Raw genomic sequence first — 47,400 nt, 5'->3', positions numbered from 1 at the left:
TGGACAAAAATGGACAGCCTTGTTTACTAGATCCTCAACACCCCACGACATTTTCGGATGAAGGCTGTCCATTTTTGTCTATTGTTTGTGAAACCCCCTCTCGGTACTTCCCCCTCTAAATTGCCATTAGTCGGTTAATTGACACTTTTGCGGTTTATCCACCAGTCTTGGGCAGAGGATACATCTGAGCGATGAACTGTTTGTCCGTTGCTGACGGATAGTTATTCCAGCCAATCTCAAAGCCGCCGGTCGTTAACTGCTTGGGAACCGCATAGTGCATGATTGACTGTGGGTCGTAGTGGGAGAATTGAGTGATGTTCTTACTATACAGTTGGAATATATTGTTATCTACGTCCTGTTTATTCCAATTGTTGGGCGCACCCATATAGTAGCGGTAAACAGCATCTCGATTCCAAGGAATTCCGGCTTGTGGATGTTGATGTTCGTGGATGCAACCAAGAGCATGACCAAACTCATGCATTACAACTCTTAAATACTCTTTATTGTCGCTATCGGGTTTGAGCCATCCATAGTTCATTGTGGGCTGATTCTTCGGAATGTTTAAGGCATCAGTACCAATATAAGACCAAGAACCGGCACCGAGTTTACAGGAGATGCGAATCTCTGCATCAGGATCGTTGCCAAACTGAAACTTGATGTTACCAAATTGACTCCATTGCTGTGCTACCTGAGCAATTTTCTGGTGAACTACGGGGTCGCCGTCCAAAAAGCGCACGCGCAATGTCCGACCTGGTTTCCACTTTTTATCGGCGATAAGTGCCATTCGCGACGACTCAACGGTGTCGCCAAATTTTTCGATAAAATTCAAGCCGCTTTTTGCATTCTGTGGATTTTCTTCAATCGCTTTTCTTTGCGCTTCTTCAGACATGTCTGGTAATATCTGAATACAAATTTTGATTTCTTCTAGGTTGTTTTCAGCCATGAAAGCTCTCTTTTTATTAATGTGAGTTGGATGAAGTTATAAGACCGCAGCAGATATGAGTGCAAGCAACGGCTACTACATAAATTCTTCATCTACATCGTTAATAGGCAAAGTGAAACCAATTTATGCACTATCTTTGAAAAATATCGACTATCCCAAACCAAAGGTAGTAGTTTAATCGAAGGCAGCGCCAAGCCTTCTAAGCGTTGAATTAGATTTTCCTAACCCAGACCAACTGCTTGAGTTTTGGCGCAGAGAGTGCAAATAAAATTCGTTATGAACCGGGATTTAGAAAATCTTCTGGCGTAACTTGATAACCGCCATATTCATTTATGTATCGCAGAATAGAAGTGCCAAATTCATCGTGAGACACTTCGTTTTTGAGCAGAAGGTCTGCTAACCCATAAGGACCGCGCAGGTGTGCCCCAGCGAGAATGCCAGAAAGGGTGATTGTTATTGTTTTTGACACTCCATTATCATCAAATGTCTTTTGCTGACCGAGGTATTCGTTTATGGACTTTCCTTGACCTTTTAGCGTATCGTTGATACGGTTCCAGTTCAGGGCAAAAGCTTCACGAATTGCAAATTCTTGGACATCAGGAGAATTTTGGAATTTGGCTTTGCTATCAATACCTTTCTTTCCTGTCCATGTACCCCGCCAGTAATTTTTGTCAACACCAGGTTGTCCATAGAAAACATCGGCTTTGTAGTAGCCAAGGTCAATCAGCAGGGCTTCTCCAAATTGGTATTTGCCGATAAAACCGAGTGAATTTTCAACGGTGTATTGATTTGGATTTCCTGATGGTAATCCTGATTCAAATGCTCCTAGTGCTTCGAGCATATCTTGAAAATTTCCCTTGCTTGTACCAGGATTACCAGACTGATTTGGTTCGGGAATAACAAGTACCATTCCAAGTTGAATTTGACTGGGATCATTTCCAATTATCCCGCGATTAGCTTCGTAAATTAGAGACCATAAATTACCATCTTGGTAAACTTTTTCGGCAATTATAAATAGGGTGTCACCAGATTGTACGGTATATGTTTGACTTGCATTTTGCGTGGTATACATGATTTTTTCCTTTGAGAAATTGACTTTTACATCAAGTTCAGTATGCGGGGGAGCCGAAATCTTGTGTCCAATAGTTGTTGGAGTAACCAACACCAAGCTCCCGATAATTGGGATTAAGAATGTTTCTGCGATGTGCATCATTGGGAGGAACCTCGTTGATCCAAACGGAGACTGCTTGTTCTGGTGTCTTCTGTCCTGCTGCAACGTTCTCGGCAATTTCTGACCATTTATAGCCTGCATGTGAGATGCGATCGCTTAATGATAACTCGCCTGGGAGTTGGTGACTTATAGACCTGCTCCGTGCCATGTTCTCGCTATGAGCTTGTGCAGCGGCAGTCAATTGCGGATTTAATCTTAGTGGTGGCAAACCAGCTTTACTGCGCTCTATATTGGTGAGTTCTAAAACTCTTTTGACGATATTATTCGATGGCTGAGGGGCAGATACCCCAGGAATGGTAAGTACCATCCTTGGTTTGAGCTGGGTTGGGTCAGATCCAATTAAGGCTTTATTCGCTTCGTAAATTCTTCTCCATTCAGCAATATTTTTTATTGTTATGATTGTTGTGGGGTCGTCTGTGTTTTCAAATAAACTATATATGATTCCGTGTGTGTTGGGGTGATTTGGAATGTCAATATCACCTGCTATTTTCTCAGGCGAATTAGCAGCAAAAAATAATTCTAAAAATTTTTCTTTTTTTATCTCTTTATTTTTTACACAGAAGCACATTGTTGGCAGTTTCGAGTTGTAGGTTTTGGTGGAGTGGTGTATGGAGAGCGTCGGATATATTACACGGCTCTTGCTGCCCAAAAAGCGGGACATTCGTGGATTGAGAGGGGAGTTGATAGTGCAAACGCTCAACTTGTTCAAGTGCGGTCAGTATTGTTAAATAATTGAGCCACACCACAAGAACGCTCATCATTCCAAGAAATTTCAGAGAATTGGCTATTGGTGTATCGGTTGATAACCTTGCGCCAAAATGTTTGTGCATCTACATTCAAGTCTAGCTGTCGTACCTCCCACTGACTGGGAAAGAAATCGAAAATGTCGGTCGCTACCCGATAGCCAATACCTTGTCTTCGGTATTTGCGTAGAATAAAGAATTCACCCATATCCATAGTGTGTTCGTCTCCTGAAAGATGGCTGCGCCCGTCGGCAATGACAAATCCTGCGAGCGAGCCATCCACCTTGACAAGAAACGGATGTCGCCAAGGCTCAGTCCAACAACCTTTAAGAGCGTCGTCCCCGAATCGACCATCATTCCCGACATCCCAGCCCATGAACTCACTAAAATCATAGAAATAAAGTTCTATCAAATGACTCAAAATCGACTTATCTTGCGGACGGGCTTCAATGATTTCAATATTCACGCTAGTTTCCTCTAATATTGTTGAGACGGCTGAGAGTAATAGTATCCCCCATTCCGCACCCTAAGTGTCGCACATGAATAAGATGAAGGAAAAGTAGTACAGAAAAACTAAAAAAAGAGTAGAAAACAATCACCCAATTGAGAATTATAAAGCGCGGCAGTCATGCGAAAGAGGATTTGCTTTTCTCAAAGACCCATCATTTTTTGCAAATAGCGTTTATCTTAAAAGACCGGAAAGAATCGAAGCATTGGCAATGATAATGGGTTTATGTTTGTTAGTCTATAAATTAGCGCAGCGACAAATACGTCTGGCTTTATATGAGTCACGATTAACTGTTAAAAATCAGTTAGGTAAATCCATAGATAATCCTACCTTGAAGTGGATATTTCAATGTTTTCAATCAATTCATCTTGTCACTTTTCATGAAGAAAAATAAATTTTTAATTGGAATCAAGAGAGAAATTTTATTCTAAATCTATTGCCTGAAGAATGCCAGCGTTATTATCGAGCGGTCACATAATTAATTATATTTTGAAAATGTATATTTTCTTCACCAACGAGCTATTTTTTTTAGAAAATAGCTTTAAATCATTATGTCTAATATTTTTTTTGTGAAACCGCTCCATCAGTAAAATAATAACTTCATTCAAGTAACTATAGGATTTTATCTATCAATTACGACAGAAAATCTGTTCTCATCTTATTGCTAATAATTGAGAATAGCGAGTATGTCTTAGATCCGAGTTTTGACGCTTTCTCATCCGTTTTTCTGAGAAAAACAGTATAATTTTATTCTTTTTTTAGAGATTTCATTCAGTAATTCCCGTTTGTGACAGTTGGGGTACGGAATGGGGGTTTTTAGCAAGACTTCCTAAGCCCCGTTAATTTTTGTGTTAACGTTCTTTGCGGATTAATCGCTTATTGTCATCAACCTAAGAAACCTAGCCTTCAACTTGACTGGCTTTTACCTCCTTATCTTTAACCCGAACTCAGGTTAATTACTAATGGCTGTCAGTCAATCAATTTATGCACTTTTGGGATGAAAGAGAATTCATCAGTCAGAATTTATTGGTAATGTTTTATGCTATATTCGCAGGTAAATGCCTTAAGGCAAGTTGTTTTCGCCGCTTGACAACAGCGCGAAAATAAAGAATGAGTCTTTCAGTCTAATATAGACCACCAAATCAGAGATTTTGGCGATATTCCGAACGCATGTGCGTTCCGCAGCAAAGGAGTGGCTTTGCGATCGCACAAGCAAACCTCTCTCCAGGCAGATGTAATTTAATTTTGTTGGGTTTTGCTCTGGAGTGGAATTGACTAATGGTAGTTGTTAATGACAACCTAAATAATAGGTGCTGCATAAGCTGAATATGCAGGCATCTATTTATAGCATAGAAAGATACATAAAAGTCATCGTACACTAGGAGAACCAGGATCTATGAGTGCGACATCAAGATACTGGCATATTTGCCGAATTAGTCTTAAGAGTCAAAGGGCTGGATATGAATACAGTTTAGTTCCGATTGCCGAGGAATTTTGTCACCAAAATGTTCCTAGTTCCCAAACTAGGGAGATGCAAGCTTTTTTGCTATCCAATTACAGCTTTAACACAGGCTTAGTTGATGTTGCAACTCGTGCGAAAGCTGGGTTTTGTTTGCGGTGCTATGTTAGCGAACCGATTCTCAAAGCTTGTCAAAAGATAGATAGTCTGTTTAGTGGTGATAAGTCGTTTACGTACAAGGATTTACTGCCATTTGTGCTGAATGATGATGGAAAAACGCCGATTATCTTGGATAGCTTACGCAAAACTCAACTTCTCCTGGATGCAAACGGTGAAACAAAAACATCAACTTTTAAATTTTTTACGGTTGAGGTTTTGCGAACATATAACGCTGATGCCTCTAGCATGAGCTTAGATAATTGGGTATACTTGCAAACTAAACAAAATTCTGAAGTTAAAGATTTCTTATCAGAGTTTGGTTTTCAGAATCTCAGTGACTGGGCTTTGATGAATAAAGCTAGACCGAAACAGATTGAAAAATTATCTGTACGCGATCGCCATTTAGTCGAAGTCTTTCATTCAGTTTATCGTCGAGATAGACTTGTGCAGCCTCAAGTCGGGGCAAAAAGATGTCCCGATCCCTCCACTGCCCAACTGCAAGAAATGTTAAAAAGCTTGCAGCAACGAGGTGTCATAATTAAAACCCCGGTTGAGTTGACAAAAGAACTAAAACATGTAGCAACTCAACTCAGAGAATATGACATTTGGAGTTACCGAGAACCTCTGGAAATTCAAGACCCGGATACGGGAAATTATACAACTAGAGTAGATTTACCCAATGATGCCCCAGATGAATTAGATGTGGAACAACGGGAAATTATAGAGTTTTTGCATGAACAACTGAAAACGGCATTAGTTGGATCAATTGAAGAACAGATTAGCGATCGCTTAAGCGAGTTGCAAAAAAGCCGAAAATATGCTCCTCTCGCCAATCAATTCATTCCGGGATTGCAACTTTATTACTGTCAGGGGATGCCTTTGAAAGATGTTGGTCTTAAATTGGGAATGTCAAGTTGGGATCAAACTAGACGAATATTAAATCCCGGAGAGTTACTTTCCAAAGTTCGCACATCTACAGTACAACAAGTTATAGAAAAAATTTTATCAGAGGCTCATTCAAAAGGTCTAACTGAAATTCCCCCAAAAATAGAATATCTCAAAACTGTGGTTGAGCAAATTGAAGCTTTTGCTGATGCAGAAATTTTTCAAGAAGCCGCAGAAGAAATTAGAGCGGGAAAAAGCCGGAGTTTGGATAGCTTATATGCACAGGAACTTCGCCAAAATATAAATAATCACAAATCTGCATGAGTAATAAAGATATGCTTAATTCTACTGATATAAGACTGTTACTACCCGAATCGATTTGGTTAGAATCAGAACATTTTACCGAAGCGAGAAAAATTAGCCTTAGCCTTAATAATGAAGCCGAAAAATGGCAAACTTATCTGAATGCACTAGCGCTACTTGGCTTTGAAGAATGGCTGAGTACACGCATCACCCAGCAACCAATCAAGCGTGATTCAAATATCAGCTATCTCAAAGTTGGTGAATTTAAACTTTGTCTAATTGCTACTGAAAATATACTTGACGAAGAGGTAAATTTAGCAGTAGATATCATTGAAAGACCAGAATTAGCGGCTCATTTCTATGTATTACTTGAAGTCTTAGAAGAGCAAGAAGAAGTAATAATTAGAGGCTTTTTGCGTTACGATGAACTAGTTAATTATACTATCAAACTACAACCACGAGATAATTTTTATCGGCTACCGCTAGCAAAATTTGACCCAGAACCAAATCACCTGTTATTTTACTCGCGTTTTTTAGAACCGACAGCTATTCCTTTACCTGTAGCCACAGAAACAAAAGTAGAAGAAAATTTAGTTGTATATCTACAAGAAACTACAACTAAATTAAGTGAATGGTTACAAGGTGTAATTGATGAAAGTTGGCAAGCTATTGATACACTTCTTAGCCCAGAAATGAATTTAGCTTTCAGCACTAGGAGTGTTGAATTAGCGACAAAGCGAGGTAAATTGATTGACTTAGGAATACAACTAAGTCATCAAACTGTGGCGTTACTAGTGAATATCACCGAAGAAGCTGAAGAAAAAATATCTATTTCCATACAATTGCATCCAACGGGTAAAGATAAATATTTGCCACCAAATATCAAAGTTACTTTATTATCTAAAGCGGGGAATATTCTTCAGCAAGTTGAAGCTAGAGGTCAAGATAATTACATTCAACTTAAGCTTTTTAAAGGCGAAAGAGGTAAACGCTTTAGCATTCAAGTTAGTTTAGACGAGCTGAGTGTGAGAGAAAATTTTGAACTGTAATAACGAATGATGGTTAGTTGCTAGACTTTTGAAACTGAAACTCGCTCCATTCTGATTGACCTATAGTTGTACCACCAGGAGCGATCGCTTGCACTCGCCAGCGCAAAGTATCCCCAGCTTTCTCCTGAAGCCAGGGAGGAGCTGTATAGCTGGTCGTGTTTGCATTCAGCACTGCTGAGAGTATTGGTTTTTTATCGCTTTCAACCTCTAGTTTATATGCGCTTGCCCCTTGAGACTCGCGCCAGTTAAAACTCACAGGCTGGTTGGTTGGAATTTTGGCACTTTGGTTTGGCAATAGTAACTGGATCTGACTCATCTTTGTCTTTATCTGCCCTATCCCATCTCGATTGCCAACGTAGTAACGCAACACAGGCAAAGGGGAACCAGCAACTCCACCAGTAAACACAGTGGTTAAACCAGTCTGCGAGTTGGCAGCATCTTCGTCATTTGTTGCTTCAACTCTCAGTAGTATCAGATGCAGTCCGCTTGAGACTTGAGGAAGTTTGGCTGGATCTGGACCACGCAAAACCACCTGCCCAGTGGGTGGCAAAAACACATCAATCGGCTCAAGAAGAGTATAGCGTCGTTGTAAGCCACGTTGTTCGGGGGGTAGTGATGCCGCTGGCAGCAAGTCTCGCGTGTTAGGCGGTGTATCCCCTGGTAGCACGACTTCCCAACGTCCTCTGAGTCGTCCACTGCCATTGTAGGTAATTTTTGCTTGAAATGGGGGGGGAGTTTGACCCCGTACCACTCCTAATACAGCGGGATCGGTGTTCTCAAACCGCAGACGCACGTTGGTTAGTGACAGTGGAACCCTGGCACTATAACCTGCCAGCCTACATGTTACAGCTACGTACTCGTCAGCTCCTCCAATTGTGCTAGCAAACCGCCGCACGTAAAAGAATTCGGGAGAATTGCCGCGTGCCGCATCCTGGTAAGCGCGACGAGCAACCGAAGGAGGAATTGTCATAATGTCGGTGTAGTTATCGGGACTGCTAACAGTTCCTCGGTCATATTTCCTCGGAAGACGACCATAAATGGTTCCCGGTACACATGAGTTATTGGCGTTAATTTCCCCACACCAGAGTGCTTCTGCTGCACGCTGATTATCTAGTCCTCTAAATGTCAGGTAGACGCTTGTGGCTGAAAAGGTGCTGACATTGACTCCAAAGGGACTGACTGTGATTGCTTGGCTGCTGGCTGTTGGCAAAAAAGTGAATGGTAAAGAAAACAAAATCCAAAGAACACGGAATCGCATATTTTTTTGTTTAAAACTTTCTGATTAAATTGAGATTAATAGTTTTTCAATTATCCTCTTATCTAATTTAATTGCACCGAAGAGTGAAAGGTTTTTTCGTGATTGCTTTATCTTTTGCTTTACTTGGTTGAAAAAAGCGAATTTCTAGTGGGTTGATGTTAAAAACTAATACTAATGTTACCTGTTAGGGTGTGAATCGTGCCATCTCTAGATTGGTTTAGTTCACGATCGCGATCGCTATTAGAGGTCAATCCATATTGTAAGGAAACATTAGCGGGCAATTCTACCCCCGCTGGACCCGGAATTATGAACGTCTTACCCAAGATTACATTCATGGTATCACCGCGTACAAAAGTCCGATTTATCGAGTCAGTGTTTTCATTCCGGCTGAAGTCTACTAGAAACATCAGGCTGGGGTCAATCTGCCACATTATTCCTAAAGTTGGAGTACTGCTAAATTGAGTGATATTAGTTACTAGACTTCTACTGCTTGTCCATTGATATCCTAAATCTAATCGCAAACCAGGAGTCGCTTGCCACCCAACCTTAATTTCATTGGTAAAGTCTTGAGTATCTTCTGGTTGTTGATTTAGCTCACTGTCTACCTCAGCTGCCCCGCTGATTCTACGGTTGTCTGAGAAAGTACTGGAGAAGTTATAGCCAAAAGTTAAATTCTGAATTTTCCATGCGGTTCCTAATGTGTGAGTGGTGGTGAGCAAGTCGGAGCTTAAAAGGTTGACCGGTTCAGGAGAGTTTGCTGTAAAATTGCGGTTTCTGGTGAAGGAATAACTCAATGTGGGGAGTAAGGGGTTTTGCACCGCGAATACTGTTTGCAGGGGTAGGTTTAGATTAAAGGCTGTGTTGCGTCTGTTGTTTTTTGGTGTCGTGGGAATATCTGCGAGGTTGTCTTCGTTCCAACTCTGTATTAATGTCAGATTAGCCCCGGCAATTATCCCTTCTAGTAATATTACTGTTTGCAATGTATCGGGTGCAACACTAGCCCCAATCGAGTTAAATAAGGGATCTATGCGTTCGTGGGTGGCTTTCAAGGTTAAGTTCAAGGTGCGATCGCCCCCAAGGTTCATGTTTTTCACCAGATCGTATTCTGCCTCTAAAAAATATGCATTTTCAGTGGCTGGGACTACGGGTACTATATCTAGTCCTTCAGTGAGTTCAGAATCTCGTTCACTTGAGGGGTTTGTAAAGGTGCTGCGGGCAAATCCCCCATTGAAGCGCAATCTACCAGAACTATCTTCGGCAACTAATGTCAATCCAAATCCATCACTGTCCTCTGCATCAACCACCTGTAACTGGTTAAAGTCAGGTTCGGGGTTGCGGGATGCAGTTATGAGAGTTGCTTCTAAACGAACTCCTCTAGAATCATTATCAGGATTTCCTTTTACTATCTGATAGCCAACAATTGCAGCGGAGATGTTGTCGTTATCTAAGTCGTTTAAGCCAAAAATATTGTCAAACCCGACGATATCTGTAGCGGTGGTGGTAGCCAGAGTAATGTCGAAGCGATCGCTTAGTCGAGAGTTGAGTAACAATCCACGATTGCTAATGTTGTTAAGCAAAAACCTATGGTTCCCGTAAGTATTGTGTCCCAAAGAAAATGTTGTAGAACCATAAGCTAAATCGATATCGTACTTTTCTAAATCAAGATTACGTGCGTTCTCACCCTGCTGCTGAAATCGAATGGCATTTTCTTCTATTGTAGTTCCGAACAGACTAAATACACCCCTAATATCTAGATCCCCAATTCTTTCCTGCGGGTTAAAGTCACCTTTAAAAGTCAGTTCGGTAGAGGTAGGACGTGAACTTATCTCTCCACTGCGTGCTTCTAAAAACTGAGATTCCAGAGTCAGGGTTGGAGGTAATAACGTATTGTTTTCTTGTGAGTTTGGTTGTTGGTTGTTATTTGTTGGTTGTTGGTTGTTATTTGTTGGTTGTTGGTTGTTATTTGTTGGTTGTTGGTTGTTATTTGTTGGTTGTTGGTTGTTATTTGTTGGTTCTTCGCTTGGAGTTGATTCAGTTGATTGTGATGGTCCGCGTTGAGACCGTTGTTGTGTTGGTTGTTGTTGTGTTGGGGTTTGAGTGACTTGTGAATCTGTCGGCTTTACAGCCGTTTCCTCTGATACTTTTAATGGTAGTTGAGCAATTTCTTGCCACTGATTATTTTCTTTTACTAGATAAATAATGACTTTGGTTTCCCCAACAGGAAGGGGAATATTCTTTGGCTGGTAAATTAACTCATTGCCAACCGTCCGAAACATCGAAGTAACATCAGTCTGACCAATAAAAATAGATAATCTTCCCTCATTTGGACTTGGCAGACGATCAAGTTTTAGTTTAATCTCACTCGTAGGTTGAACGGTCTGCTTATCACTAAAATTTGTCTGCTCAATAGTGACAGCAGCAGCAGATGTATGGGTATAGACAATTATGGTAATACCTAATATCAGACTTTTACTAATGGTTTTAAAAAAATCCATAAAAAATTCATTTGCAATAGTTACAATTAACTGTACAGATATCTAAAAACACTTATTAACGGTCAATTTATTCAACTGCCGCATTGCACCACATCAGATAAATGTCATTTTTCATCAGTTGGGTGAACAACGAGATTTATGACAAATTCAAAAAAATAAAATCAAAAACTATCAACCTGGTTTGACTCGAACTTCTTAGACTTCAGCGATTGAAATTAATGAAATATGAGGCATGATGGTTATTTTACAAACCACATGCCGTAGCTTAAAGTTGATATTTCAGTATGATTGAAATAGCATTAGTAAGTTTATCAAGAAAATATATAACGCGATATGCAACTTATTTTTTTGTTACATAACTTTAATTAAATATATGCGAACATGATGCGAAACTGGACTTACGCAAACTCTTATTTGTCTGTACTCACCTGAAATTGCCCATCTGACAATTTGCAGGAATTTAGGGCGTTTCCCCATTTCCCATTCTATTTATTCGGCGTGTAAATTTGCACAATTGGTGCTGGTGCAAGTTCTGATAAATTGACCGATTTTAACAATTTAGTCCAATCTTCAACAAAGACGCTAACACCTGAATTATTGCGACGTAATTCTCCTAAATTAGTTATCGCATCGTACCAAATATTATTAGCGATATAAACTTTGTACTTCTGTGATTTTGCGTTATTTAACTGTTGTTGCAGTTGAGAAGTTATTGTCACTCGTCGCACCCATGCATCAACAAAATACACAGAATTCTTTTGAGTCGGATTACAATAAATGTTGAAAAACCAATGATATCTCAAGTTTGGCTTTAAAGCATATTGGGGATTTTGCGGTAGTTTGACACTAATTGCTCCCGGTTTTCCTGGTAAGGTAATTGGTGTACGCCAAATATCGTTACCTTCTCGATCTTGCAAGACAAACTCTCCAGAACGGATATCGCTGGCTAACTGTGGAATATAAACCCAAAAGCTAGGATACTCGCTGATTGTTGTTGCTAAAAAGGATTTATTGTTAGTTTCTTCACCAGGAACTAAAGCTGTTAGCGGTGTTTTTAAGTTAGGACAATCACCACGCCGGCTTGCTCCTCCTCGGCGCCGACCATCAGGATCGCCATCATCGGGAAATTGTTGATCGGTGGGTTTATTTTGTTTGATATATACATTAGTAAATGATTGCGCGTGAACTTGCAATGGATTCGTTAAAGTCAGTATTAAAGTAATTAAAGTCAGTTTTATCTGTTTTGGAAATAATTGATTTTTACTCATTTTGGTAATTTATTTACATCTTTTTGTTTATACAAAGGACGCGGTAGTATTTTCGCAATAACTGCACTAACAATTAATGCTAATGCTGATGGGACAAGTGGTATCCACCCTGCGAGTGTAAATATATTAAAGCAAATGCTAAAAATTGCGATTAAGGCTGTGGCGATCGCTAATCCTAAATAAAGTGGTTGCTGAATTCTCCAAGCGATGATTCCTCCTAGCAATGACCATCCCCATATCCAAAGTGTTTCCATCCACCCAGACCACCACCACAATAAAGGTCTTTTGTCAAGCACTGCACTGAGAATTTGGCTAATCATATGTGCTTGGACAAATACCCCCGGAATTTGCTTATCATTGTCTGCTGCGTTGCTGGTGTAGGGGGTTTTCCAATAATCAGAACTGCTTGTTGATGCTGTAACGCCAATTAAAACAATGCGATTCTTTAGTGATTCGATTAACTCAGGCTTAATTTGATCGGTTAAAATATCTTTTAAAGCTACTTGTCGAGCAATCTTTTGTGGAGAAAGCAGGGAACGATAATTCAGCAATATTTGATAACCGGATGCATCAAATTTTTGGTACCCGCTAGTGTGGGATTTTAATTCCTTAAATTCTACATCGCCAATCTGCAAGTTTTTGTTTGAATTGATTTTCCATCTAATACCTTGTGCCTTCAAATAATGTTGTGCTAGCTGAAAGTTAAAAGAAAATTCTGCCACACAGGGAGATTTCGCCGGCGGGGTTAAGTGTAAAAGTTGACGACGAACAATATCACCTTCATCGGCGACAAAATCACTAAAACTGTGGCGTTGTCTTGGCACTTGAGGTGGTGGGGGAACGCCATCCTGTGCTTTATTAATCGACGCGGCAACTTTACACAGTGCAAACAGGCGATCGTCGTGTTGCAAGCGATTGGCTAAATCAGGATATTTGCGGTCTAACGGAAAATCATGGTATATATCTAGACCAATAGTAGTTGGTTGATATGAGTCTAGTTTTTGTAAAAGTTGATTGAATGCTTGGTCTGATAGCGACCCACGCAGATTCATTTTTTGCTGTATTTGATATTGAATATCTGCTTCATCAATTGTGACGATTAATAAACGGGAATCTTGCTTTTCATCAGGCGATCGCAACTGCATTAAATGGTCATAAGATTGTAATTCCCAAGGTTGCAGCATCCCCAGATAGCGTACTCCCATGACTAAAGTTCCGACAAGTACACTGGCAATCAACAGCGTTGATAAAGTATGCTGAAGTCGAATTTCATCGCTTTTGGTAGCTTTATATTCTTTTTGGGTAGAAATAATTGTTTTTGCCGATTGTGACCAAATCATCGGTGCTACGGCAGGGTTTTGACAAATTACGGGTAGCCAAGTAGCGCAGGGGTATTCTTTTTCTAATCCTTGCAGTCTTTCTCTTGCATAACGCACCGCTGCATATAAAGATTGTCCGGTGGAAAATTCCGCGAGAAAATACTTTAAAAATTTTTGCGCTACCAAGTCTGGGACAGGTTCTCGCATGACAATTACTTGCGGAATCTGCAAACTCTGTAGTTGCTGCGCTAAACCCAAACCATCGCAAGAGTTAAAAATTGCTAACTTTAAACCGCGTGCGATCGCGCTCGTGAGAGCATACTTTAATTGATCCAGTGTTAAACTATCTGTTTGATTAAGTTGCAACCATCCTTTTTCTTTAGTGTAGCTATGACCGGCAAAAAAGAGAATATCCCAACTTTGTTTCCAAAGGCGATCGTTTAAATCGTTTAACGATGGTTCTACTAAAAATTCTATCTCTGCTTGATGCGATAATTCTTCTAAAAAATTCCGATCCTGACTAATTTCAATTCCTCGACTGTCACCAAAAATAGCTAATATTTTAACTTTTCCTTCACTGCTATTTACAGTAATTATATTCGGTTGTTGATATTCTGCTGCACTTAACGCGACTTCCGCACGAGGATAATCTGTAAAAAAGTTCCACAAATGCCAAGGAAGATGCCGCAATTGATTATCATTGGTTTCAATAATGAAGCGAATTTCTGCCGACGGTTCTAATTGCGTGCGTAATTGTTGGTCAATTTTGTGAAACTGCGTTGAATTAAGCCATGCATTGATGCTGTTGTCTAACTGTTCGCATAAATCGTGAAGATCGACTTCAGAAATATTAGTTATATAAGCTTCTTCAATTTCAAAATCGTCGTCAACTTCAGCTTCCACATTCAGACGCAAACCGAGACGTTGGTGAAAAAGTGAATAAAGCGATCGCCAATTGCGGTATATTACACTAATTTCTGGTGCTGCTGGCAAACTAGCAGTAAACTTCATTCCATAAAAGTTGTTTTGTTCCCCAAGCTGGACTGTTACCGCTGGAAAGCCATCCTCTAAATTACCCTGTCCTAAGCTTAAAACAACTAACCTACTCATCTTTGTCTGACAAAACAACGGTCAGATAATAGATACCTAAATTAAAGTAGCATTTCCGCAAATTGTTTACATCACTCTTGCGTTGGATTTGTCAAAATGAAATTACGTTCTCCGGATTAGTAGTATTGATTTTTACTTAAATATCTCAGTACTAGCACTAAATAATTTAAAAAATATTAATCTTCGTCACTTTCCGCAAAATTTACTTGCTCGTAAAGGTCGGTCAATACTATTTGAAAATCAATTGTTTCAAATGATAAAGTTGCAGATTCACCTTCAATTTCATCAAAAATCCATTTACCATCAGCAGTTTTTACATAATGCATTACATGATATTGATATTGGTCGATTAAAATATATTCCTTAAATTCTGGGATAGAACGATAATATAAAAACTTGTTGCCCTGGTCATAATTTTGAGTTGATTTAGATAAAACTTCCGCAATTAGTGAGGGATTCATTACGGTAGTCGTATTTGTTCCCGTATAAACAGGTTGTCCTTGAATTACCATCACATCTGGATATGTATGCTGCCGATACTTCGGTATCCATAAACGCACATCACCGATGTAAACCCGATAATTTTGCCCTTTTAGGGAAAATTTTAGGTTTGCATAAAAGTTTCCTGCAATTTGATTATGATTTGTAGTGCCACCTGTCATCGGAACGATTTCTCCATCGCGGTATTCGCTTTTATATTCTGCCTTTTGTTCAAGTTCTAAATATTCTTCAGGTGTGTAATGACGTTTTTGTGTTTCTAACTGCATAAATATACCACCTATTCTTGTGCTGCTAATATTTTCTGGGCAGAAAACTACGGTTATCAAGGTAGACGAGGTTTAAACAATCTTTATTTTACTCGCTGCTCTCGTTGCTTTTTCCCGTGCTTCTTGAACATCAACACCTTTCGCTAAAGCTACCCCCATTCTTCTATATGGATGAGCATTAGGTTTACCAAATAGTTTAATATCAACATCTTTTTCTGACAAGGCATCAGCAACACCAGTAAAAGCGATATTATCTGAAGAAAGCGAAGCTAAAATTACCGCACTGGCTGATGCTCCCAACTGTTCTATATTGGGAATGGGCAAATTTAAAATAGCTCTTAAATGCAATTCAAATTCATTCAAATTTTGGGAGATTAACGTTACCATACCTGTATCATGAGGTCTGGGAGAAAGTTCCGAGAAAATAACTTCATCTTTGGTAATGAAAAACTCAACTCCAAAGATTCCCGCACCTCCTAAAGCGTCGGTAACTTGTTTGGCAATTTCTTCAGCATCCGATATCATTTTTTCGGAAATTATAGCAGGTTGCCAAGACTCTTGATAATCTCCTCTTTCTTGACGATGACCGATAGGAGAACAGAAAATAGTCGGTGCATCCCACTGCTTAATTGTCAATAAAGTTATCTCAATTTCAAAATTGATAAATTCTTCAACAATTACCTTTTGACTGTCACCTCTAGAATTAGCGATCGCATAATCCCAAGCCTTCTCAACCTCACTTGAATTCTGCACTACAGATTGACCTTTTCCTGATGATGACATCACAGGTTTGACAACATTAGGAAACTTAATTTCATCACTAACAGCAATCAACTCTTCCAACGTTTCCGCATAACCATATTTAGCAGTTCTAATCCCCAATTGCTTATGCGCTAATTCCCTAATTCTGTCACGATTCATCGTATAATTAGTAGCCGCTGCCGTCGGGATAACCGTAATTCCTCTTGATTCAAACTCCTGTAACTTTTCCGTTCTAATCGCTTCAATTTCTGGTATGATAAAATCAGGCTGATGTTTGCTAACTATCGCTTCTAAATCATCTGCACTCAGCATCGAAATAACTTCAAAACAATCCGCAACTTGCATAGCTGGAGCATTAGCATAGCGGTCAACCGCAATTACATAATTTCCCAAACGTTGAGCAGCAATTACAAACTCCTTCCCTAATTCTCCCGAACCTAGCAGCATCAACTTTTGTGGCAACTTCATACAACTACTCATTAATATAGTTCTATTTCTTCTTGGCGTACTTGGCGTACTTGGCGGTTCGTTATTCTAATTATCATCTTCCTAATAATCAAACCTAGCACCGCGAAGTTGTAAATCTTTACGTTGACTTATTGTTAAACCAATACCCTCACCAAACTGACACTCATCTACAAGAGCATTTAACCATATAGTTTCATTCAGAGTTGCTCCTTGCAAATCTGCCTTTCTTAAATCTGCATTAGTAAAATTAGCAAATAGTAAATCTGCATTTTTGAAACTGCTGTTTTGCAGATTCGCTTTTGATAAATTGCCCCGGATCAAGTTTACTTCATCCAAATTTAAGTTAGATAAATCGGCTTCGATTAAGTTAGGGAATTTGAGATTATTGGGATTTACTAAAAAGCGCATTATACAATTTATGTTTGCTTCGTTTAAGCGCATTTTGGTTAAAAAGTCATAACGAGCTATACCAAGTTGTTGGAGAAATTGCAAACGTTGTTCGGGACTTTTTTCTAAAAATTGGATAGCTTGGAATCGTAGATTTTGGGTTGTTGATTGTAGCATAGAATATTTTATCACGCAGAGGCGCAGAGGCGCAAAGAAAGAAGTTTAATTTAGAGATTTGGCAAGATTTTCCGGAAAAATGCAGGTATCATTTGTTTAGTATTTACAAGCTGATCGATAAAATATGAAAAACATGTTTATTAACTACAAAATAAAGAAGCATTGGTTAATAATAACGTTTACGGCGATTTTTTTAGGGTTGTTTACTTGTTTATTGGCTGATGTTGTTAGAGCGAGAATTATAAATGTTGATAGGTTGCTGAAACAATTAGAAGAAAAACAAATAGATAATCCTCGTTTGATTCAGAAAATTGCTGTCGAAGAGGGTTTTGAGTATGAAAAAGGACTAGACTTTAAATGTATGTCCTGGTCTACATATCCGGTGGGTAGTGGTTGGACAAATAAAATAGGCGATCGCGATTTTTTTATAGATTTTTATATTCCTCCAGATAAAAAAGCGATAATTTGTACTACACCAGTTTTAGCAGCTGCTTTAACTGCTGAAACTGACAAACCGTTTTTGTATGAGGTTTATCCTACTGATTACGGTTTGCATGTTCGTATTATCATCGGTCTTTCTGAGGTTGGAGATGCTTGTAAAAGTTTGATGGGTAATGTTAATTGTGCAAATTCTATATTATCGCGTCAAGTGATTGTACGGTATGAGCCGTAGAAGATTAGTTGTTATTGGATATAGGATTACTATTTGATTTTTGAACAGGCATTAGATATTGTAGGGTGTGTTATACCAATTCACGAAAACTTTGATACAGATAGATTTCTCGTAGGGGCACGGCACTGCCGTGCCCCTACCCACATATTGGTATCATTATTAAAGTGGAATGGTGTTACGCCGAAAGTACGGCACCAAAACATAAAGGATAGTGCGTTAGCTTTCAGCATAACGCACCCTACCTATATTTCAATAATCAAATATGAGTCCTATAGTTGTTAGTTGTTAGAAGTTATTGAATAATTGGATGATATCATGTCCGTCAAACTCTAGATGAATGCGCTGCAAAGTATCGAGGATTCTGTAAAAAATATCGTCCCAAACTCAAGCCAGAAACTCGCAACTACTGTCTAAGCAAGTTATTAGCAGGGTTGAAGGCTAAAAAAAGGTGAAGAAATCGTCTCCAGGACAAATGAGGCTGCCTTGGGATGAATGGGAAGCAAGTAACGAAGAGGTAGAAAATGTAGCGTGCAAGTTTATTTTTGCTAATTGTTATAACCCACAATTTGCCAGCATCATACTACAAACATAACAAGATGCTTTTAAAATGCCCAGTGCCAGGTAACGGAAACCTAGAACCCGCAATACTTCGTGGGTAATGACTTGTTTGTGAATCTTTACAATTTCGTGTAAGCGTTATATGTTACAGTTTACAAGTCTCGACGCGAGAGAAGAGACTAACCCTTCCAGTCCCAAAACTCAGTCCAAAAACTTGTATGTGGTCTAACAAGCTTCATATATTCATTGTCGTATTGTCGTAGTTTTTCGGCTTCTTGTTGTTTTCGTTGTCGTAGTTTTTCGGCTTCTTGTTGTTCCTCTTCTTGTTTGAGTGAATTTATGTACTCGTCTTTAATTCCGTAGTAGTTTTGCAACTTCTTTAATTCAGCTTCAGCTTTTTCCCCCAGTGGGTATCCTTGTTCAGCTACTTTCTTGGTAAATTGTTGCTTGTAAATCTGATAAGGCTCTAATACTTCTTCTTGGACTTCACGGGCTTGTTCATCCGTTAATCCTAACTTTTTCTGTAAACTATTTAATATGAGGGATTCAATGTCATCATCAATCACGCCATCAGCAGCAAATTCTTCAACTTTCTGACGATACTTGGTAATAGTAGTTTCTTCTGGTGTAGTTGGAGGAGAAACAACGGTTGCTTTGCGAGCATCGGGTGGGGGTGAAGTTGGTACGGGTGTGGTATTTATACTTTCCCCATGCAAATCTTCTTTTCTCAACAGTTGAGGTGTCAAATGCTCTTGAATCCCTGCCATGCGGATGACTCTACAACCAAGTTTATATGCAAATTCAACGCTTCTTCCAGCCCCCAGAGCATCGTAAAAACCAACAGCAAATTTAATGGCGGCTTTATCGCCAATTTCTTGACTCATGCCGATAACATAATTAATGTGTTGGGCGATCGCTTTGGCTTGAATCTCGGAATAGCAAGCATTAAGTAATACACATTCTACTTGATCTGCAAACAAGTCAAACAGTCCAGCTAATGCTTCTGCATCCACTAGCTTTTGTTGTCCGGTGTTATCTTCAAATATTAAGCCCGGTTCCCCTGCACCATGTCCAGAAAAATGTATAATCTGGGGTTCGTGATTCAGAATAGAGCGGTGAATATCTATGTCGCGCACTGCTTCTGCCGACTCTATCTTAAATCTGTCGCGTTGTCTGGCTAGTTGTAACCCTTCCTTAATTTCACGAATCTCCTCACCCAAACGCAGTTGTTTCGTACCTTTGGGATTGGCTGACAACATTAAGATTTTTTTGACTGGAATTTCATCGGTCATGGCAGGGTAGGGTTTTATTACATAATATTTTAGGCTGAAAATCTTCCTTTGAGCCTCTGGCTAGACATTGATAGACTTATTGCACTCATTCCATAACACCCCACCCCCAACCCCTCCCCGCAAGCGGGGAGGGGAGCTAAAGCACAGCTTTTGCGGGGTGGGGTTCTTAATTTTTGATTTATGCAAGATATCTGTATCTACGCACTGATAAGCTACACTTTCAAATTCTACGATTCCGGTCAAAAGAAAGATAGCCCAAAAGCGATCGCTTGTCGATTTTATTTATACTAACGCCAAAATCCCTCAACTATAGCGATTCTCGGTTGAGTGAGATACATAAAACCTCACCCCCTTTTTTTCTCCTTGTTAAAAAGAGGGGTGTTGTGGAACTGCATCCAAGTGTTTTTAAATGCATCGGCAAGCGATCGCATTAGCGATAGTTGTGATGACTGCGTGAATTACTTAAATGAGAAAGCAAACTGGGGTTTGAGAAAGTCAAAGCTGATTTTGCTTGCGGAAAACACCAAAATGAGAAAGCAAACTGGGGTTTGAGAAAGTCAAAGCTGATTTTGCTTGCGGAAAACACCAAAATGAGAAAGTCAAAAGGCATTTTGAGTAAGTCAAAAGGCATTTTGCTTGCGGAAAACACCGAAATGAGTAAGTCAAATGGCATTTTGAGAAAGTAAAAGCTCATTTTGCTTATTAAATTCGACTTTAGCCATAAATGTGACACGAGAAGAATTATTAGCCGATATCCGCAAACATCCTCGTCGGTGGAATTTAATTCTCTCAATCCATCTCTGCTAATTCCATCCAACGTTCAGTCGCTACATCGATCGCTTGCTTGAGTTCTTCCACTTGATCGTACAATTTCTGCACTTGAGTATAATTACCTGGTGCAACGTTTGTCAACGCTTTTTCTACTTGTGCTTTCTCGTCTTCTAACTGAGCAATTTTCCCTTCCAATTGCTCAAATTCTCGCTTTTCCCAAGTGGATATTCGACGCTTTTTATTTTCTGTCTTTTTCGGTTCCGCATCGATTTTTGGCTTTTCTTTAGCGGGAGCGATTTGTTGTAGTGCTGCTTCTTCGGCTTTTTTGTAGTCGAGATAAATTGAGTAGTTACCGGGATATTCGCGTAAATTTCCCCCTTCTTCCAAAGCGAAAATTTTGTCAATTGTTCTGTCTAAAAAGTAGCGATCGTGAGAAACTACAATTACACATCCAGAAAAATCTTCTAAATATTCTTCTAGCACTGCTAATGTTTGCACATCTAAGTCGTTTGTCGGTTCATCGAGAATCAATACGTTAGGTGCGCTCATGAGAACGCGCAATAAAAATAAACGTCGTTTTTCACCACCAGAAAGTTTATGAATTGGTGCATATTGCTGATTTCCAGGAAACAAAAAGCGCTCTAACATTTGCGAAGCTGTAATTTGAGTTCCATCAGAAATTTTGACAAATTCGCCTTCTTCTTTGATATAATCAATTACGCGCTGATTTTCGTCTAACGCTGTGAGTAATTCTTCCGAATGCTGGTCAAAATAACCGATGTGAATTGTAGAACCAATTTCTACATTCCCGGAATCTGGCTGAATGCGTTTGGTGATAATATCCATTAAAGTGGATTTACCTGCACCGTTACCACCAATAATGCCGATGCGGTCTTCTGGACTAAAATTGTAGGTAAAGTCTTTAATTAAAGTGCGTCCGTTGTATGCTTTGGATATGTTATTTAATTCAATAACTTTTTTGCCAATGCGACGACCAACTGTAGAAATATCTACTTTACCCTGAACTTGTTTAAACTCAGCTTCTTGCATCGCGTGGACGCGATCTATTCTCGCTTTTTGCTTTGTACTTCTTGCCTTGGGTCCTTTTTTTAGCCATTCTAATTCGCGTCGCAATACACCTTGATGTTTGCGTTGACTGCTAACAGCAGATTCTTCCGCTAAAGCTTTCTTTTCTAGATAGTATGAGTAGTTACCTGAGTATGTGTAAATGTCGCCTCGGTCAATTTCTATGATACGATTGGTAACGCGATCTAAAAAGTAGCGATCGTGAGTTATTAATAAAAGTGCCCCGCGAAAACGATGCAGGTACGTTTGCAACCATTCTACAGAAAGAGCATCTAAATGGTTTGTCGGCTCATCCATGAGTAAAACATCGGGTTCTGAAAGCAAAGCTGTTGCTAAAGCAATGCGCTTGCGATAGCCTCCAGATAATGTGCCGATAGTCGCGTTAAAGTCGGAAATTCCTAACTTTGTTAGGATGATTTTGGCGTTAGTTTCTAACTCCCAAGCACCAGTCGCTTCCATCTTTTGCATGACCGCAGACAAGCGGGACATTAACTGATTATCATCTGAATTGTGAGCTATTTTATCAGAAAGTTCTTCATACTCGCGCACCAAAGCCATTTGTTCACCGCTGTCAGCAAAAACTTGCTCTAAAACTGTGCGATTTTCGTCTAAGTCTGGTTGCTGGGGAAGATAGATAATTTTAGAATTATTAACTAAAATTTGACCGCTATCAAGTGATTCTAGTCCGGCAATCATTTTTAATAATGTTGATTTGCCAGAACCGTTAGTGCCAATTAAGCCGACTTTATCAGTTGCATCGAGACTAAAGCTGGCATCTTTTAAAATTTCTTTGATGCCAAAGTCTTTATTGATTGATTGTAATGTAATAATACTCATATAATTTTAGATTTTAGATTTTAGATTTTGGATTTAAAAGATGTGATTCATCTCGTCTCTAATATTTCATGAGAAAATGGTGCGTTACACTACGTTAACGCACCCTACATTTAATGAAGTTTATACAAATAAATCCAGGGGCAAATGTCCATACATTTCGTTGATTCCCTTTTCATTGTAAGATTGGCAAGACACCAATACGCCTCGATGATGTCCTGCGTAGGAATCGAGATAACACAAGCCGTTTTTGCCGTTTAATTTGACGTAAACTGGACCTTCAATTGGGGGTAAATTACTCGGTACTTCATAACCCAGAGCTTGGGAATAAGTTCTCGTGGCAAGCATTCCTTCTTCTTCTGTATCAGCGCAAATTCCTAAAATTTGATAATCAGAAAGGCTGGTTAACAAAAGTAACGCCTGACGGATTAAAACTTTTTCTGATGGCTTGACAACAGGTGCGATATCCAGACAGTTGAATTTATTCAGGATTTTTTTCGCTTCTGAGACAGTGAGATTCGTGTGATTGGGTGTTGACATAAATATGTTTATTATGTCCTTGGTGTTTATGGTTGTATTTTAGTTGACGATCGCTCATTTTAAATTTTAGGTGGTCATTACCCTACATTAGGGTTCATTTTGAAGATTGCCCATATTGAAGAGGAAAGGCACGCTGCTCTGAGAATCTCCACTCATAACCAGGACTCTGGGCATTTGAGCACCACCGGTTTTCCAAGCTTCAATGGCTTCTTTTTGTAGAACCAATTGCCCTCCTTGAGCTTTGAGAGTCTCTGCTAATAGTCTTTGAGCTTCGGCTTTGCCTTTGGCACGATTAATTTCTGCTTGTGCTTCTTGTTCGGCTTCCCGTGCTATGTAGACCGCTCTTTGCGCTCGTTGTTCCGCGATTTGTTTTTCTTCAACTGCTCTGGCAAATTCTGGCGAAAAAGTTAAGTCAACTACACTTGTATCTAATACTATTATTCCATATTTATCTAGGCGATCGCTTAACGCATTATCAAAGTCTTCTTTCAACTCAGTTCTTTTGGTAATTGCTTCTTCTACTGTTCTTTTGGCAGCCGCTATTTTAAACGCTTCTTGTGTTTGGGGAGCAATAATTTTTGAGACGATATTCTCTAAAGTTCCTTGTTTCCTTCTTACTTCTACTACCTGTATCGGATCGAGCCGAAAGTTGATCGCAAATCTCGCAGTTAAATTTTGCAAATCCTTAGTAGAACTTTCTGCCGGCACTTCAAATTTTTGCACTGTCAAATCATACACATCTATTACTGAGATTAAAGGCGGTTTCAGGTGAATACCCTCTGCTAAAGCACCATCTCTGGCTTTACCCAAGATACTGATTACACCTGCTTGTCCTGGGTTAATAATGATAAAAGCATTCAAGCTAATAATAACAATTATTGCCGCTAAAAATCCGGCTACTGTCGTTTGCCAATTCCCCAATTGCTGATTTTTCAAATTTTTTTCTCCTTAGTAATACCGATAAATAAGTTAAATACTACCATTCGCTAGCTCAAGAGTATCATCAGTTACAGAAAGTCTGACATTTTCATAACTCTACCTAAGAGTCAAGACTCAAACCTTTCTAACGTGCTAATATCAATGCTCACTTAACTGCAAACGGCTGTGTCTACTGTATTAAAATCTCGTCGGATGTTAATAAGGCGTGGAAATTCAGTACATCCTTTCCAACGCTTGCTTGATTATGGACATGAATATCGTCAACAAATTTGGTTAGCTAGTGTTTGTTCTATTCTCAATAAAGTTTTCGACTTAGCACCACCAGCTTTAATTGGTATTGCTTTGGATGTGGTCGTCAAAAAGCAAGATTCTATTATTGCACAACTCGGAGTAAAAGATACCTTTGGGCAATTTTTGATTTTGGCGTTCCTGACTGCCGTCACTTGGATTTTAGAATCGGTTTTTCAATACTTTTACAACTTGTTATGGCGCAATTTGGCGCAGAGTATTCAACATAATTTGCGTTTGGATGCTTACAGCCATTTGCAAGAGTTGGAATTAGCTTTTTTTGAAGAACGCAGTACTGGTGGTTTAATGTCTATCCTTAGTGATGATGTTAACCAATTAGAGCGCTTTTTGGATGTGGGAGCAAATGACATTATCCAAGTTCTGACAACTATTGTAGTTATTGGTGGTGCTTTCTTTATTCTAGCTCCTAGTGTGGCGTGGATGGCAATATTACCGATGCCATTTATCGTTTTTGGTTCGGTTGCTTTCCAAAAATTGCTGGCACCGCGCTATGCTGATGTGCGAGAAAAGGTAGGCTTACTCAATGGAAGGTTATCTAATAATATCAGCGGCATTACTACGATTAAAAGTTTTACGGCTGAAGATTATGAAAAGGCACGTTTAAGGCAAGATAGTGAAGCTTATCGGCAAAGTAATACAAAAGCGATCGCTCTCTCTGCTGCCTTTATCCCATTGATTCGGATGCTGATTTTAACAGCTTTCACAGTCTTGCTCATTTTTGGCGGTATGGAAGCTGTCGCTGGCAGAATGTCTGTAGGAACTTACAGCGTTTTAGTGTTTTTAGTTCAGCTTTTATTATGGCCCCTAACTCGATTAGGAGATACCTTTGATTTATATCAACGAGCAATGGCTTCTACTAATCGCATCATGGATTTATTGGCAACACAAATCACCATTCATCCGGGAAATGTGCCTTTACCTGTTGAGACGGTACGCGGCGATGTAGAATTTCAAAATGTCAGTTTTGCTTATCAAGATAGGCAACCGATAATTGAGAATTTATCATTACATATTCCGGCAGGAAAAACAATTGCAATTGTTGGTTCTACTGGTTCCGGTAAAAGCACTTTAGTCAAACTTTTGTTACGGTTTTACGAAGTGCGATCGGGAAACATCACCGTTGATGGTATAAAGTTACAAGATTTGAATTTGCGAGATTTACGCCGCTGCATTGGCTTGGTAAGTCAAGATGTATTTTTATTTCATGGTACTGTAGCAGAAAATATTGGTTATGGCAGCTTTGATGCCACTGAAAAAGAAATAATCACAGCCGCGAAGATTGCCGAAGCTCACGAATTTATTACGCGATTGCCTCAAGATTATGAGACAATTGTGGGAGAACGCGGACAAAAACTATCTGGTGGACAAAGACAACGAATAGCGATCGCTCGCGCAATTTTGAAGAATCCACCCATTTTGATTTTAGACGAAGCTACCTCGGCGGTGGATAATGAAACAGAAGCCGCAATTGCGCGATCGCTCAAACGAATTACAGTCAATCGAACGACGATAGCGATCGCTCATCGACTTTCCACCATCCGCAATGCCGATTGCATTTATGTCATGGAACATGGGAAATTAGTAGAATCCGGAACCCATGAACAATTGCTAGAGAAAAATGGCATTTATGAAAGTCTCTGGCGTGTACAATCTGGTTTAAAGTAGAAATGCGATCGAGTGAAAGTGTTTACAATCCCAAATCCAAAATCCAAAATCTAAAATCCTTATGATGTTTGGTAGTACCCAGTCAGAATCAGGAAATACCAAGTGGCGTCGCCAGTTGGATAAATTTGTCAAAGCAAATCAGCTAGAATTAGCGGCGTTATCTTGGGCATTATGGTTAGAAAATAGTGACACTCAGGGTACTATCGGCATTGATTTGCAACCCAAACCGCATTTTGTTTATTGTTCCAAAGAATCGGTAGAGAAACTAAATGAGAGAGTGGAAAATAGGCTTCAGGAACTATTAGGAATTATTGAGCATTATCAACCGGAAGTAGAAGTTGTCATGATTGGTATTGGTAGCGGTGAAGTTAAGTTAATTCAGTTTGCACCCGAACCTGCACCACCGAATTGTTTTGAGCAAATTGGTAAAAATGTGGATACCTTATTAGAGCTTTTAGAACAGCGCATGAGTGAGCAGATTGAAGCCTAAAAATATCTGGCGGCTCGAAGAAGTCGGGGCTACACATACAAAACCAGCGTAGGAGGACGAGCGTTTATATAGACCCTCACCCTTGAGGGCGTTTGTTGAATAAGCGTAAAATACAGATGATTTCAGATATTATTCTCATTGGTCCTAAAACGACAGGTAAAAGCACACTTGGAGAACTCCTCGCGCAGAAACTAGGGATTCCACAGTGTTCTATGGACAAATTACGATGGGATTATTATAAGGAAATAAATTACGATGAAGAATTGGCGAAGCGAATAAGAGAAAAAGAAGGATTTATAGAGCTTTATCGGTATTGGAAGTTCTTTGAAGCTTACGCAGTTGAAAGACTCCTTTCTGAACATAGCAATTGTGTTATTGACTTCGGAGGTGGTCATTCTGTTTATGAAGACGATGAACTTTTTAATCGCGTGCAACGAGTTTTAGAATCATATAACAACGTTGTGTTGATTCTTCCCTCTCCAGATTTAGAAGAATCTATCCAAATCCTCAACGAACGCAATGGTGGATTTGTTAGTAAGGGATTTGATTTTAACGAACACTTTGTCAAGCATCATTCAAATCACAATTTAGCAAAGTTCGTTGTTTATACAAAGGATAAAACACCTGAAGAAACACGGGACGAGATACTCCAAATTGTAAATATTTAAAATTATGGACTATTTGGTTTGTTCCCACTTCCGCCCAAAAATAAATTTCCTAGCTAATAGTTAAAGTCCGTTAAAACTGATAACTTGCACCAATCTTAACAAGCATCGCAAACCGCCTAGGAATAAATTCACAGGCTCATAGGCAAAGTCTGATAAATCAGACTGGTAAAGGATTTCAGTGCGTTTAAACCAACTTCGTTTATTAGCCTTGAAATTTATTTCAAGGCGGTTGTGAGTACTAATTGAAAATGGTGTAAGTTATCAGTTAAAATGGACTGTTAAGATTTTGAATATTCGGTTAAAACAGACTTAAATTATGAGCCAGTAACTTAAGTAGAACTTTGTCAAGTCTCCACGCAATATTATTTTTCCGGATTGTTATCTAACGTTTACAAGCAAGTAATATTTCTTAATAAAAATTAACCCATTTTCGCCATCCACACCAAAAAGCTGAGAATTTGCTCGATAGGAGGAAGGGAATAATCCATTAAATCAATTGTTACTGTTTGTCCCTCTAATTTGAGAAATCGCCATTGCGTTCCACTGCTGACAGTACCGTAAACTGCTGTTAAGGGTTGTCCTTTGGCTTCATTAAATCGCTGTGCAGCTATCATTTCGGCAATGCATTGTCCCAGTCCAGATTTTATATCTGATTTTTTCGCCTCAACAATAACAATAGCAGGTGCTTCTATTGTTAATTGTTCCGGTGAACGGCAAACAATAAAGTCACATACACCGTTGAGTCCAATACTCGCATCAATGTTAAACTCTTCTCCTGAAAACACGCTGATTTGTTGATTGAAAATACGTCGCACTTCTAGCAATACAGGATTGATAATCACCTCTGAACGCGCTTTCTCTGTATCTACGGCTAAAGCCCACGGTAAATCCTCTAAAATAGCTTGCAGTCTGGAACTTGGAGTAACCGATTCAATCGAATCTGGGAAAAAACGAACTCCCTCTACAGTAGTTAATTGAAAATCTTGCTTTACTTTGCCGATAGTAAATTGACTGTAGGGCATAGTAAAAAACTAAATTAAGTGTTTTAGCTATAAGTATAAAACATCTTGCTTTCATTCTTTTTATTGTTCTTCTTCGCGTATTTGCGCGGCAGTCGCCTCAAACTCCTCCACCCCCGCACGGCGCTGGCTTATTTTTGCGCGAGATAAATTTCCTTGACGAGAAGTAAAAACACCGTGTTGGGGACTAAATAAAAATGTCAAGAAAAACAATCCTGATACTACCAAAACGATCGCAGGTCCGGAGGGCAAATTATAAAAGTAGCTCAGGTACATACCGCTAATACTAGAAATTACGCCAATTATTGCCCCCAAAATCATTACTTGATGCAAGCGTTTAACTAATAGATAAGCAGTTGCTCCTGGTGTTATTAAAAGTGATAAAACTAAAATCACACCTACAGCTTTCATGCTGGCGACAATTGTTAAAGCAATCAGCAGCATTAATCCAAAATTCAGCCGATTTACTGGCAATCCAGCAGCTTGAGCGCCTAAAGGGTCAAAGGTGTAAAATAACAGTTCTTTGTATAATAAAAAGACGACTAGCAACACGATCGCAGCGATAATTGATGTGTCTCTAACTTCGTCAACTGTCACACTGAGAATGTTACCAAAAAGAAAGTGGTTGAGGTCAATTTTGTTATCTTTTTGAATGATAGTAATTAGCGTCACACCAAGGGCAAAAAACGCCGAAAAAACTATCCCCATCGCTGCGTCTTCTTTGATAGGCGATCGCGTTTTAATCCAAGCGATCGCCATTGTACTGATGACACCCGCAATAAATGCCCCAATAAAAATATTTCCACCCAACAAAAAGGCGATCGCTAATCCTGGTAAAACTGAGTGACTGATAGCATCACCCAGCAAAGCTAATCGCTGCACCATCAAATAGCTGCCAACAATCGCACACAACAAACCAACTAAAATCGCAATTACAAGCGATCGCTGCATAAAGCCATATTGCAACGGCTCAATTAATGATTCAAGCATAATTATTTATATTACGAACCGTTACGCGAGGAAGGGGGGGAGGGGGGGACAAGGAGACAAGGGGACAAGGGGACAAGGGGGACAATTTCTTTCTATTACCTATTACCTATTACCAATTACCCATTACCCATTACCCATTACCAATTACCCATTCCCAATTTACGCTGCATCCGAAAAGTAAATAACTTTCCCACCATAGGCACTTGACAAATTGTCTTCAGTTAGTACTTGTTGGCGGCTTCCTGTGGCGATTAAGTCGCGATTTAACAAAATTAAATCGTCAAAGTGGGTGATTGATTCGCCTAAGTCGTGGTTGACAACCAAGACGATTTTACCAGCGGCAGCGAGTTCACCAAAGACTTGAAAAACTACTGACTGGGTTTTCTGATCTATCCCTACAAGCGGTTCATCAAAGCAGAAAATTTCCGCTTCTTGGGTTAAAGCACGGGCTAAAAATACTCGTTGCTGTTGTCCTCCAGAAAGTTGTCCGATTGGGCGATCGCTATATTCGGTCATCCCAACTCTTTCTAAAGCACTTTTCGCTACCTGACGGCTAACTGTCGAGAAGTTACGAAACCAACCTGTTTTCTTGACTCTTCCCATCATCACCACATCCCAAACGGTTGCGGGGTAAGTCCAATCGATTTGCGATCGCTGTGGTACATAAGCAACTTTATCAAGTTGCTGCATCAAAGGTTTACCGTGATACAACACTGTACCACGGCTAGCGGGAACCAATCCCAACATCGCCTTCATCAGCGTACTTTTACCGGCACCGTTGGGACCAAAAATTCCTGTTAGTCTCCCTGGTTTAATAATACAATTAACGTCTCTCAGAGCTTCTTGCGTGCGGTAGTGTACCCCCAAATGAGCAATGTTAATCGCTTCAGCGGAATTTGCCGAACTTTTGACAACTTCTAAAGGCATCTCACCTAGCTTCCTTTTGGATAAATCAAATTTCGGGTAGGAGACAGTTTTCATAACCAAGTTAAATATTGCTTTCCTTGAGCTTACTATAAATATGAGACAAATATGAAAACATCTATAATTGGAAGCAATATTAGATATAAATGAAAGTAATACCCCAGACAGAAGTTCGCACCTTTAGGCAGACAAAAGCTCAAAAGCTAAAAGCGATCGTTACTTTTACCTTTTGCCTTTTCTTACTTAGTTGTACCCAAGCAAATCCTAACCGCAACACCCCAAAGGCAGATGGCAAACCGTTGGTAGTCGCGACAAGTACCATCATTGCTGACTTAGCGCAAGATGTTGGCAAAGACGAAATCAAGCTGACGGGAATTCTCAAACCCGGTACAGATCCGCACGTATATGAACCAAGACCAGAAGATAGTAGATTTTTAGAAGAAGCTAACTTGATTTTGTATAACGGCTACAACTTAGAACCGGGACTGATTAAAATCATGAAAGCTACTGGAGGAAAAGCGCGTCAGGTTGCAGTGGGGGAAGTTGTCAAGCCTTTGCAGTTAGATAAAGGTAAAGGTGAAATAGTACCAGATCCGCATGTTTGGGGTAACGCAGAGAATGCGGGGGCGATGGTAAACGCGATTCGGGATGCTTTAATAGAGTTATCGCCAGAAGATAAAGAGAAATTTACCCAAAACGCAACGCAACTAAGTAAAGAATTACAACAGTTGGATAGCTGGATAAAACAAGAGATTGCAACTATCCCACCTGAGAAACGCAAATTAGTAACAACCCACGATGCATTTCAATATTATGGACGCGGTTACGGGATAGCGATCGCTGGTACATTAATTGGCATCAGCACCGAAGAACAACCCAGCGCTCAAACTGTACAACGTTTGGTAGAGTCAGTTAAAAAGATTGGCGTTCCCGCAATTTTTGCCGAAACAACGATTAATCCAGCTTTAATTACGACAGTTGCCCAAGAAGCCGGTGTCAAACTAGCACCGCGTCAACTTTATTCTGATTCCATTGGTGCAGCGGGAAGTGAAGGCGATTCTTACATCAAAATGATGGAAGCGAATACCCGCACCATTGTTGAGGCTCTAGGCGGTAAGTATACACCATTTCAACCTCAAAAGTAACTATTTTAGAACTTACGCAAAAATTCTCTCTTTCTTATTCCTCTGTGTCCTCTGCGTCCTCTGCGGTTCGTTTTTCATGACTGTTGCGTAAGTCCTATATTTATGTAGGGTGCGTTAGGCGAAGCCGTAACGCACCCTACTTACCTACTTACCTAATAAATTCCTCATTTAGTCGTATGCTCAAAGTCTTTCTTGAGAAGGAACTCTTCACGGCTTTGATTCTATAAAATGATATTAGTAGATGAATTCTGGAAAACTAAAAATTATGGCTAATGAATCAGAAAATGAAATTAAGCAACCAGTAAGCCCAACTATAGAATCCAGAGAAGAACCGACACCTAAAGAAAAGAACGCGACACTCAATCCCGGAGATGTGGTTGATGAGTCAAAATCAGTTGAAGAAAAAGCGAAACAAATAGCTGTAGATTCACCAGACATCACAGGCGAGCATATCACAGTACCGACTTATTTTGTTGTCGATGAACCAGATGGTGAACAAAAACCACTTCACCACGTAAAAGATGCGGAAGAAATTTCCGATGTCATTCGTCAAGCAAGAACTGACGAAGACGGAAACCGGACTTGGCGATAAATATCTAAGCCAGGAATTTTTATTTCTGGCTGATAATTAAACTCGCTTTGTGGAAAGCGCAATTTTATCTAACTTATATTAATAGACGTAATATAATTAAAACGTGTAATTAACCACAGATTGTGGATAATTAAATAACCGATAACTCAGTAGCGTCTTTAGGCATTGCTGAGTTTTGTTATGCAATTGAATCAAAATAGATATGTAGCTTGTTATAACAAAGGCAAGAACGTGCCTAATCTCCAAGAAACTCATTTAAATCGCGCTCGTGCTAGTCTCAGACAAGTGCTGTCTTGGTATGGATATCTTCGCAAACCCGGACAACCGCAATCAAACCTGGAATTAGCATCTTTTGTCAAACCAGAATTAGAGACATTGACGAATACTCTCAATAAGCTCGACTCTAACGTAATTAGAATTGCCGCTTTTGGTTTAGTCAGTCGTGGTAAGTCAGCAGTTTTGAATGCCTTAGTAGGACAAAAAATTCTCCAAACAGGTCCCCTTAACGGCGTAACTCAGTATCCTCGTTCCCTGCGGTGGACTCCTGGCGGAAAGGTGCAGGTAGAATTAATTGATACCCCCGGTTTAGATGAAATTCAAGGGGAAGTCAGAGGACAAATGGCGCGAGACGTAGCTTGCTGTGCTGATTTAATCTTGTTTGTCGTGTCTGGTGATATTACCCGGACTGAGTATCAAGCACTGCTAGAATTGCGGCGATCGCAAAAACCCCTAATTCTTGTATTTAACAAAATAGACTTGTATCCAGATACAGATAGAACAGCTATTTATAATAATTTGCAACAACTCGGTGCAGGACATCCCCAACAAAAGCCGCTATTACCGGATGAAATTGTCATGGTAGCAGCGGAACCTGCGCTAATGGAAGTGCGGGTTGAGTGGACTGATGGACGTGTAACTTATGAATGGGAGACACCAGCAATCCAAGTAGAGGAACTCAAACAGACAATTTTAAATATTCTCAATCGTGAAGGGCGATCGCTTCTCGCCTTAAATGCACTGATTCAAGCAAGAGATGCAGAAACAGCGATCGCTCAAAAAACCATCGACTTACGCGAACAACAAGCAGAAGACCTGATTTGGCAGTTTACCAAATACAAAGCTTTAGCAGTCGGCTTAAATCCCATCGCCTTTTTAGATGTCGTTGGCGGAAGCGTTGCCGACTTAGCGTTAATTCGCTCCTTAGCAAGATTATACGGCTTACCGATGACCGGTTACGAAGCCAGCAAAATTCTTAAGACAATTTTATTTAGTTCTGGCGGTTTACTTTTGGGAGAATTAGGAAGCAGCTTGCTTTTAGGCTTAGGTAAAAGTGCCACAGCCTTAGCCAGTGGTGAAAATCCTACCAATATTACAGCCTTTGCCGGAAGTGCGATCGCTCAAGCTGGTATCGCCGGTTATGGCGCCTATGCGATCGGTAAAGCCGCACAAGAGTATCTGAAAAAAGGCTGCACATGGGGTCAATTGGGCGCTAGCACCGTCATTCAAGAAATTTTATCCCAAGTTGACCAAAATACAATTTTGTACCGCTTGCGGCAAGAATTAAAAATTGGGAATGGGGCATAGGGCATTGGGCATTGGGCATTGGGTAATGGGTAATGGGGAGTGGGGAATGGGGAATGGGGAATGGGGAATGGGGGAATAAAAATAATTACCAACTACCAATTACCAACTACCAATTACCAACTACCAATTACCCAATTAGATTTTGTCAATTTATCTCAAGTTTGTTAAAGTTTTTCAACATCTTACAATAACTTGTCAACAGAGCCATTTTGAGATAAAGCTTTTTGCTAGCATCTACAACGAGCAAAAGTGTAAAGGATACTTCTTTCCCCCTTGTCCCCCTTGTCCCCCCTGTCCCCCCCTCCCCCCTCCCCTTTCCGAAACGCATGGACGGTTTTCCTACCGGCATTTTATGTGAGGCTTGTCTAAACTAGAAATTAAGCTAGTGAAATAATTCAGAAGCTCGCAGTCGATTTCTAAATCAACACACAAAGGTAAGTATCATGACTGACATCTCAAACGTACTCCAGGCTGCTATTAATCACGATAATCAAACTCAAACCTTGGAAGAAGTGATTTTTGATGCTATTGCTGAAGCCCGTGAAACCTGCGATCTTAGCGGTAGCAATTCTGCTAACTGCGCTGTAGCTTGGGATATCGTCGAAGAATTGCAAGCTGAAAAATCTCATAAAAAGCAAGCAACAAAAGGCAAATCTTCTTTAGAAAGCTACTGCGATCGCCATCCAGAAGCAGTAGAATGTCTAATCTACGATTTGTAATCAACGCAATTGGGCAACAGCAGATTTAGTAACTTGCTGAACAGCTTCTAAATTAGGCGGTGGTGTTTCGCTTTCCATATCCAGCCACAACAGATATTCAATATTCCCAGCAGGACCAGTGATCGGCGACCAAGTTAAACCCTTATACTTCCATCCTAAATTTTCAGCAGTTTGCAAAACCTGAAAAATTGCCTCAGCTTGGTCGCAAGAATCACGAACAACGCCTTTTTTCCCCACACGGGACTTACCAACCTCAAATTGTGGCTTCACCAGTAAAACTGCTTCCCTTTGAGGTTGAGTTAACTCCCACAAAGCAGGCAAAATCTTGGTTAAAGAAATAAACGAAACATCCACCACCGCCAAATCAGCTTTTTGTGCCTCACCATATAACTCATGGGGTTGTAACTGTCGTAAATTAGTACGTTCGCGCAAAACCACACGAGAATCATTTCGCAAACCCCAGTCAACTTGACCGTAACCCACATCAACCCCGTAAACTAGCTTTGCCCCTGCTTGTAAAAGACAATCAGTAAAGCCTCCTGTGGAAATACCGCCATCCAAACAAACCCGTCCGGACACAGAAATATTAAAAAAATCTAAAGCCTTCGCCAGCTTCTCACCGCCACGAGAGACAAAACGCGATCGCTCCTTAATCTTAATATCCGCCGCGACATCAACCACCGTCCCCGCCTTATCCACAACTTGTTGATTAACAGTCACCTCCCCAGCTTGAATCAACCGTTGCGCCAAAGCGCGGGAAGCACACAAATTCAACTCCACCAATAACATATCCAATCGCTGCTTAACCAACTACTCCCTTCCCGCTCAAATAATACCTGATTTTACGAACCGCCAAGACACCAAGGACACAAAGGAAGAAAAAAGACTCCTGATGGGAATAACTCTTTCCTTGGCTTCCTTGGCGTCTTGGCGGTTCGTAAAAAAGCGAGTCTCCAAAAGAAACTCGCCCTATTTTATATTCTGAGGCGAACCCCGAATAAAAACTAAATATCCTGCTCGCTCAACTCCCGCGTCATATAATCAAAAGGCTCATCCAAAAAAGCAGTATTAGCAACACCAGCTGCCGCCACTTGCTCCTTAATAATATCCTTCATAATCTGGATACCGCGAACCGTCGGACCAATAGGCACACCCAAAGAATTGTAAGTTTCCCGCAGCCCTTGCAGCACCCGCTCATCTAGAACATCCATACTACCAGCAACCAGCGCATAAGTAGCGTAGCGCAAATAGTAATCCATATCCCGCAGACAAGCCGCATAGCGACGAGTAGTGTAAGCATTTCCACCAGGACGAATCAACTCCGGCTGTTCTTCAAATAACCCAGAACCAGCCTGTCTGACAATTGATGCCGCATTAGAATTAATTGCCCCAGCTGCTTGTACTCGTGCTGTACCACTTTCAAAGTAAGACTTGAGGCTGTCGATCGCATTCCGGTCAAAATACCGTCCAGCTACGTCATAATTCTTAATTAAACTTGTTACTGCATCCCGCATTCCTTTTTCTCCCAATCAATCCTATTTATGGTTTGATATTTATCTGGCTGCTTTTATGCGCCTATAAATTTTTGTGCTACGGCAAAAGTCTCAGCACAAAAAATAATCCATCGGCTACTTAAAGGATTCTATGTCAAAGTTGACCCTGTGAAATGAACTGTTAAGTTTTGTGAAACTGGTTAAGCAAAGGTAAATATAAACTTTAATCATGAGTTTTTGTAGCTTATGCAACAAAATTACCTAATGTCCTATCTTTAGGATATTCCAGGTATCTCACAATTTGGTTTCACCAAGCAGGGTCAGAATGCATTGAAAATTTCAGTTCTACCTTAGTAAATAAGCATACAAGGAGTAACCATGACAACCCCACAAGAAGTCTTGAAGATGATTCAGGACAACAACATTCAGATGATCGATCTGAAATTCATCGATACGCCAGGAACTTGGCAGCACCTCACGGTGTTTCATAACCAAATTGATGAGAGTTCATTTACTGAGGGTGTACCTTTCGACGGTTCGAGTATTCGGGGTTGGAAAGCGATCAACGAATCAGACATGTCAATGGTTCTTGACCCGAACACAGCTTGGATCGATCCGTTCATGGCAGAGCCGACGCTGAGTATAATTTGTAGCATCCAAGAACCGCGTACAGGTGAACCCTACAATCGCTGTCCCCGCGTTATTGCCCAAAAAGCAGTAGACTACGTGGTTTCTTCGGGCATTGGTGACACTGTTTTCTTTGGTCCAGAAGCTGAATTTTTCATCTTTGATGATGTCCGCTTTGACCAAACCGCCAACTCCGGCTACTATTACGTAGACTCTGTAGAAGGTCGTTGGAATTCCGGTAGAGAAGAAGGTCCCAACCTCGGCTATAAACCGCGCTTCAAAGAAGGTTACTTTCCAGTTCCCCCCACCGACACTTTCCAAGACATCCGCACAGAAATGCTGCTGACAATGGCAAAATGCGGCGTACCCATTGAAAAACAGCACCACGAAGTCGCAAGCGGTGGACAATGCGAACTCGGTTTCCGCTTTGGTAAATTAATCGAAGCTGCTGACTGGCTGATGACTTACAAATATGTCATCAAGAACGTTGCCAAGAAATACGGCAAAACCGTTACCTTCATGCCCAAGCCAATCTTCGGCGATAACGGTTCTGGGATGCACTGTCACCAGTCTATCTGGAAAGATGGTCAACCTTTATTTGCAGGCGATAAATACGCTGGTTTGAGCGAAATGGCGCTGCATTACATTGGTGGTATCCTCAGACACGCACCCGCACTGTTAGCAATCACCAACCCCACCACTAATTCTTACAAGCGCTTAGTACCTGGTTATGAAGCACCTGTAAACTTAGCTTACTCTCAAGGTAATCGTTCAGCTTCTATCCGTATTCCTCTTGCCGGCAATAACCCCAAAGCAAAACGCTTAGAATTCCGTTGTCCGGATGCGACTTCTAACCCTTACTTGGCATTCGCTGCGATGCTTTGTGCTGGTTTAGATGGTATCAAGAACAAAATCCATCCTGGTGAACCTCTAGATAAGAATATCTACGAACTTTCGCCAGAAGAACTGGCTAAGGTTCCTTCCACACCCGGTTCTTTAGAATTGGCTTTGGAAGCATTAGAGAACGATCATGCTTTCTTAACAGAACCAGGTGTGTTTACTGAAGACTTCATTCAAACTTGGATTTCTTACAAGTTAGATAACGAAGTTAACCCAATGCGTCTGCGTCCTCATCCTTACGAATTTGGTCTTTACTACGATTGTTAAAGATTTAAGCGTTGAAACGCTTAAATCTTAATTGTAGTAAGCGTTGAAACGCTTAAATCAAGGATACGCATTGAGTAAGCGTTGCTGAAAATAGCAATCCCCACCTCAGCCGAAATGCGGTATTTAAGAACATTATTAAGCCACCACTAAAGTGGTGGCTTTTTTTTGACTAACAACTTGGCTTGTTCTGATTAAATTGAGCGATAAATCGCTCACTACGTTAATAAGACACATTTAGAGTCCCTAGCTCATTGTGGCATTGCTGCGATCGTAAGTCATACGAACGGTAGGATCTATCTTGCCCTGAATCGGGTTCCAGTAATGGGATGCTTCGCCAGCAGGAAGACCAAGTTCTTCACCAACACGTTCGAGCATTGATTGTTGACGATTCTTGACCAGCTGGTAATGACGCATCATCAAAGCACGCGCTTTTTCTTGGGTAGACATATCAAATTCCTCTTTATTGTTTTAATGATTTATAGATTCGTTTTTCATCTACATAACTACTATATCAAGAAATTCTGTAACCAAAGTTACAAAATGCTTTTTCGCAATAAAACTTAATATTTATGATTTTTGAGTAGCTATTAAGCTTATTTTCATTTCTAGTCCCCTCCGGGTTCGCCAGTCCCCCATCGATCAGGCAGACCGCGCCCGACGGGGGCTGGTCTCACCTAGTCCCCAGTCCCTAGTCCCTAGCCGACATCTTTCTGAAGATTGATGAGAAAATTTTTACAATTATTTACAACAAACTACTACAGGTAAAATAATCCCAGCCATTCTCACTCATGTCTGACACTTTAACCAAACTGACTTATCAGACTTTTCAGCAAGGTAAAAATTACTTTGGTCTGGCACACAAAATTTTAAGCACGCGCTTAATGAATCTCATCTCTCCCAGTCAGCAGCAGACCAAACCGCTCCCAACTCAGCTTTTACTCAAAGTTCAACAAAGGCTAAATAACTTACTTGAAGTTGATTGGCAAGATGCTGAACAAGGCGTGTATCCTACAAGCTTACTATTTGATAACCCTTGGTCAGACTTTTTCCGCTACTATCCAGCAATGTGGCTAGATTTACCCCAACTCTGGGAACGCGCTAACCAAAAGAAATATCAAGAATTTTCCCAAAATGTGGATATTGAGGGTTATCCCAGCTATTATGTACAGAACTTCCATCACCAAACTGATGGCTACTTAAGTGATTTCTCAGCTAATTTGTATGATTTGCAGGTAGAAATTCTCTTTGGTGGTTCTGCGGATGCGATGCGGCGCCGGATTCTCGCTCCGTTGAAGGAAGGGCTGAAAGTTTTTAGTGATGTGTCACCTCGGCAAACACGTATTTTAGATGTAGCTTGTGGTACAGGTCGCACTTTAAAGTCGATTCGCGCTGCTTTGTCTCAAGCGTCTTTGTATGGTACAGATTTATCGCCGGCTTATTTGCGTAAGGCTATAGAACTGCTATCCCAAATACCTGGGGAGTTACCGCAACTCTTACAAGCTAATGCGGAAGAGTTACCTTATTTAGATAACTATTTCCATGCTGTAACTTCTGTTTTCCTTTTCCATGAGTTACCCCCAGCGGTACGTCAGCGGGTAATTGAAGAATGCTTCCGGGTGACAAAACCAGGTGGGGTGTTTATTATCTGTGATTCAATTCAGATGAGCGATTCTCCGGAAATGGAACCAATCATGGAAAACTTCCATGAAACTTTCCACGAACCTTACTACAAGAATTACACCACAGATAATCTGGTGGAGCGTTTAGAAAAAGCGGGTTTTGAGAATATTACAACTCAAGTCCACTTTATGAGTAAGTATTTGATTGCTCGCAAGCCAGCATAACATTTTTGCGGATATTTGCTGTTATGTCATGTCCCTAGTTGGGACAGGTGATTGTAGAGACGTTCCGATGGAACGTCTCTACGACGATGTTTGACATATATTGCGCGATCGCTGTACGTTTTCCGATCAATAAAGGTAGGGTGATCGCTACATATTACAACGATCAACCGAGCTAGTACTAACTTACTATCAAAAATAGCGGTTTACAAAACTCTATAAAAACTATGACTGTTGCTTACCCGCGTAAATTTCAGAATGCTTTGGGTGCGAGAGATATCTTAAATCGGGTAGTGGGCGATCGCGAAATTCATTTAATCACGCTCAACCGCTACCGTTACAGCGAACAACGCAGCTGCAAAGACCTTACTGATTTAATTGAACTACTTAACGGCAAACCACCAGAATTAGTCCGAGATTTATCACATCATATCTCAGATGAAGCTCGTCACGCCATGTGGCTAACTGATTTGTTGGTGGAGTTGAAAAGCGATGTGGGAACTCCCCCTGGTTCATCCTACATTGATGAATTTGAAAGGCTCTTAGACAGCGACCAAAAAGATCCAGTTAAAGACCTTGATGATTTTCTGATTTCTTCCCTCGCAGCGATTAATGTCACTGAAAAACGAGGTTGCGAATATTTCTCAGCACACATTTACGCTCTAAAGCTTGCACCGCAAACCGAAGAAAATATTAAAATTCGGGAAACGATTGAGAAAATTCTGCCAGAAGAAGCAGGACACGTTCGCTGGGGTAATCGTTGGTTAGCAGAAATTGCCCGCAAAAGTCCAGAACACCAACAACAGGTGGAAAAGGCAAAGCGGAAATATGCAGCAATTGAACAAGCAGCGTTTGAATCCGGAATGGATATCACCTTAGGAGCGGAATTGCGTCGAGTAGCCAACTTGGTAGAAGTGGCAAACACAATGCCTGTTTGGGAACGTCCCCAGTATTTAATGGAGCGCTTACCGCAGACTTTGTTAGCACCTGAATTGCAGTTTACCAGAATTATGGCAGCACAAAAAGCTTGGCAGCGCGACCCGCAAGCGTTTATGGATAAATTCGTGCCGATGTTCCTTAACGGCATTAAGGGCACAGAAAAGACTAAGCAATCATAAAACAATCCTTGCAGGGTTTTTGTAGAGACGTAGCAATGCTACGTCTCTACATTTATATGTATTGCGATCGTGAAATGGTATTAAAGGTCAATAATTCAGCAACTCCAAATAACTAGCTAGTAGGATGCCGTACTTTCTGCTAGCGCACCAAACCGATAGCGACGGTGCCGTACTGTCCTCCTAACACACCCTACGAGGGTTATTGAAAATGGTGCAAGATATCAGAATAATGGTTCAGCAACGCCAAATAGCCAGCTAGCTGCCTTCGACGCATGAGAAAGCCTGTGAGCGTACCAAAGTAGAGAAGCATTCAGGCTATTTCCTAGAACGAACAACATTGCAAATATCAAAGCAGCTCGAGCTACTAAAGCTTAACTGATAGCCTTAATGAGATTTTTTTCTAGATAAGTTGAAGTTGATCTGGGAATTTTTCGATTATTGTTGTAATTGAAAAACTTTTGATGCTGTCTTGCCGTGAAGCTAGGTTGCTTCGCGTTTTGAGGCAAGGTTTACGACTCTCGTATGTATACAGAAGCTTACTGACGAAGTACTGAGCGATCGCTGCCCGTTTTTGTATCTCTACTGCTATATATGTACTAAGGGTGTATGTATCAAATATTTTGACATAACACCCTGTTTAACTTGATGAAGATTTTCTTGCTACAAGAAAATTGTCGCTTTAACAAGTTACCTTCCCTTATAGTTGTTAAACAGCAGGATATGTCTGACCGACATATTGCATTAACTCTCTGCGTCCGCTACCCCGATGAGGTATTGGCAGTTCTGGTTGGTTAGTTCTGGGTTTGGGCTTGGGTTTCACCGATATAAATTGTTCTGAATCATCATAGGATAGGAACAGATTAGATAAGCGATTTGCCATCGCTTGGCAGTTAAAAGCTAAGGAGCCGAATACTAAGCTAGTAATTAGAAGTGAAATAGTTGCACGCATAGTAAGTGTCTATTTTGGAACTCTCCACTTCACTTATACTTAGTTTTTTTTCCTGCGTCCGGACATTTTGACAAAAGCAATGTTTTTGACTAAAAAAAATGCCAAGTTCTATTTTTCAATATGTTCAACTAATAACCAATTACCAGCACGATTCCAGGAACCGCAAATTTGTAGCGGTTGCTTATCAACAAAATTTTGCAGTTGCTCGTTTATATGCGATCGCAAGGTCACAATTGGTAAAGGCAATTGGTTTTGAGTTGCTGTGGTGATGCTAAATCTGTAATCTTGCCGATCTAGGCGATGGAAGATGCCCCGGAAATATTCTTGATTAAGTGATTGTACGTATTTGTTTTGCAAGTAATTGTACTGAATATTAGATGAAATGGGACAATTTCCAGTAGCTGGATAAGCATCTGGGTTGTCTAAGTAATACAGTTGCCAGTCCAGCCATTCCGGATGATCGGGTGGTAAATTGAATAATGGAACGATTGTAGCCGGAGAATGTAAGTCTTGCAACAAAGCATTTTGCAGCATTCTCACAGGTAAATCTCTCGGCTGAATGTTCAACTCAACGCACATAGCAGCTGCCATTCCTGCCGCTTGACCAATGCCCATCACCACAGGTTGCAATCTTGTTGCCCCATTAGTGATATGCGATACAGAGATATTTTTGTCACACACCAATAAACCATCCGTTTGCGCGGGTATTAAACAACGGTAAGGAATTGTAAAGGGAGTTCCTGTCCAACGTCCCCCCCAGCGGATAGATTTGGGTTGTAGCTGGTAGTTGACTCCGGGATAATGGTGGTCATTGGCGTAATTACCAATAGCGATCGCTTCGATATTTAAGGATGCTACTCTACCAAGAGCGATCGGCAAAATATCCTGTTCTCGCACAGTAGTTAGTCCCACCAAACGGCGGCTTTCCCGGTAGTAGGGATGTAGGGCGTAAGCCGTGCTGGAATTTCGGTATTCGGGAAAAACTTGTTCTGCCAAGCCGTAGCGATGACCTAGCTGATTTTGGATAAAATGGGCAAAATTTTGGCTGTGCCAGCGACATTCTTGTAAAAACTCACTTCTTGATGTCTCTGACTCTATCAAACGCCCGACTTCTTTGCCGTAGTCATTGCCACAGATGGGCCAATTCATCATCAACAGCCCCCCCGGTAAGCGTCCGTAATTCAAAAACTTCTCGGCACCATAATCATCCCAAGCGCCTGCAAACTGTGATAAATCTTCATTGGGTGCTTTCTCAATTTCTTGTCGTTCTTCTTCACCAAAATCTTGCATCATCACAACCCAAGTCGGCGCTTGCACAGGATATTTTTCTGTGATATAATTATAAATTGCTGGGGCGCTTGGTTCTTGCCACTGAGATTGCAATTCCCAACCCCAACAGTGAGGTATTTCCGCCAAAGCTAATAAATCTCCTAATTCTGTGCCGTCGAGAATAATCTTAGCCTTGACAGTAAAATCAGCAAAGCGAACGCCAGTAACACAATCTCCTTGTCGCAAAACTTCTAAGGGAACTTTGCCAGCAATCCAATGCAGATTTGGTAATTCTCGCACCCAATCGGCAAAAATCGCCGCCCCAATGCGGGGATCGTAACTAAAAAAGCTTACCCAACTATTGTCTAATCCTCCTGGCTGTCGAGAACGCAATTCTCGCAAAAACTCACCCCATAAACCTGTCTGAAATGCTTCTAATTCATTACCATCGGGTGCAGACACCCCGGCTGAAGTCAGCATTCCCCCCAACCAAGGAAATTCGCTCACCAGGATAGTTTTTACTTTTCTTCGCGCTGCTTGGATTGCAGCAGCAGTTCCGCCGGTTCCCCCACCGACAACTAAAACATCAGCCGTGTATGTCTGATTAACCATTGCTTCACTCTAGTTAGTTGTTAGTAGTCGCTAAAGCTTTGACCAATTCATCAAAAAGCATGGAAGGCAACTTTCGCCATAAGTTTACCCTGCAAGTGCTTACCGTTAAGTAGCTGCTTGCCTTGAGGGGTGGTGAGATTTTTCAAAGCGTTTTTGTAGTCTAAAAGTCGCTTTGTGACTGAGTTGGGCTTTAGTTTGCCCGTCTCAACTTGACACAAAACATACTGCCATAAAGCCATTCGACACAGCGCGCCCGCCTGAGGCTTTTTCTACCAACTCATCACCCGATTGCTCCAGCACTGTCCCCATTCCGATCCGCATTTTAAATGCATCGCAAAGTAAAGTTGCGCTTCACCCGTTTGATATCTCCGGGCGATCGCTTAATTACGTTCACCCCATCGCGGCGCTCTTTCTCGACTTTCTTAACTTCTCTGACTTCATGCTCAATCAACGGTTTCCCTCGGCACTTAAAAAAGCCTCAAACGGATAAATGCGACTTAGCAAGCGCTTCGCGCACTCGCAACCCAAAACCAAATAAGTCAAAAATGAAGTTGTAAACTTTGAAACAGTCATCAGCTAACAGTTTGGCAATTTCCCCTTCCAAGCGCTGCTCTGTTTTTCTGATATCACACAACCAATCAGCATGAAGTCGCAACAGTGGATCAATACTTAAACCATAAGTTTGTGCTATCGATTTACTATATTGATTTTGCAACCGCGTCCAGCTTGTAGGGGACACATCTAAATTTTCCGTTGCTCTGCACCTTAAAGTGCCAGCCAAGGAAATCAAAGCCCGAAGTCGTATCGGTTAGCTTGGTCTTCTTCTGGCTGATATTCATTCCCCTGTCTGCTAGGAATTGGCTGATTTTGGCTAGTATTATGTTGGCATCATCTTCTGGCTTGAGGATAAATACCATGTCGTCGGCATATCTTACCGAGTTATGGATTTCCTCAATTCCATTGAGTGCGATGTTAGCTAAAAGCGGACTTACCACTCGACCTTGCGGCGTTCCTTGTTCAGGAAATTCTGGATTCACCCCTGCCTTTAAGCATCGGAATATACCGAGTTTTAGCGTAGGGGAGAGGGGGAGAAGGTCGAGTAGGGATAGTTGCGTATACATTGTTACTATACCTTATGTGATTGAGAATGCAGGTAAAAATGTAGAATCCCCGCTGGTTCTAACTTACGTAAAGTTGTATTGTTCATGGTAGATGTTTATTTTGGTGAAAGTCGCCGGTATTGGGCGACTTTTTATTACTAATGCATCATTGGATTGAAACCCTCATAGCGAGTGTGGGGCGAGTCCTTCCCTAGACAAATATGGACAGGCTTCATCAAAAATATTCGTCGGTGGTTGCGGATCTACAAAACAATGTGTCCTAATTTGTCGTGGGTTGTTGCAGGGGTTTTGTTTTGCTCATTAGCCAGGAATACCCTTAGACGAGCGCCCATATTTTTAGTCACCTCGGTAGATACATTACCCGTATTTATTTATCTTTACATAGTTTGGTTTTTCCACGCCGACTTACTTATCAAACCGCAAGTATGTGAAGTGACAGTTAAACAACTGGACACAATTTTCTTTTTGCTCGCTCTTTTATAGCCATGAAAAAACGCCTGGGAGTGTTACCGTGTTTCCACCCCAAGCGTTTTTTACTTTTAACTTGCTCCTCACACACAACTGAAGAATATCACTGCTTTTATCAAATGGCAAGTATATGGAGTGACAGTTGTCCGACTGAACACAATTTTCTTTTTACTCGCTCTTTTATAGCCATGAAAAAACGCCTGGGAGTGTTACCGTGTTTCCACCCCAGGCGTTTTTTACTTTTAACTTGCTCCTCACACACAACTGAAGAATATCACTGCTTTTATCAAATGGCAAGTATATGGAGTGACAGTTGTCCGACTGGACATGATTTTCTTTTTACTCGCTCTTTTATAGCCATGAAAAAACGCCTGGGAGTGTTACCGTGTTTCCACCCCAGGCGTTTTTTAATTTTTAACTTGCTCCTCACACACAAATAAACCATATCATTAGTTAAATAAAAATGCAACTATTTTAAGTGACAGTTTGTAAACTGCCTATTTTCACTCTAGGCAAATCGTTTTGACTAACTCCTTAAATAGTAACTTCGCGGCTTTGGCTGATATACAAAGGTCGCACCAACCTCACCGGAGGACCGGCAGCTTTCAAAGGCATCCAACGATCGCGCCAAGTGTTTCCCCGATCTCATTATTTTTCTGCTATCGTTTAACACAAAATGCGGGTAAAAACCCACTTGCCTCTAGCAATTCAGCATAAGTCAGAACCACCCCCATTTTTTAGGGAAGACTCGCCCACGACACTTCTTCGTGATGAACGCGCAACGCGTGCGTCGAGAGCGAACCCTTGAAGCCTGTCCCCATAAGTCTTGGTCAGACGTCGCCCTGCCTCCAATGCTTCCGTGCTGATGATAAAGCGGATTTGACCGGATTGCAGCTGTTCAATTATCTCAGCACGGCGATCGCCTGTGAGAGACCCGTAGAAGATTGCCATGCAATAACCCCGGAGCCTTGGGTGGACAGCCTTCTCCTTCACCAGACGCGAAGCGCGAACATTTGAAATAGTCGTGGGTAGTTGCGGAACGAGTTCACAAGGCTGTCCACCCAAGTCTTGGTCAGGTGTCGCCCACCTTGTCTTCATAGCCTGGGCAACGTTGGCGTATAGCTTCGCTTTTGACCAATCCTAACAAGCTTTTTACGGCTTGTCTGCTGTTGCAGAAAGTAATGCCGGACATTCCTTGTTTTAGTAGGTATAGAATAATCTTGGCAGCATCGGGATTAGCATTAGTGCTGGGCTTAAGAACCAAGAGCCGCTATACGATCGCAGCTGCTCCAATGAGTATCAATCAGGACTAACCGATTTGGATCGCGAGTGCGACCGGATAGCCGTTGAGCCAACTGGACTGGATTTCCTACAATGGCAAAGAGAAAGATAAATTGGAGTTTAGCGCTCGTACTTCCATGATGGTCCACCGCAAGTTTGATCCTTCGCAGAAGCAAAGCCATTGATGCACCCATGACACTACTGTAAAGGTGGCTCTGGTCCACAAGAATATACCTTAGTTTCTTGAAGAACTCGCTCCAATACTTAGATCTCCAGCTAGCTCTTAGCTGGTAGTGGATTAGTTCTGGGGTCGCCCCGATAATATGGGGGTTTGCTGCCAGAAGCCTTTCTCTTTCTTCTGTTTTGATATCACCAGTCAGCATTGCCAGTTTGGGACGAGTAGCTTCTGGGATGCAAGCGAGTAAGGTTGAGATTTTGTTAAACTGATCGAGTGCTAAAGCCTTTAACGAGTAAAAGCTGATGGCTCTGTAACCCTTATTCAAGCAGCCTTCCTTTCCTTGCCGGGTATGCACTTAACGTTTTGCCAGAGGCGGTTGTTGTTGTAATAATGACATCCCTGCCTTTTCGGAGTGCCGATAGCGCTTCTAACTGATGTGAATAAAGTTGACTAATGCCATTTTTCTGAAGTGCTTTTATTAATTCAAGAGGTAAGTTATCTGGCATCGGTCGTTGGTCGGGGATCTGAGAAGGGACGATTTCTTGCCAAAGAATACTCTCTGCTAAAAAATCACCAATGTCCCCTTCAACTTCGTTTTTTGTGTTGTCTTTGATGCTTTCGAGCGATGCTGGACTACTCCAGAAACTTCGGAGTAGGGCATTGTAGTCGGGTTTATTCATGGGTAGTGGTTTAAATCTTACTACCCTGACCGCGCGATCGCGCAAAGAGAAAAAACTGACTAATTAGCTCCAGCGGCTTCGATGTTCCAAATAGCAGTCAGGTTATTCGTTGGAACTTTCGGGTGAGATTTTCTTTTGGAATTCGATGCAGTCTTTGAGCGGTTGCCGTTGTTTGAGTTGTTGCTATGCTCAGATCGCGTTAGAACCAGTCCTAGCAAGCAGACTTCAAGCCAAAGGTGAGGTTGGGCTGCATTGCGGAGTTGGTTTTCCGATTTTTGCAACTGAGTAAGCCCTGCACTGATTGCCTCGTAGTCCCAATTTGTCGCCAGTTGTTTGAGTTGGGAGTAGCTGATTGCCCTTGGGAAAAACCTGGACAAAATTGACAGCGTACAGCAAATGGCGCTATAAATCCTAAAAAACACCTTCCATATTTTGAGTGTGAGAGCGCCAAATGGTTACGAGCTAATTCGGTACAAATTGATGATCACAGAATTTGCCACGGCGCTA

44 protein-coding genes and 2 pseudogenes are annotated in these 47,400 nt (G+C 40.9%); 14 read left to right on the top strand and 32 right to left on the bottom strand.

The window, feature by feature from the left end:
* Positions 1–154: 154 nt before the first annotated feature.
* From PI95_RS20280 to PI95_RS20265, 4 genes are all read right to left on the bottom strand, one after another.
* Complete coding sequence (locus PI95_RS20280; protein ID WP_039754379.1) at positions 155–943, bottom strand: M12 family metallopeptidase; 789 nt, start codon at positions 941–943, stop codon at positions 155–157.
* 274 nt (positions 944–1,217) lie between these two features.
* Positions 1,218–2,015 carry a LysM peptidoglycan-binding domain-containing protein gene (locus tag PI95_RS20275; RefSeq protein WP_163519039.1) on the bottom strand — a complete coding sequence of 266 codons (798 nt, stop codon included), beginning with the start codon at positions 2,013–2,015 and terminating at the stop codon, positions 1,218–1,220.
* A gap of 37 nt (positions 2,016–2,052) precedes the next feature.
* A complete protein-coding gene (locus PI95_RS37215; RefSeq protein WP_163519038.1) occupies positions 2,053–2,835 on the bottom strand; it encodes a CAP domain-containing protein in 783 nt (260 codons plus the stop codon).
* 44 nt (positions 2,836–2,879) lie between these two features.
* The gene (locus tag PI95_RS20265) at positions 2,880–3,383 is read right to left on the bottom strand and encodes a GNAT family N-acetyltransferase (RefSeq protein ID WP_039754377.1); all 504 of its coding nucleotides are present in this window, start codon (positions 3,381–3,383) and stop codon (positions 2,880–2,882) included.
* Positions 3,384–3,519: 136 nt separating this feature from the next.
* On the opposite strand from PI95_RS20265, the pseudogene PI95_RS20260 reads away from it, so the two are divergent.
* The 3 genes and pseudogenes from PI95_RS20260 to PI95_RS20245 all read left to right on the top strand — a co-directional run.
* A pseudogene (locus tag PI95_RS20260) lies at positions 3,520–3,903 on the top strand (IS1634 family transposase); the annotation flags it as partial.
* 918 nt (positions 3,904–4,821) lie between these two features.
* Positions 4,822–6,252, top strand: coding sequence for a hypothetical protein (locus PI95_RS20250; RefSeq protein WP_039754375.1), 1,431 nt, complete (start codon positions 4,822–4,824; stop codon positions 6,250–6,252).
* Positions 6,249–7,280 (top strand): DUF1822 family protein, encoded by a 1,032-nt coding sequence (locus PI95_RS20245; protein WP_236117123.1) that lies wholly within the window; start codon positions 6,249–6,251, stop codon positions 7,278–7,280. The genes PI95_RS20250 and PI95_RS20245 overlap by 4 nt, the downstream gene beginning before the upstream one ends.
* 13 nt (positions 7,281–7,293) lie before the next feature.
* Here the strand turns inward: PI95_RS20245 and PI95_RS20240 are convergent, their stop codons facing one another.
* From PI95_RS20240 to PI95_RS20210, 7 genes are all read right to left on the bottom strand, one after another.
* The gene (locus PI95_RS20240) at positions 7,294–8,538 is read right to left on the bottom strand and encodes a hypothetical protein (protein ID WP_052325881.1); all 1,245 of its coding nucleotides are present in this window, start codon (positions 8,536–8,538) and stop codon (positions 7,294–7,296) included.
* A 158-nt stretch (positions 8,539–8,696) separates the two neighbouring features.
* Positions 8,697–11,033 carry a hypothetical protein gene (locus tag PI95_RS20235; RefSeq protein ID WP_039754373.1) on the bottom strand — a complete coding sequence of 779 codons (2,337 nt, stop codon included), beginning with the start codon at positions 11,031–11,033 and terminating at the stop codon, positions 8,697–8,699.
* Between the two features lie 485 nt (positions 11,034–11,518).
* Positions 11,519–12,301 carry a DUF928 domain-containing protein gene (locus tag PI95_RS20230; protein ID WP_039754371.1) on the bottom strand — a complete coding sequence of 261 codons (783 nt, stop codon included), beginning with the start codon at positions 12,299–12,301 and terminating at the stop codon, positions 11,519–11,521.
* Positions 12,298–14,730, bottom strand: a complete 2,433-nt coding sequence (locus PI95_RS20225; RefSeq protein WP_039754370.1) for a CHASE2 domain-containing protein — start codon at positions 14,728–14,730, stop codon at positions 12,298–12,300. The genes PI95_RS20230 and PI95_RS20225 overlap by 4 nt, the downstream gene beginning before the upstream one ends.
* A 176-nt stretch (positions 14,731–14,906) precedes the next feature.
* Positions 14,907–15,497 (bottom strand): Uma2 family endonuclease, encoded by a 591-nt coding sequence (locus PI95_RS20220; protein WP_039754369.1) that lies wholly within the window; start codon positions 15,495–15,497, stop codon positions 14,907–14,909.
* A gap of 72 nt (positions 15,498–15,569) precedes the next feature.
* Positions 15,570–16,739, bottom strand: a complete 1,170-nt coding sequence (gene purT, locus PI95_RS20215) for a formate-dependent phosphoribosylglycinamide formyltransferase (protein ID WP_039754368.1) — start codon at positions 16,737–16,739, stop codon at positions 15,570–15,572.
* A gap of 69 nt (positions 16,740–16,808) precedes the next feature.
* Positions 16,809–17,291, bottom strand: coding sequence for a pentapeptide repeat-containing protein (locus tag PI95_RS20210; RefSeq protein WP_039754367.1), 483 nt, complete (start codon positions 17,289–17,291; stop codon positions 16,809–16,811).
* A gap of 124 nt (positions 17,292–17,415) precedes the next feature.
* On the opposite strand from PI95_RS20210, the gene PI95_RS20205 reads away from it, so the two are divergent.
* Positions 17,416–17,964 (top strand): hypothetical protein, encoded by a 549-nt coding sequence (locus PI95_RS20205; protein WP_039754366.1) that lies wholly within the window; start codon positions 17,416–17,418, stop codon positions 17,962–17,964.
* A gap of 737 nt (positions 17,965–18,701) precedes the next feature.
* Here the strand turns inward: PI95_RS20205 and PI95_RS36065 are convergent.
* The 5 genes from PI95_RS36065 to PI95_RS20180 all read right to left on the bottom strand — a co-directional run bounded on the left by PI95_RS36065 (position 18,702) and on the right by PI95_RS20180 (position 23,981).
* Positions 18,702–19,814, bottom strand: a complete 1,113-nt coding sequence (locus tag PI95_RS36065) for a CHAT domain-containing protein (RefSeq protein ID WP_052325880.1) — start codon at positions 19,812–19,814, stop codon at positions 18,702–18,704.
* A gap of 430 nt (positions 19,815–20,244) precedes the next feature.
* Positions 20,245–20,508, bottom strand: coding sequence for a hypothetical protein (locus PI95_RS20195; protein WP_163519037.1), 264 nt, complete (start codon positions 20,506–20,508; stop codon positions 20,245–20,247).
* Between the two features lie 95 nt (positions 20,509–20,603).
* On the bottom strand, positions 20,604–22,508 hold the full coding sequence (locus PI95_RS20190) for an ABC-F family ATP-binding cassette domain-containing protein (protein WP_039754365.1): 1,905 nt from the start codon (positions 22,506–22,508) through the stop codon (positions 20,604–20,606).
* A 120-nt stretch (positions 22,509–22,628) separates the two neighbouring features.
* Positions 22,629–23,045 (bottom strand): DUF1824 family protein, encoded by a 417-nt coding sequence (locus PI95_RS20185; RefSeq protein WP_039754364.1) that lies wholly within the window; start codon positions 23,043–23,045, stop codon positions 22,629–22,631.
* 87 nt (positions 23,046–23,132) lie between these two features.
* Positions 23,133–23,981 carry a prohibitin family protein gene (locus tag PI95_RS20180; protein WP_039754363.1) on the bottom strand — a complete coding sequence of 283 codons (849 nt, stop codon included), beginning with the start codon at positions 23,979–23,981 and terminating at the stop codon, positions 23,133–23,135.
* Between the two features lie 195 nt (positions 23,982–24,176).
* Between PI95_RS20180 and PI95_RS20175 the strand changes: the two genes are divergently transcribed.
* The 3 genes from PI95_RS20175 to PI95_RS20165 all read left to right on the top strand — a co-directional run bounded on the left by PI95_RS20175 (position 24,177) and on the right by PI95_RS20165 (position 27,116).
* Positions 24,177–25,958: an ABC transporter ATP-binding protein gene (locus PI95_RS20175; RefSeq protein WP_039754362.1), complete on the top strand. Its 1,782-nt coding sequence runs from the start codon at positions 24,177–24,179 to the stop codon at positions 25,956–25,958.
* A 61-nt stretch (positions 25,959–26,019) separates the two neighbouring features.
* On the top strand, positions 26,020–26,448 hold the full coding sequence (ccmS, locus tag PI95_RS20170; RefSeq protein WP_039754360.1) for a beta-carboxysome assembly chaperone CcmS: 429 nt from the start codon (positions 26,020–26,022) through the stop codon (positions 26,446–26,448).
* A gap of 116 nt (positions 26,449–26,564) precedes the next feature.
* The gene (locus PI95_RS20165; RefSeq protein ID WP_039754359.1) at positions 26,565–27,116 is read left to right on the top strand and encodes a shikimate kinase; all 552 of its coding nucleotides are present in this window, start codon (positions 26,565–26,567) and stop codon (positions 27,114–27,116) included.
* A 419-nt stretch (positions 27,117–27,535) separates the two neighbouring features.
* Here PI95_RS20165 and PI95_RS20160 read toward each other — a convergent pair whose 3' ends face one another.
* From PI95_RS20160 to PI95_RS20150, 3 genes are all read right to left on the bottom strand, one after another.
* Positions 27,536–28,138 (bottom strand): hypothetical protein, encoded by a 603-nt coding sequence (locus PI95_RS20160; protein WP_039754358.1) that lies wholly within the window; start codon positions 28,136–28,138, stop codon positions 27,536–27,538.
* 60 nt (positions 28,139–28,198) lie between these two features.
* On the bottom strand, positions 28,199–29,125 hold the full coding sequence (locus PI95_RS20155) for a metal ABC transporter permease (protein WP_236117122.1): 927 nt from the start codon (positions 29,123–29,125) through the stop codon (positions 28,199–28,201).
* Positions 29,126–29,284: 159 nt separating this feature from the next.
* Positions 29,285–30,052, bottom strand: a complete 768-nt coding sequence (locus tag PI95_RS20150; RefSeq protein ID WP_052325879.1) for a metal ABC transporter ATP-binding protein — start codon at positions 30,050–30,052, stop codon at positions 29,285–29,287.
* A 143-nt stretch (positions 30,053–30,195) separates the two neighbouring features.
* Between PI95_RS20150 and PI95_RS20145 the strand changes: the two genes are divergently transcribed.
* From PI95_RS20145 to PI95_RS20130, 4 genes are all read left to right on the top strand, one after another.
* Positions 30,196–31,194 carry a metal ABC transporter substrate-binding protein gene (locus PI95_RS20145; protein WP_039754356.1) on the top strand — a complete coding sequence of 333 codons (999 nt, stop codon included), beginning with the start codon at positions 30,196–30,198 and terminating at the stop codon, positions 31,192–31,194.
* 265 nt (positions 31,195–31,459) lie between these two features.
* Positions 31,460–31,786 (top strand): hypothetical protein, encoded by a 327-nt coding sequence (locus PI95_RS20140; protein WP_039754416.1) that lies wholly within the window; start codon positions 31,460–31,462, stop codon positions 31,784–31,786.
* Between the two features lie 180 nt (positions 31,787–31,966).
* The gene (locus PI95_RS20135; RefSeq protein WP_201280531.1) at positions 31,967–33,370 is read left to right on the top strand and encodes a GTP-binding protein; all 1,404 of its coding nucleotides are present in this window, start codon (positions 31,967–31,969) and stop codon (positions 33,368–33,370) included.
* A 443-nt stretch (positions 33,371–33,813) separates the two neighbouring features.
* Entirely contained in the window at positions 33,814–34,089 is a 276-nt protein-coding gene (locus PI95_RS20130; RefSeq protein ID WP_039754353.1) for a Calvin cycle protein CP12, read from the top strand.
* Here PI95_RS20130 and PI95_RS20125 read toward each other — a convergent pair whose 3' ends face one another.
* Positions 34,090–34,899 carry a TlyA family RNA methyltransferase gene (locus tag PI95_RS20125; protein WP_039754352.1) on the bottom strand — a complete coding sequence of 270 codons (810 nt, stop codon included), beginning with the start codon at positions 34,897–34,899 and terminating at the stop codon, positions 34,090–34,092. It abuts the gene before it with no gap.
* Between the two features lie 194 nt (positions 34,900–35,093).
* Positions 35,094–35,603 carry an allophycocyanin subunit beta gene (apcB, locus tag PI95_RS20120; RefSeq protein ID WP_039754351.1) on the bottom strand — a complete coding sequence of 170 codons (510 nt, stop codon included), beginning with the start codon at positions 35,601–35,603 and terminating at the stop codon, positions 35,094–35,096.
* 357 nt (positions 35,604–35,960) lie between these two features.
* On the opposite strand from apcB, the gene glnA reads away from it, so the two are divergent.
* A complete protein-coding gene (glnA, locus tag PI95_RS20115) occupies positions 35,961–37,376 on the top strand; it encodes a type I glutamate--ammonia ligase (protein WP_039754350.1) in 1,416 nt (471 codons plus the stop codon).
* 243 nt (positions 37,377–37,619) lie between these two features.
* On the opposite strand, the gene gifA is transcribed toward glnA, so the two are convergent.
* Positions 37,620–37,823: a glutamine synthetase inactivation factor IF7A gene (gene gifA / locus PI95_RS20110; RefSeq protein ID WP_039754348.1), complete on the bottom strand. Its 204-nt coding sequence runs from the start codon at positions 37,821–37,823 to the stop codon at positions 37,620–37,622.
* Between the two features lie 341 nt (positions 37,824–38,164).
* Between gifA and PI95_RS20105 the strand changes: the two genes are divergently transcribed.
* Both PI95_RS20105 and PI95_RS20100 read left to right on the top strand, forming a co-directional pair.
* Positions 38,165–39,220 carry a class I SAM-dependent methyltransferase gene (locus PI95_RS20105; RefSeq protein ID WP_039754347.1) on the top strand — a complete coding sequence of 352 codons (1,056 nt, stop codon included), beginning with the start codon at positions 38,165–38,167 and terminating at the stop codon, positions 39,218–39,220.
* Between the two features lie 224 nt (positions 39,221–39,444).
* Positions 39,445–40,335: a ferritin-like domain-containing protein gene (locus PI95_RS20100; RefSeq protein WP_039754345.1), complete on the top strand. Its 891-nt coding sequence runs from the start codon at positions 39,445–39,447 to the stop codon at positions 40,333–40,335.
* 706 nt (positions 40,336–41,041) lie between these two features.
* On the opposite strand, the gene patX is transcribed toward PI95_RS20100, so the two are convergent.
* From patX to PI95_RS20055, 10 genes and pseudogenes are all read right to left on the bottom strand, one after another.
* The gene (gene patX, locus PI95_RS20095) at positions 41,042–41,284 is read right to left on the bottom strand and encodes a heterocyst-inhibiting protein PatX (protein WP_039754344.1); all 243 of its coding nucleotides are present in this window, start codon (positions 41,282–41,284) and stop codon (positions 41,042–41,044) included.
* A 108-nt stretch (positions 41,285–41,392) separates the two neighbouring features.
* Complete coding sequence (locus tag PI95_RS20090) at positions 41,393–43,165, bottom strand: FAD-dependent oxidoreductase (RefSeq protein WP_039754343.1); 1,773 nt, start codon at positions 43,163–43,165, stop codon at positions 41,393–41,395.
* Between the two features lie 50 nt (positions 43,166–43,215).
* Positions 43,216–43,404 (bottom strand): hypothetical protein, encoded by a 189-nt coding sequence (locus PI95_RS20085; RefSeq protein ID WP_039754341.1) that lies wholly within the window; start codon positions 43,402–43,404, stop codon positions 43,216–43,218.
* An 83-nt stretch (positions 43,405–43,487) separates the two neighbouring features.
* Positions 43,488–43,616: a hypothetical protein gene (locus PI95_RS36910; protein ID WP_268896800.1), complete on the bottom strand. Its 129-nt coding sequence runs from the start codon at positions 43,614–43,616 to the stop codon at positions 43,488–43,490.
* A 27-nt stretch (positions 43,617–43,643) separates the two neighbouring features.
* Entirely contained in the window at positions 43,644–43,904 is a 261-nt protein-coding gene (locus PI95_RS20080) for a hypothetical protein (protein ID WP_163519036.1), read from the bottom strand.
* Positions 43,897–44,238 (bottom strand): annotated as a pseudogene (locus tag PI95_RS20075) (reverse transcriptase domain-containing protein); the annotation flags it as partial. The gene PI95_RS20080 and the pseudogene PI95_RS20075, both read right to left, overlap by 8 nt.
* 1,224 nt (positions 44,239–45,462) lie before the next feature.
* Positions 45,463–45,852 carry a helicase-related protein gene (locus PI95_RS20070; protein ID WP_039754336.1) on the bottom strand — a complete coding sequence of 130 codons (390 nt, stop codon included), beginning with the start codon at positions 45,850–45,852 and terminating at the stop codon, positions 45,463–45,465.
* 155 nt (positions 45,853–46,007) lie between these two features.
* Positions 46,008–46,538, bottom strand: coding sequence for a DEAD/DEAH box helicase (locus PI95_RS20065; protein ID WP_052325878.1), 531 nt, complete (start codon positions 46,536–46,538; stop codon positions 46,008–46,010).
* A complete protein-coding gene (locus PI95_RS20060; protein WP_052325877.1) occupies positions 46,531–46,893 on the bottom strand; it encodes a hypothetical protein in 363 nt (120 codons plus the stop codon). The genes PI95_RS20065 and PI95_RS20060 overlap by 8 nt, the downstream gene beginning before the upstream one ends.
* A gap of 59 nt (positions 46,894–46,952) precedes the next feature.
* Entirely contained in the window at positions 46,953–47,270 is a 318-nt protein-coding gene (locus tag PI95_RS20055) for a hypothetical protein (protein ID WP_163519035.1), read from the bottom strand.
* Between the last annotated feature and the right edge of the window lie 130 nt (positions 47,271–47,400).

This window comes from Hassallia byssoidea VB512170 (assembly GCF_000817785.2).
Classification (GTDB): Bacteria; Cyanobacteriota; Cyanobacteriia; order Cyanobacteriales; family Nostocaceae; genus Hassallia; species Hassallia carrinoi.
This window is presented reverse-complemented; position numbering and strand designations above follow the sequence as displayed.

What these genes read in the sequence shown, in the direction of transcription:
- PI95_RS20195 (WP_163519037.1), bottom strand. Translation starts at nt 20,508, where the DNA reads ATGAGCTTTTACTTTCTCAAAATGCCATTTGACTTACTCATTTCGGTG.
- PI95_RS20185 (WP_039754364.1), bottom strand. Translation starts at nt 23,045, where the DNA reads ATGTCAACACCCAATCACACGAATCTCACTGTCTCAGAAGCGAAAAAA.
- PI95_RS20070 (WP_039754336.1), bottom strand. Translation starts at nt 45,852, where the DNA reads ATGAAGACAAGGTGGGCGACACCTGACCAAGACTTGGGTGGACAGCCT.
- PI95_RS20140 (WP_039754416.1), top strand. Translation starts at nt 31,460, where the DNA reads ATGGCTAATGAATCAGAAAATGAAATTAAGCAACCAGTAAGCCCAACT.
- PI95_RS20150 (WP_052325879.1), bottom strand. Translation starts at nt 30,052, where the DNA reads ATGCCTTTAGAAGTTGTCAAAAGTTCGGCAAATTCCGCTGAAGCGATT.
- apcB (WP_039754351.1), bottom strand. Translation starts at nt 35,603, where the DNA reads ATGCGGGATGCAGTAACAAGTTTAATTAAGAATTATGACGTAGCTGGA.
- PI95_RS20275 (WP_163519039.1), bottom strand. Translation starts at nt 2,015, where the DNA reads ATGTATACCACGCAAAATGCAAGTCAAACATATACCGTACAATCTGGT.
- PI95_RS20175 (WP_039754362.1), top strand. Translation starts at nt 24,177, where the DNA reads ATGTTAATAAGGCGTGGAAATTCAGTACATCCTTTCCAACGCTTGCTT.
- PI95_RS20205 (WP_039754366.1), top strand. Translation starts at nt 17,416, where the DNA reads ATGAAAAACATGTTTATTAACTACAAAATAAAGAAGCATTGGTTAATA.
- PI95_RS20225 (WP_039754370.1), bottom strand. Translation starts at nt 14,730, where the DNA reads ATGAGTAGGTTAGTTGTTTTAAGCTTAGGACAGGGTAATTTAGAGGAT.
- PI95_RS20220 (WP_039754369.1), bottom strand. Translation starts at nt 15,497, where the DNA reads ATGCAGTTAGAAACACAAAAACGTCATTACACACCTGAAGAATATTTA.
- glnA (WP_039754350.1), top strand. Translation starts at nt 35,961, where the DNA reads ATGACAACCCCACAAGAAGTCTTGAAGATGATTCAGGACAACAACATT.
- PI95_RS20230 (WP_039754371.1), bottom strand. Translation starts at nt 12,301, where the DNA reads ATGAGTAAAAATCAATTATTTCCAAAACAGATAAAACTGACTTTAATT.
- PI95_RS20210 (WP_039754367.1), bottom strand. Translation starts at nt 17,291, where the DNA reads ATGCTACAATCAACAACCCAAAATCTACGATTCCAAGCTATCCAATTT.
- PI95_RS20130 (WP_039754353.1), top strand. Translation starts at nt 33,814, where the DNA reads ATGACTGACATCTCAAACGTACTCCAGGCTGCTATTAATCACGATAAT.
- gifA (WP_039754348.1), bottom strand. Translation starts at nt 37,823, where the DNA reads ATGTCTACCCAAGAAAAAGCGCGTGCTTTGATGATGCGTCATTACCAG.
- PI95_RS20165 (WP_039754359.1), top strand. Translation starts at nt 26,565, where the DNA reads ATGATTTCAGATATTATTCTCATTGGTCCTAAAACGACAGGTAAAAGC.
- PI95_RS20155 (WP_236117122.1), bottom strand. Translation starts at nt 29,125, where the DNA reads ATGCTTGAATCATTAATTGAGCCGTTGCAATATGGCTTTATGCAGCGA.
- PI95_RS20280 (WP_039754379.1), bottom strand. Translation starts at nt 943, where the DNA reads ATGGCTGAAAACAACCTAGAAGAAATCAAAATTTGTATTCAGATATTA.
- PI95_RS20240 (WP_052325881.1), bottom strand. Translation starts at nt 8,538, where the DNA reads ATGCGATTCCGTGTTCTTTGGATTTTGTTTTCTTTACCATTCACTTTT.
- PI95_RS20100 (WP_039754345.1), top strand. Translation starts at nt 39,445, where the DNA reads ATGACTGTTGCTTACCCGCGTAAATTTCAGAATGCTTTGGGTGCGAGA.
- ccmS (WP_039754360.1), top strand. Translation starts at nt 26,020, where the DNA reads ATGATGTTTGGTAGTACCCAGTCAGAATCAGGAAATACCAAGTGGCGT.
- patX (WP_039754344.1), bottom strand. Translation starts at nt 41,284, where the DNA reads ATGCGTGCAACTATTTCACTTCTAATTACTAGCTTAGTATTCGGCTCC.
- PI95_RS20060 (WP_052325877.1), bottom strand. Translation starts at nt 46,893, where the DNA reads ATGAATAAACCCGACTACAATGCCCTACTCCGAAGTTTCTGGAGTAGT.
- PI95_RS37215 (WP_163519038.1), bottom strand. Translation starts at nt 2,835, where the DNA reads ATGTCCCGCTTTTTGGGCAGCAAGAGCCGTGTAATATATCCGACGCTC.
- PI95_RS20250 (WP_039754375.1), top strand. Translation starts at nt 4,822, where the DNA reads ATGAGTGCGACATCAAGATACTGGCATATTTGCCGAATTAGTCTTAAG.
- PI95_RS20160 (WP_039754358.1), bottom strand. Translation starts at nt 28,138, where the DNA reads ATGCCCTACAGTCAATTTACTATCGGCAAAGTAAAGCAAGATTTTCAA.
- PI95_RS20105 (WP_039754347.1), top strand. Translation starts at nt 38,165, where the DNA reads ATGTCTGACACTTTAACCAAACTGACTTATCAGACTTTTCAGCAAGGT.
- PI95_RS20085 (WP_039754341.1), bottom strand. Translation starts at nt 43,404, where the DNA reads ATGGCTTTATGGCAGTATGTTTTGTGTCAAGTTGAGACGGGCAAACTA.
- PI95_RS20145 (WP_039754356.1), top strand. Translation starts at nt 30,196, where the DNA reads ATGAAAGTAATACCCCAGACAGAAGTTCGCACCTTTAGGCAGACAAAA.
- PI95_RS20235 (WP_039754373.1), bottom strand. Translation starts at nt 11,033, where the DNA reads ATGGATTTTTTTAAAACCATTAGTAAAAGTCTGATATTAGGTATTACC.
- PI95_RS20090 (WP_039754343.1), bottom strand. Translation starts at nt 43,165, where the DNA reads ATGGTTAATCAGACATACACGGCTGATGTTTTAGTTGTCGGTGGGGGA.
- PI95_RS20245 (WP_236117123.1), top strand. Translation starts at nt 6,249, where the DNA reads ATGAGTAATAAAGATATGCTTAATTCTACTGATATAAGACTGTTACTA.
- PI95_RS20135 (WP_201280531.1), top strand. Translation starts at nt 31,967, where the DNA reads ATGCAATTGAATCAAAATAGATATGTAGCTTGTTATAACAAAGGCAAG.
- PI95_RS36065 (WP_052325880.1), bottom strand. Translation starts at nt 19,814, where the DNA reads ATGACCGATGAAATTCCAGTCAAAAAAATCTTAATGTTGTCAGCCAAT.
- PI95_RS20190 (WP_039754365.1), bottom strand. Translation starts at nt 22,508, where the DNA reads ATGAGTATTATTACATTACAATCAATCAATAAAGACTTTGGCATCAAA.
- purT (WP_039754368.1), bottom strand. Translation starts at nt 16,739, where the DNA reads ATGAGTAGTTGTATGAAGTTGCCACAAAAGTTGATGCTGCTAGGTTCG.